The following is a 57671-nucleotide window of genomic DNA, read 5'->3' as shown; positions in this document are numbered from 1 at the left end:
CTGGCATATAGAAATACTAAAAATTGCTTGTGATTTAATTGAAAAAGAAAATGAAGCAGATATTATATTGAGTTGTTTGGATACAGTAGATGGAGAATATGAGCGTGAACATGCCCAGTTATTTAAATTAGATTTATTAAGACGTTTTAAAAATCAAAATGAAGTTAAAAAATATATTAACCAGAACATTTCAAATCCATCAATAAGAGAATCAGAAATAGAAAAAGCCTTTAACAACAAAAATTTTGAAAAAGTAATAACCTTATCTCAAGACGGAATTAAATACGATGAAAAAGATAGACCTGGATTAGCAAAAGATTGGTACAATTGGTTATTAAAAGTTGCTCAAACCCAAAATAACACTTCCAAAATTATTGAATATGCAAGGCTTTTATTTATTACCAACTTCCATCCAAAACAAGATTATTATCAAATCTTAAAAGATACTATTAAGGATGAAAATTGGCATCTGTTTTTAGAAGAAATCATAAAGGAAATTACTGTTAAAAATAGATGGACTTATACTGAATTAATTCGGAAAATTTACATAAAAGAGCAATGGTGGGATAGGCTATTACTAATGTTAAAACAAAATCTTTCTATGGATAATATTGAGCAAAACGAACCATATTTGTCAAAAGATTACTCTTCAGAGTTGGTTGAATTATATAGTGAAAGAATTACAAACTATGTTGAAAAATATGTTGGAAGAAATCATTACCAAAAAGCCTGTAGATACCTACGTAGGATGAAAAAACTTGGAGGAAATGACAAAGTAAACGAATTAATAGAACTATTTAGAAAACTATATCCTCAACGTAGAGCATTAATGGACGAACTAAATCAGGTATAAATAGTAATCTTTAGTGCTATACATAAGAGTCAATTTATTTGTCCAAAGTTTATTCACTACAAGAGCATAACCATAATTATACCTACCCAATTCATGAAGATGACCACTATCTAAAATATCAATATCCTTACCTATAAGCTCTAGTAATTTCCTAGCGATACGCTCTAGCTGATTCACATCATAATCTTCTAGCTTGCCTAGTGAGTAGAGTGTTTTGTGTTTGGACTTACCATCCTGCTTATAGGATTGGATGATGCGTAGGTAGGTGCCTGAGAATTTTTTCTCTGATCTGATACCATTTAAACATTAAAAACGTTATAAAAAGATTTTAGATAAAATTCATATCCGGTTATAGACTTAATGGTCTTATTATCCATTTGATAAACTAGGTGCTCTATTTTGGATTCTAGTATATCTAAAGTGTCATAAATTTTCATTGCAATTTTACTTTTAAGGTATTGCCAAACTTTTTCAGCTGGATTTAGTTCAGGGCAATATGCAGGGATAGGTAATAAAATAATATTATCAGGCAATTTTACATCTTTAGTAGAGTGGAAAGCTGCATTGTCAATAATTACAATTTTTAGTTCCAAAGGATTACAGGCACTTAAGTCTGTTAAATACTCAATAAAAAAGTCTTTACACACAGTATCTGTTAGCATGCAGAAACTCTCACCGGTAATGGGTGAAAAACTTCCCCATAGCCATTTACTCTGATAACTATGTTTGTACTTTGCTATAGGTTTAACGCCTTTAGCTGTAATGACTCTTTTTTGTTTGGTGATTAATCCAAAACGAGATTCATCTTGAAAAAATAAATTGACCGATTCAAAGTTATTTTTATTTAGTTTTGTTCTAAATAATTTAAAAGTGTTTTCTAGGTTTTTTAAAAACCATTTCGGCTTTCGGGTCTTTTTTATAGTGTGACTTTCTTGATACTTTTAGCTTAGACTTATGTTTTCGCCTACAATGTGCATAAAGTGCACCATAATTTATCATCTCTGATAAATCTTCGGCTATACGAGCTTGTAACTCTATATAGGAAGTTATGGTGGTATCGCTATTAGATAATGTCTTGGAGATATAGGCTTTTGCTCTATCTGAAATATGAACGGTATTATTACCTCCGCTATGTATTTCTAATAAATTTGAAAGGCCTCCTGTTTCATAGTCTTTAATCCAATTGCCTATGGTGGTTGGACGTCTGCCAAGCTTCTTTGCGATCGCATTACGATAGATGTATTTCCCGGACTTTATGTAGTATAACATTTTTAAACGATCTCTTCGTAATTCTGTAGTGGTAGACTCATATAGTTTTCGCAATTCAACAGATTCTTCTTTAATGGATAAGGTAATTTTCTTTGGCATATTGAAAGATAATAAATTTTACCTCGAAAGATAATAAATATTATCTTGAATTCAAAGTTTAAATGGTATGAGGAATGCCATGCAACAAATTTAGGTCGTTAAAGTGGAAGAAAAAAATAGTTTCGCACTACGCCTATTTTTTTAAATTAAGACAACAAATCCAGTAAAATCAAGGATTCTGTTTTTAAAAATGCCTTTTTTAGCCCTCAAACTGTCAAACTCAAGAATAAGTCGATTTTATGTCAATTTATTTTAGGACTAGACATTTAATAATCTTTAAAATTGGTAGTCAAGAATTGTTTCGGATTTTTATTGGCAATTTTAAAAAATAACTCTTCTCCTATATAAGATCTTAAATTTTGATGTAATGATTTTTCAGTCTTTTTTTGGGTAACAACGTAATAATCGGTGCCATATAATATTTTATCAGAAACTTTTGGGTCGTTTAAAATAAACTTCAGCATTGGAAATAGTTTTTCATTAAAAAGTATGAAGCTAACGTCTGCATAAACGTTTTCATACTTTATCATTAAATCATATATTATAGACAACCAACTTGCATTCCACCAAATTGTTCGCTTACTTTTATGGTTTAAAGTATTTTTAATTTTAAGATAATCTACTTCGCTTGCGTGGCTAATGTTTTTATTATAATTATTCCAACCATCAGTTTCATATTTTTTCCATTCTTTACTACCTCCAAAATGGGCTAAGCAAATTTTTAATTTACTTAAATCGCATTCATAACCTAAATAGTTTGATAAAAGTTCTTTATCTAATAAACAATGATAATTCATTGGATGTGTAAAATTAGTGGTCCATTGATAGTTACCACTTTGTGGTAAAGGAATTGGTTCTGGGTTATCTGTGCCTTTTTTATTATAGGTTAATATTGGATGATAGTTCCACTCTGGTTTCTTTTTTCCTCTGTAAAAAACAGTTCCTTCAATGCAATGAGTCATAATAGGAATGTTATTTTCTTGTGCAAATAAATAACTGTTTACAAGTTCTTTGTCAAACGGATAATAACCTAATGCAGGGTACAGCTTAATTCCATTAAAATTACCTTTTTGAAGTTCAGATTTTAAAAAAGTAGCATAATTTTTTTTCCCTTCTAACGATTTTGTTTCTTTAACTCTTCTTGGGTCTAAAAAAATAAAAGGCAATAAATCTATATTATTTTTTTTTACGATTTTTAACTCCTCTAATTGGTCTAAATATTTAATCTCGGGTTTGCCAGCTTCCATATAATCCATATCCATAGAAAGTACTACTATTTTAGTATTTCTTTCATATGTTTTTTCTAATAAGTCATAAATTCTCGCTTGAGATTTATAGTTAAGAGAATAGCGTCCCAATGTCAAAAACCTTTTCGTGATATCTCTTAGTTCTTTGCTAAAGAAATAATCGACCTTTAAAAATGACGTTATAATTTTAAATACCCATTTTAAAATAAAACTAACACCTAAAATTAACCAATAGAGAATAAAAGTCCATTTACAAAATTGCAATATCCCATATTTTATTTTTTTTAAAGAATGCCTGAATTTTTTATATTTATAATTACCTCTACTAGTAAAATTATTATAATACCATTTGACTAATTTGATAGTAAGAATTTTGGATAGAAAACGAGGTACAAAAGTACGACCAAACTCATTTGGTACATGATCTATCGTAAAGATATGGGCATGACAATTGAAAATAGTTGTATCTTTTTCCTCTTTCATACTAATTGTTTAATAATTTTTGCTTTGGAAATGCGGAAGCTAACGAACGGATAAGTAGAGGAGAGGTTATTCCTACATGAACGGCTAAAAGTCTGTCATTTACTCCGAAATCTACTTTACCATTAAAATATATATATCCAACAACACTGGCTAAAAATACATATATACCTATAGAAACATAAAACGAGAGGTCTTTTAAATTTATTTTCTTTGCGTTTTCTTGCTGTATTCTCTCAAGCAACGTAAGTAGAGGATATGCTAAACCGCCAAGAGCAGAGAGTATAACCCCTTCAGAAAATATTTTAGTTAAAAGTTCCATTATTCTATTTTATTTTTAAATGTATCTAAAAGTTTATTAAAAAACGGAGTTTGTTTTTTGTATAGTTCTCTAGTTGTTATTTCTCCATCACCATTTAAAATTATATTATTAGATTTTAGTACAATAGATTCTATTTCATCCACTGAACTTTTTAATTTTTCTGCTACTTCTTGTTTATTTATCCAATATTTATTTTCTACTGCACATTGTTCGATACAATTAACAACGTCTTTATCTTTAATTTTATTAATCATTTTAAAATATTATCGTTTTTACAACATTAATCATTGTTTTTATCATCTTATTTTTAAAATGACCTAAACTTATTTTATTAACTCCAGAACTGTGTAAGGTCTGCATAACCATAAGATCTTTTTGACTTTTAATAAGCCATTCATATTCTTCTAAATCTAAATCACCATTAGCTAAAAGTTCTGTCCAACGCTCTAACTTAAATTTACTAGATTCTAAAAATTGATCAATATCTTTTTTAGATTCTTCTTTTAAATTATGCCATTTTTCGCCAAAAAGTGAAATTAAATTAGACTTTATTTCTTTCAATATTAATTCAAAATCCATAATTTATTCGGTTATAAGCTCTAATAGTTTCTTTTTTGCTTCCTTATCTTTTTTACCTTCATATTTTAAAAGCAAATCTATTGCTTCCATAATTTGAGATTTAGCTTCCTTTACGAAAAAAGGTTTTAACTCTCCTTTTTCCTTCCATCTCTTAAAAAAACCAACTAGTAGGTTTTTATCCTTATCAGCCAATACTTTCCACATAGCATACGTAATTTCATTATTCGGTTTGTTTTTCTCGTACTCTATTATTTTTTGAATATCCATACCTAATTCCCCTATTTCTTTTAAATGTTCATTATAAGGAGTAGTAGCCTTATCTATTAAGCTTGATGTTTCAACTTTTATTTCTACTGTCTTTTGGTAAGAATAATGGTCGTATAGAGCAGTTTTTAGACTGCTACAAGAGAACAAAATGCTAGTTAGAAATATAATTGAAATTATGTTTTTAATATGTTTCATAGAATCGAGTTTAAAAATTAAAATTTATTGGTGTTATTTCATTAAATATTTCAACTTTAGCTCTTATTATGGCTTTTACATGATAATCTACTATTTTCTGTCTGCCTTCTTTAGTGTTTAGAATATCTCTAAATTCTTCAAAATTATCCATAAAGAAATTTTCTGTTAAGATAGCTGGCATTTTTGTCTTAGTAAGCACATAAAACCGTCTTTCTTTATCTAAATCTCCATCTGAAAAATCGGTTCGTAATCTCCTATTTGGAAATTCTTCTTTAAATTCTTCCCCAAAAATTGTGGCAATTTTATCACTTTTGGTATTGCCAGGAGAGGTGAAAATTTCACTGCCATGTCCACCTCCTGCATTGCTATGCACACTCAAGTAAAAACATTTACGTGTATAGAATCTATTGGCTCTTTTTACACGTGTCTCTAATCGAACATCCCAATATTCTGGAGCAATATTTACAAAAGGAATCTTATAAAAAGTAAGTTGCTCTATAATACCGTTAACGATGGCTCTATTAAATTCTCCTTCGTAAATTATACCCTTTTCTTGCCAATCTTTTCTTTTGCCTTGTGTTTGGTATTCTCCGTTGATTAATGATCCGTGTCCGTTATCTAAAAGTACTAACATAATTATTGTTTTTAAGTCCAAAAATTAATAGTGAAATAAGTTGATTTTTTAACATTTAATAATAGGGTTAATCTAGGGTTAAATCTATGTTTAATACATTATTCTATTTACTATATTTCACACTTCCAATTCGATTATCAAGTCTTGTTAGAATACTATATTCGCAGTAATCGATAGTCACTGGGTAGTCAAAGACTTGATCTAGCGTCGTTGCTTCTAAAGTATCAGACCAATAACGTAAATTTGGATTGTTAGTAACCCATGATTCAGAATTTTGTTTTCTCTGTATTTCACAGTAAAAATTACTTCCTCTTCAAAGAAAAAAAACAAGAAAATCTTTAATCCGTATAAAACTCTCTTATAATTACTGAAGTAGTGGTAGGCATAGTATTACCAGTCACTGATAGTATCTCCATTAGTATTTCTACACTACCACTACCACCATTACTATTGTATTGGTATGTTAAATCAGTTATAATTAAATCTATACCATTAGGATTAGGATTTATTACGTAGTTTCTTACTATAGGAGTATTTAAGATCATAGAATTACCTTCAAATAACGGTACTATATTATTTGAAACATCACTATTATCGCTAATAAATGTAAATCTAAGTTCTACATTTCCATTAACAGAACTATTATTTATAGTAAATCGATTATTTACTGAACGGAATGATGTAGATAAATTTGGGTCATTTATAGAACCTAATACTAATTTACCTAACATTACATGATTATAATTCCTGAAATTTAATAAACTATCTTTAGAACCTTCATAACTACTATCGAAACCTGTAGCATTTGCATTAGCAAAAGCTTCAACTAAACTATTGGTAGTTGCTCCTCCATTATTTTCAATTTCATTTTTTACATCATGAAAGGAAAAGTTATCTGTATTTGGTACTCCCATAATTATTTAGCTTCTAGTTCTTTAATTCTACTTTCTAATTCAGCTATTTTAGCAATAAGTAAGTCTATGTATAGAACAGATTTTTCTCCTTTAGAATCCGTTTTAACTAATTCAGGATTTGTTTTTTCTAATTCTTGCGCAATAACACCATATCTCTTTGATTTGGTTTCATCTTTTTTCATGTTAAAAGATTTCCAATCTACATTGATGATATCTTTGTTAGTTAAAGGTGCTACATTTTCTTTTAAATTTTTATCTGAAGACAGTTGAAAATTATTAGCAACAACATCACCTATAACAATATAATCTCCTTCTACACACCACCTTCTATCTGTTTCATAAAAGCCAAAACGCTTGCCAGTATCCCAACCGTTATTGGCATCATTTTTAGGAGCAAACCAAAAAGATGTAGATTCTGCTCCTGTTCCCTGATATATTTTTAAACCTGACTGAGAATTCGAATTAACTTCTAAACCATTAGTTATATTTAACTCACCATTTAGTGTTCCATTTTGATCATTTCTTAAAAATTGAGAACTGTCAATTCCATCTAAAGTAGCAGCATTCCCACCATCAGGTGAAGTTATATAACCAGCACCATTAGTAAGTTCATTATTATTAGTAGGTATTGTAGGTTTGTTTAATATTAAAGCATCTCCACTAGTAGCATTCCAATCTGATTGTACATTAGGTTCACCTCCTGTATTAGTTGGTTTATCTATTAAATCATTATACGATAATTCATTTAAACTTAATTGAACCACTCCTCCAGCTCCATACCCAATAGATAATAAACCATCTGGACTGGTAAAGTCTAAATCTCCTTCTGATCGAATAGTAGTTCTTTGAACCCCGTCTGTTTTTAAATTAAAAGATTGGTAATTATCATAGGTGTTTTGATCTACAGAACCATCAGCTTTTAAAAACTGAGTTGATAACCCATTCGATTTTTTAAAAGATTCAGCAGTGATATCTTTTACATTAGTTATGTTGTTATTTGATAAATTTAAATTCCCTCCTGTTTTTAAATCTGAATCGATAAATAAACCTTGGTTCTCAATTCCAAATACTTCACTCTCTAAATTTAGGTCAAATCCAGCTCCAGGTGCTCCAGATGTATCTGGGGCATAAAATTTCAATTTAGATTGCTCTCCTACACCAAGATTATTGTTAAATATTTTTTCTCCTGAAATGGTTTGAGTACCATTTAAAGTAACATAATTTTCTAAATCAATATCATTTTTAAAGTTAGTAAGTTCCCAATTATTAGTCTCTTGATTCCACACAAAAATCTTTTTTGTAAAATTATCAGCCTCTGAAGCTTCTTCTTCATAATATAACTCACCTGTAGAAGAAATTCTTTTTATATTGATAGAATTTAGAACTTTTGGGATAGAATAAATCCATCCTTCTGGAGTTTCTTTTTTTGGAATTATTAGTCCAGAAATCGTTACATTAATATTATTATGTAAGAGTCTTAAAGTTGCATTGTTAAATATTGAATTAACAATAATAGAATCTTGGTAAAGTCCAAATTTATTTGAATAAAAGTATAAACAAGAATTTATAGAAACAATATTTAACATTTTAATTACTGTCGTAAAAGATCCATAAGAAGTATTTAGAAATTTACAATTTAACATATTTAATATTATCCATGAAACACTTTCATGTGGCCCAGGGCCAATAATATCTCCGTCTTTATTAGTGCCAAATATTATATTTTCAAAAGATGAACTTGAAACAAAACCGGATGAATAGCCAAGAAAATTTATGTTTTTTAAAAAGTTCGCAGTAAAATTATCAAAATGTAAAGCATCTAATGTTATTACCTTTTCTATAGTAGTACCTGTAGCTCCTATTAAATTAGCATAACAAGTAAATGTAGAGTTATTTATGAATTTTAGGTTTTCGATGTTAAGGTTCACGTTAAATGAATCTGGATTCATTTGAAAAACACTGTTAGCTAAAAATTCAATAATACACTTTGCTACCTTAACAGGTTCTTTATTATTATCTAATTGAAAAACTGAAAAATCTTTGGCTCTTAAATTGGTTTTTGCAAGAGCTTCAAATTCTTTAACTTTTCCATTTGTATTTAAATTATTTAAGAGATACTCTGGAGCAGGAATAATATAAAAATAATTAGCATTGGCTTTTGTTCTTTGTTCTGATGTAAATAAATATTTCCCATCAAATGCAGTCATTACATTTACGTCTGTTGCATCTTCATTAACATTAATAAATTGGTCGATACTGCTATCGGAAAGTAGCCACCTTCTAAATTTTTGTTCTCTCCAATTACAATTAACATCAATATTTAAATCTTTATTAATTCTTCTTTTTATAAAACCTTTTCTTTCTCCAATAACTATTTTATTATCATTCTCTACCTTATTATCGTCAAAATCGAAATGAACTATATCACCTTTATAAGTTAAACTTAGTGCCACAGTCTCAAAGCTGTTAGATGAAAGAGGTGTTAAGAGTATTTTTTCTGGAGTTGGAGCTTGATTTTCTATATCGGTCATATCCATATAAGGAGTACCATCATGAACTTCTGTATTGATAATACCGTTTGGTTTTAAGATAGGTTTTCCATTCGCATCATTAATTACGATATTTTCTTCAATGTTATTATAACGACGTATAAAGTATTCAATTTCTAAACCTTCTACTAAATGAATTTTTCCACTACTAAATTTAAAATAATAATTTGCAAATACTTCACTGACGGTATCTTTGTCTCCAATTTGCAAATCTCCAGAATAGTTTTCTGGTAGTTTTGTAATAGTAACTTCCATTCCCATTAAAAGATCTTCTACTAAAGTGTTAAAAGTTCCATAACCAGAAATTATAGACCCCGTAGTTCTTTTTCTAATCTTACCACTAGAATTTGTGTTTTCTATATAATATTTATGAACATAATCATTTAAAATATAATTTTGCTTTAAGTCTAAACTGTTAGATTCTATTAAGTCTTTCAAATCGGCATAAGTGTATTCGAGGTTATTTCTAACACTCTCTAAGCTATCAATAAGATCTACAAATTGCTCTTCATTAGGAAAATCTCCTGTTTCGAAATAAGTTTTTAAGGTTGTTTTATCTACTATCATCTTTTTTATAATTTTTGTATTAATTAACGTATTTTCATTGGAACTATTTTATAGTCTTTTATTGCTTTTCAATTATCTCCGTCAAAACTATTTATTCGTTCACCAAATTGGATTTTAACAATAAAATCTCCTGTTCGAAAAATGTTTTTCTTTAAATATACTTACCTGTTTATTCTTTTAAGTTATTGTTTAACTAGAAAACAAATTCCTAAACGAATTATCATTTTCCTAAAGTGATGGTGCACTTTAACTTAAATCAATTACCGAATAAAACACAACTACTTTTACAATTAATGTTCCTCCACTCTCATTAATTTTAGGTTTAAGATTTAGAGGCTTATCCAATATACTTGTAGAAAAATTACCACCGGATGCTACTGATATAGATACTTTTCTATTTTCAATATTAATATCCATGAAATTACTATTTCCAACAAAATATTCAGAATTCACATCTAATTCTAGAAGATAATTTGTAGCGTTATTGTTATAAGGAACTGTTATATTTATGTCAAATATTGTTTTATGAACTGATATTATTTTATTTGCTCCTTGAGCGGGCAATATCTCATAAACATCCGTAGTTTTTAAATCGTTAATATTAAATAATTTTGTATTTTTTTTAATGGATTCTGAAGTAAAAGTTTCCACGGCTCTTTTAGCACCTTTAGGGGTTATAAATCTTGTGTTGTCTAATCCTGCTTCAACTTCTGCAAGTGTAGCCTGTTCAACGATACCTTTTTTGGTAGTTGTTGCATCTGGTAAAGCTGGAATAGTCTCCACGAAATTATCATCGTTTTTATTAACAAAACTATCTATGAAATCTGCATAGTTTTGTTCTGTAGGCTTTTTACCTTTCTTAAAAAAATCTTTTAAGGTATTTCTATCTTGTTCTGCCATAATCTTTTTTTTTAAATTTTATCTAACAATATTTGTACTCTCTATAATCATGCTTCCTATTCCTTCTTTAGGTAAATTATTTGTATTAGGAATCGTTAGTATTCTTTCTTCTGTACTTAACATACCTGATGTATTTTCAGCCGTAACTTTAAAATGATGGTACACGGGGTTATTTTCTTCATTTTTAATGGTTAAATCCTCTGAACCTAAATCTGTATCTAAAAGAGATAGCTCCATAGTACTTTCATTACTCTCTAATACATGAATTTTAATCCAATTACCTTGACCATTCATTTTATAAACATGGTATTTTCCTTTATAACAAGTTTTTTGCCATTGTAAGATGATATTGAATAGAATTGTTCCATCCGAGGAAATATAATCAGAGGTAAAATCTACTATTGGAGTAGAAGGGTTTGTTACTTCTACCATCATAGAAGCAACTATCTTTGAAGCTTGTGATGGTTGATACTCAATAGTTGTAGCTCCATTTTTATCTATATATTCAACTTTTCTAGATACTGTAATACGATAGAAAATTCCATTTCCATAAGGAATTTCTATCAAATCTTCGAAAGAATCATAAACCTTCCAAATAGATTCACTTATAATATCTTCATCTTGTAAATTAATAACTTTTACCAATTGCATCGTTCTAACCGATTGAGCGTCTAACTTATTTGTAGCACGATAAATAGTAATTCTTCTAATATTTTGAATATCAGGATATGCATTTACTTCAAGCTGTATAGAAGGCTTGATTCGTAAAATAGGATTTTCTAACACAGGGATTATTCGCTTTATTTCTGGTGCTTCAGGAGGGTTCGTATTTATTAGTTTTACAGGACCTAAGAATGGACTATACTCTCCCATTTTCATTTGTGAACTTATTTCTCGAACACCATAAAAATAAATGTTGTTAGATGTTCCATCTAAATTAAAATCTACAAACTGCGTTTTATGAGGGTTAGTACCAACTATTTTCATCATGGGTGCCATATCAAAACCATTGCCTTCTACATCAGGGGATAATAGATAACCATTTTTATCTCGAATTACTTGTTTCTTGTTAATTGGCTTGTAATCTTCAGAATTTCCAGACCCTTTAATATATTTATAAATAATTGGTACTTCTGTAAGTGGAACAAAAGAATTATAAATAGCACCTTTTAAAAAGTTAAAAATTCTATCATCTCCTGCTGGAATAGTTCCAACATCTGTATCAGGGTCATTTATATCTACATTAAATAATGGAAATAATGGGTTTGGCGTATCAACAATATTTTTATTTAATGCATCAAGAATTTCATTTGCTGATGAAAAGAAACTCAATTTATCTGGATATGGAAATTTAAATTTATCCCCCTCTTCATTATTATGCAAGTATTCTTTATAGTCACCATCAGTTTCTATTTCTCCAAAATTTAAAAAACCTCTCCAAGCTTCTGCATAGTTGTTTTTATTATTAGCTTCTAACTCTTTTAATTTTTCTTTAACCTCTAGTATAGTTGCTTCTTCATAGAGAGCATTTAATAATGCTTCATCATTAGTTCTATAAAATAAAATACTATTGGGTTTATGTTTATATTCTGTAGTAATTGTATAGGTAGATCTTCCAAAGAAATCGGGTCTAGTAGCATAATCTGAACCTTCTGGTTTCTCAGGCTCTAAAGCCTCTATTGTCTCTTGCGCAAACATTAAACTTGGTACACTTATTTTAGAAACATATCTGTCTATACCAGAATTTCTGTTTCTTTCTTGAGATCTTAAACCAAAAATAGAATATGCTGTTGCACCATCCCCTAGATTAGGGATTAAATCTTCTGTAAGTCCATAAACACTATCTGCATACAAATAGGCTTTATAACTTGGATAAAAGTTTACAGATACATTGGTTCCTGTTTTAATATAATCATAACCTGTATCATCTAATGAACCTGTATTTTCATCATATTTAGGAAATGTAGGATCATTCACATATACAACTAAATCATTAAAAGGAGCAATATCCATTGTTCTAATAATATTCTCAATTTTAACTACAGGTAAAATTTTACGTGTTTTTTTGGCGATTCCATTTTGAACACTAGCCTCTGTAAATATTCTAGCAATACCTCTAAACCATTCTACTGAAGCCCCATTTTCACTAAATTGCGGGTGTTCATTAAGTTGGATACCATGAAATGTTATTTTATAAGTTCCTTGGTGTCTTTCATTGTAACCGGTAATTTTCCCGTCATTATCATAGATAGGCTCAAAGGGTTCATTAACCTCTTCAATAGTGGTATGTCCATCATTAAGGCTAGACCAAATTCCTCGAGATTTTTCGACCTCTCTTACAGTTTCGCCATTATCATCTATAGTTTGTAATATTTCTCTATGAAGTTTTATGTTTCCATCAGTGTCCAATTCACTTAAAGCTGTAACATCAATTTTTAGTGGTAATGGATTAGGTACTCCCCAACTAGATTGATTTTGCATATTTTCTACTGCCATAAAGTAACCATCTCCTGTATTTTTGATTGGTTGTAAATTATTTGAATCTACTGTTGGAATATCGTTGATAAGAGCATCACTAATTTGTTTTTTATATACTGAAAAAATAGGACCTTCTGCTCCCTGAGCTATACTGTGAATTATATGTTGCTGATCACCTAGAATAAAAGTTCCGCCAATATAATTATCTTCTGTTCCAGGAGTTATTGTTGGTTTTATTGTTTGACCAATACTAGCCAAAAAATAATTCTCTACCTGTAAGTCAGATAAAAGCTCATTACTATTATTATCAACAACAGAAACTACTTTTCCTTTAATATTATTTGGTACTTGGTCTCTAAAGAAAATATCAATTTCTTCAGCTAATACTTCTTCACTATCAGGGTATAATATATTTGAATTGTTTGTATTAATACTATCTAAAATTTGATCATTTGTTACATCTGAATCTAAAGGTACGTTCCTAGTGATAAGCTCATGACTAGTATTGTAATCAAAAATTAACCTTACTAAAGTTTTATCATTATCGGTAATGTTAGAGAGCCTTGTTTGTTCATCTTCTGATGTTAAAAAAAGTGGACTTTCAGGTCTGATTAATAATGCATTAATATTGGAAGGAGGAATTAATGAGTTTTTAGGTTGTAACCTTGTTTCTATTTCTTGAATTGTGCCACTATTCGTTGCTCTAGAAAACCAGTTGATTCCATAAGAACTATAATAGTGAAAACCACCACTCTTTTGCCTATGTACATAAAGAGGTTTTCCTGATTCTGGCACTTCCAATACTCTAGTTTCATAATGCTCTTCTCCTGAAGCTACTAAATTAGTATATAGAGGGTCATTAGGAAGTTCTGGTTTTTGCCAATTAAACGCTTCGCCTTCTATTCTTTTTTCATTTTTCAGTTCATATTCAATCCCTGAATATATAGGTTCTGTAGAATTAGATAATGAAAACTCATAATCATTTAAATAAAATGGTGTTTCAATTAAATCTGATGGTTGATTTTTAGCATATAATGTAACATATCTAGATTCCCCATTATTGGTATAACCATCTTTATCAGTTATACTTGACTTTTCACCTTCATTTCCTAGAAATGCCCCTGGTGTAATTTCTTTTAAATCTACAGGTAATGGTAAACGTTCATCTTCTATTGTTGTTGGCAAACTCATTGCCAAATGTTTTACTTCTCTGTCTCCTAATCCATCTTCCAAATCACCAGAAGAAAAATATGCAGATAAATAAATATATTTACCTTCAAAAACAGTAGTATCAATATCTAAGAACCCTAAACCTAACATTCTAGCGATGTGGTAATCGTAAGCAGCAAAACTCAACTGATCTAAATTTGAAATCTCAATAAGATTACCATCTTCATCAAAAGGTACTGATTCTTTTGCTGTTGGGTTTGTTAATTTATCACTTAATTCTATATATTTTTCAACAATTTGTTTGATATTTCTATTTGATGATTCATCACCTACCATGGGACGCTCCCATTTTTTTTTGTAATTTTCTACTTTTACATATGCACCATCATTAAAACGTTGCCAGTGACCATTTACTGAGCTTGGAGTTGGTTCCAATTGTGAAAAAGCAATATCATTATCGATTGTTAGTGCAAAATCTCCCATAAAAGACCATTTATCAACATTATTTACAGAAGTAATAAAATCATTATAAAATTCAAACTGAATTTCTAATATTTGGCAATCTGTGGGTTTAAATCGAATACTTCTAATATTTTCATTAACAACTCTAATAGCATTTAATTCTGAAGAAGAAAATGTTTTTCTTGAAGAAACAACTTTAAATGAAGGTCTTTTAGAATCTGAGACAGATAAACTTTCTAGCTGCAATGAACTATTGGAAGTAGTATTTATTGCTTTTAACTCAGAGGCAAAAAATAGTTCTTTCTTATTTTCTATTTCAATAAGTTCAGCTCCATAATTCTGGATAAATTCAGCTGGATTTATAGAAGGGTTAATCGTATTTCTTACTTGATCGTACTTTACTGTATTCCTAAAATATATATAAAAATTACGATTGTTATCAAACTGATATATCCAGAATCTATTGACATCATCTACAACAGATGGGTTCTTAGATAAATCTAAAATGAATTGAATTTTTTGATAAGGCGTTCTAAAAATTGTTACAACATCATTTGGTTTGTTAAAGTTATTTGTATTGGAAGCATAGTCTCTTTTAGGCAAGTGTTTTTCTCCTAAAACACCACCAAAAGCCCATCTTAAATGAATTCCCTTAGTACTTTCAACACCCATAGATCCTACAGACTGCAGATAGAAATTAGGTGTTTGTAATAAGGTGTTTTCTGTGATCGATAAATCAACTATACTTTTACAGTTCAATCCATTATCTTGTATTATCCAGCCAAAGTTCTTTATAATTGCTCTTGCTTCTTCACCATTACAATATGAACTATCTACAGCAAAATGAATGTCTGGCTTTAAATTAAGTTTACTCCAACCAAGTAAAAGTGCGTCATAATTTTTCGTGGATAATTTAACTCCTGTGAAAATACTAGTTCTAGGTGGTAATGTTCTACTACCCAAAAACCCCATATTTTCTACATTACTCACATCCCAAGAACCTAGATTTTGGTCAAATGATAATGCCAGTAAAAACATAGAATCCATATTCGTTACATTACTCACGTCCCAAGAACCTATATCTTGATTGAACGCTGATGCTCCGGAAAACATAGCATCCATATTCGTTACATTACTCACATCCCAAGAACCTATATCTTGATTGAATGCTGATGCGCGGCTAAACATTTGAGACATATCAGTCAATTTAGATAAATTTGGCGTATCAATTGTATTACCAACTAAATTTCGACACCCTTTAAATGCTCTATTCATAGATCTCCACTGGATATTACCCCATTGTTCGATAGACATTATTTTTAAATGATCTCCCTGAAAATTAAAATAAATTTGTGGAAATACACCTATAATTTTTACTGTATATACTCCTGCAAGAACATAAGTGTGGGTTGCATTTGAGTGATAAACTGTCTGTAAAGTTCCATCTCCCCAATCTACAGTATAAGTATATCCATTACCAGTAGTTGGAATTGTAATTGACTCATTATTATTTATTGTTTCCCAAGTAGTTATAAAAGCATCTGTACCTTTACTAAATATTACTATTTCAGTATCTAAAGCATCTTCGTTATTTATCTTAAATGTTAAATTAGCAATACCAGAACTTATAGAATTTAACGAAGCTGTATAAGTTCCGTCTCCATTATCTATTGTACTGCTAATAGTACCCAAAGACGTTTCAATAACTACTGTTTCTCCACCTGTGGTAAGATTATCTCCTAAATTATTCTTTAATTGCACCGTTATTAATGAAGTATCTGTATTTTCTAAAATAATACTTACCTGACTTGCGGTTATAGTACTGGCAGATAAATCAACATTATTTTGACAATTCAATCCATTATCTTGTATTATCCAGCCAAAGTTCTCTATAATAGATCTTGCTTCTTCGCCATTACAATATGAACTATCTACAGCAAAATGAATGTTTGGCTTTAAATTAAGTTTACTCCAACCAAGTAAAAGTGCGTCATAATTTTTCGTGGATAATTTAACTCCTGAGAAAATACTAGTTCCAGGTGGTATTGGTGGAGATATACTACCTAAAAATCCCATATCTTCTACATTACTCACATCCCAAGAACTTAGATTTTGGTCAAATGAAGATGCTCCAGAAAACATAGAATTCATATTCGCTACGTTACTCACATCCCACGAACCTATATCTTGGTTAAAAGAACTAGCATTTTGAAACATTCCAGAAGCATTAATAAGGCTACTTAAAACCCATGAGCTAATGTCTTGATTGAAACTAGAAGCATAGCTAAACATAACTGACATATTAGTTACATTACTTACATTCCAAGAACCAATATCTTGATTGAACTCAGTTGCTTCTGCAAACATAGCTCGCATATTTGTGACCTTACTTACATTCCAATTTCCTATATTCTGATTAAATAGAGTAGAAGCGAACATAAAGGGCATACTTATAACATTACTAACTACCCAAGCACTAATATCTTGATTAAAATTAGTTGCCAAATAAAACATAAATGACATATCGACAATTCCACTAACATCCCAAAAACTAATATCTTGATTAATTGATTTAGCTTCTCGAAACATTCCAAACAAGGAGGTAACACCTGATAAATCTGGGGCATCTGTAGCGTTTATTATAAGATTTTCACACCCAAAAAATGCATTAGACATCGATTGCCATTGGTTATTTCCCCATTGGTCAATTGAAATAATTTTATTTTTATCTCCTGTACCTGCAAAATGAATTCTTGGAAAAGTTCCTGTAATTGTTATCGTGTGTTCGCCTAGATTAGAGTAAACATGAGTAGCATCTCCTGTGAACCCTGTTTCTATATTGCCATCTCCCCAATCTACATTATAATTATAACCACTACCTGTAGTAGGAATCGTAATTGATTCGTTATTAATAGTTGTTTCCCAAGTTGTTATAAAGCTCATCTTTTTCTAATTTTCTTTTTTTATTAAAATGTTCTCCACTAGAACATCACTATTTTTAACATATTCACTACCATTCCATATTTTATATTGGAAGTTAAAATTTAATGTGTTAGCTGTGATTTCTTTACTATTATGCATAATTAAAGCTTGCGAATAGTCTTTAGAGTACAATACTTTATAGGCATTGTCTGGAGCTCCTGAACTTGCATCTACTACGCTAATAGAACCCTGAATATCTTCTAAAGGAATTTTAGGAATATTAAATGGTTCTGGGTTTCTAATTAAAATTCCTATAGTTTTATCTGTATTGATATTCTTTAGAATATTAAATTCCGTATTCTCTGGTGGATTAATGGGGGTAATATTTAGTGCGCCTTCTATTGCTCTATCAAATAAATGATAATATTTAAACTCTAAGCTATCACTATTGGTATCTGTGTTTCCAGCTACTATATTATATGCTGTAGCAATATCAAAATCACTTACATCTAATATAACTTCAAAAACTGCTTGTTTTTCTTCAAGAACATTGTTATCGTTATCTAATTCTTGTAACCAGTAACTTTTAACTTGTCGTTCAAAATCCTTATACTTTGAAGTTTGAAAAACAAATTGATGAACCTCTTCACTTTTAGTATTTTCTAATAAACCTGTGCTGTCTTTATCAAAAGCATTGTATATTAAAGCAGTATATAATTTGCTAGGTTGTAAATTTGTTAATGTTGTATTGAAAGAATAACTGTTGGGTACTATAGGTTTTCCGATTTTTAAATTACACTTTATTACATCATTATTTTCGTTAATATGATTGACCATATTATTTAGCAATTGTAAATGAGCTGGAATCCTAGGATTATTATCAGTGTTCCAATTAGCGTTTTCTTCTTTACCTATATTTAAAATTGTCTGTTCTATGTTTGCATCACTTACTTCCCATTGTATTTTTCCTCCTATCAAATCTAAATTATCAGACAAAGCAGCTTCATCATCAATTCTTATAAATCGATTATCTAATTCAGAGAATAATACTTTATAATTCCCTAATAATTGCCCGTCTTTATCTATGATATTTAACTCTTGAGGAACTTCTAATTCTTCATTATTTGGAGGTAATGAAATATCAATCCAATCTACTTCTAAAAGTGTAGCAAAAGCTTGCTCATTTGGTATCAATTGTTTGTCAAAATCGGCGGGTAATGGGTAAGGAATAACCATATCTGTAATAGGGTCTTTAATTGCGATATGCATATTACCAGCTAACTCTGGTAAGCCATTATAGGCTTCCCATTTACTAAGCATATGATATGTTAATGATCTACTAAAATAGATTGCAATTTTACATTCATTGTGCCCATAAAACAGAGGTTTTGCTTGTAACAAACTACCATCTGCATTAGGGTAAGACCTTTCATAATCTATATATTGTCGTAATGATGTTAATGGATATTGGTCTGGATTTGCACCAGTTGGTAAATAATCTACGTCTGAATCCTTGTGATAATGCCCAACAGGTCCAGCTGTTTTAAATCCATAATAGTAATCGAAAATACCCTCATTAGCTCCATTGTCAACTTCATCTTTTAGTCTAAAACGGATATAGTATTTGGTATTTGGTCTCCATATCGGTTGAATTGTTTTTTGTGAAGCAGCCACCATATCTTTTTGTTCTTTTTCTACAGCTTCTTGTTCTGGAATTGTTAAATTGTATTCTTTATTCTCAACAGTCATCCAACAAATTTCTTGTAAAGAAGTTGTATAATAATAAGCACCTACTTGATTATTAACTTGTTTTCCAACTTCGAATGCCTTTTCATTGCGACTTTCAGGATTCTGTATTTGCATGAATCCAATACCTCCATTCGTTTTATTTTTAGTCTCTATAACAATTTTAGAGATTAAAATATCTTTATTGTCTATATCATCCTTTTTACTGTAAGTAATCTCTTCAGACAGTTCACTTGCTGTTTTGGTTACATCACCAATTTCTGAATAGATCGTATTATTATTTTCAAGACCATCAGATTTATAATATCTAATTGTTACATCCTCTCCATATGTTGTTAATTTTAATGAAACTTCCACGGATGATGATGGCAAAATTATGACTAAATTATTCCCATTATCGAACTCTAATGATTTATTAAAGTCTGAAAATCTATCAAACTCTAAATCATTAGGTGTTCCTTTAATTCTAAAGTTATCATCACTAATTGTTACGTTTTGTGTACCATCTTCATTGGTATTTACTGAAGTTTCAAAATTTCCCTCCAATGTAAAATACGCACCATTAATAAAATGTCCAATATATTGTTGTGGTGGATAATAAACTGTATCTAAATCTTTATTTAGAAAGTTGGTACAGTCATAAGCTATTTCTTCACTTTTACAAAATAATTCTGAAGGTGTAACTCCATATTCTTCTGGAACTAACCAACCAGGTTCTCCTGCTTCTGTATATGAAAAAGGGTTGGTTGCCAATAAACGAATAGCGTCATATTGATTACCCGTTCTTTGCCAATATCCAATGCGAAGATTACTTACTTTACTTCTGTCTCCTGATTTCACTAAAGCTTCAAATGGATGATAATCTACCCATTCATTTGATGCAGACAATGCTTTAATTTCTATACCTACAATGGAATATTTATGTTTTACTTGACGAATTTCTTTACCACCTCTTATTACTTTATTAGGGGGTATTAAATCTATAAAATTATCAGCTCTTCCGGTATGTCCTCCTATTATAGTAGATACTGCACTAGGGTTTAATCCTTTTGCTGTTTTTATGTCTATGTAAGTATCTAATGGAATTGTACTATTAATCGTTATGTTAGGATTAACAACAAAGCTATCGTCACTATCAACTTTAATAAAATCGAGTTCAAAAGACTCATTAGTGAGCATGTTTACTCCTTGTACAAGTTCTTTAGTTCGATTTGAACTATACTCTCCATTCTCATAAGGCAATGCAGGTATTGGATTTCTATCAATTAATTTATTTTCTCTCCCTAACTTTATTTTAACAGTAAAGCTTTTACAAATCCTTACCCATAAAATTTTCACACAAGCACGTAATCTTATTTCTGCATAGATTAAAAATGGTTTTGGAGCTTCAACTGAGAAAATCGCATCTAGTCCAATAGTTACTCCTACAATCCAAATATCAATATCAACCTTCCCTCCAAGCGCAAGATACCCACCTATTTGCGGTCGTTCAAAACTTATAAAACCACCCATTTCTAAGTAGGCATAAATATGCACTTTTGCAGGACCAAACCTTTTCCTCAAATTAAACTCTACCCGAGCACCAGCTTCTATACCACTTGCAGAGAGCATTAAATAAGATTGTGCTGTAACTATGGTTAAAATCCTTGCGGTTACAGGGTTTTCTTTAGTGCCAAAATTTACATACCAAGATTTTTGACCATTAAAGAAAAAACCAGCTTGCACATCGGCATATAAGCTCATAATCCAACCACTATTTTGAGGGAGCTTGAAATCTGCACCCATTCCCATTTCAATTGAATTATCTCCCCAAGCAACAAATGCGAAAAATGGTGGCTCACGATTATCATCTAATCCTAAACGAGCACTTAAAATTGAAGCTTTTCCTTCTACTAAAAATAAACTAGGTAACGATAGTAGTAGCATTGCTCTTACAGAAATAACTGTTCCACTATCAAAACTTGTTCCTAAAACGGCACCAGCGCCTAAAGAAACAGGAAAATCATATTCTTCTGTTCTTTCTGGTCCACTAAATTTTGAAACGTCAACACCTTTTGGAGGATATGTATAATAGTCATACCAAGTATCTTCTCCAGAGATTAAACCTACTGCTTCTTTTTCTGCTACGTAACGAAAACCTAACAAACCTCTAAACCCATAAATGCCTAATGGACCAATGGGTATTGGTGCCGGCAAATCTATATTTGCATCTACTACAAAGGCAGGATATTTTGGTTGCAATGCCATAGCTGCACTACCCGCTATTTTGGCTTTTGGTAGCTTTAAAGAAACTTTACCTATATATTCTGGAGATTCTCCTGGTTGAGGTATTGATAACATACCACTAATTATAGCTAATGCAGATCCAGGACTGGCAGATCCAGGAATTACTAAATTTACTTCTATTGTTTGTATGCGCAAGAAATTATCTCCTTCATCTCCAAACTCATCATTATCTACTGTGTAATAATATTTAACGCCTTCTCCACGAGCATCTATACCTAAGGGATCTAAACTTATAGCACCATCAAAACCCCAATAGTTGTATTTACGTATTCTACCTTGGCTATCTTCTTGTTGATAAGAACCAAAATGAATGCCAGTTACTGCCATTTCTATTGGACCTAGGTTTAAAGAAATATTGGTTGGAATGAATGCGTTACCACCAACAATTTCCATAGAACCATCGTCATAAATTCTAACTCTTGGAAGTATAATTTTCTGATCTCCTAAGACTTTTTTCATTATGGCATTCTCAAAAGTAATCTCACAAGCAGTTCCTAAGAAAAAGCGATCATCATCTTTCCCAATTTCTACAGATACAAAATTTATGTTTACAAAATTGAATAAATTTAAACGAAGTGGGTCTTGTAAAAAGGAGGCTGTTAAAGAAAAATCTTCGCTACTGTACCAATGTCCATCCAAATCAATGGTTGCTTTTTCATCACCCGCTTTATTTGGATCGTTAAATTTTGGTATTTCTAATCGAGCTTTTAAATTAGACTCTACAACTTGCCCGTGATGAAAAGTTAAATCAAAACGATTAAAGCCTAGCCTCCAAGCTTTCTCTGGGTTACTTCCTAATTTAAACCAAATAAATTGGTTAGGATCTATTAGATTTATAAAGTCATTATATTCCTCTTCGTTTTCAAATGTTTTATTACCTGTACTTGTAATAATAGTTAAAGGATACTTAAACTTTAAATCGTAGGGGGATTCTAAACTATTAATGTGTGTTAAAAGGTTCTCATCAGAAGTAATCGATATTTCAGTTTGATTTGATAATACTGTAACTGAAGTACTATAATCTAAATTAAAATACTCTGAATAGTAATCTGTTACTTGTTTGTTATCATCAACAGCATAGGTGGCTCTTAATGCTATAGTACCAGATATTCCGCCTGTACCTATTAGTAATTTTTCTCCAGTAATTGCTAATGTTTGGCTGGTTTCTTTATCAAACCATTTTTTCGGTAATATAATATCAGTTCGTTCTGTATATACACCCATAAATTCTGGGGGTCTATTATCTAAATCTGCTTCTACTATATTTTCTTTGGTACTAAGATCAATTTTTAAATTACGTATGTTAATAATTAAACCTGTATTACCTATCATTGCAGGTTTGCTTGTGTTTAAAATAACATCCATATTATACCCAAACCCATTTTCGGTATCTGCATAAAACAATGCTTCACCAAAACTCAAAACTACTTTTGGGTTTCCTTGGTCATCTTCCGGAATTATTTCTAAATCTGGATAAGGATCTGTAGAATTTTCAGGATATACTGGCTTTAGAATTGAACGTGGAAACTCTAGGCCTGCTCTTAGTAATAGGGTTGCCTTAAATTTTGGAATAAGAATATTTTTTATATATTCTTCTATGTCTTGTGGTAATAGGTTCTTAAAAAACTCTTTTAGTTTTTGTTTAGTTTCTCCTAAATCATTATTTAATATATACTTCCCAAATGCAATAATGGTGGCGTAGTCTTCTGTTTTTGTATATATATCTTGTACTACATTTGTTATTGTGGTTTCTTGTGTTGGTGTTACTAGATTCCAACTAGAATTATAATTATTTAGGTCTTCTACAAATTGCTGTAAAGAGCTGTTACCGTTAATTGGTTCAGTAAAAGTGTTTATAAAGTTGGCAACTGCCTGTTCTTCTGAAATACTCAATGCTATTAAAGCAGTTTCAAAAAATGCTTTAGGAGAAAAATCAAATTGTTCTAAATTAAATGAGCGTACATATGCTAACAATTGCCATTGATATTCTATTGTAATAGGGAAGGACGATATGTCTATATCTTCACCTTCAATATCTGGATTTAAAATTAAGAATATACCTGTACCTGGTACCTCTATATCTAATCTATCTTTAGTAACTATAGACAAACTGTAAAAAGCAGCATCTCCTCTGGCGCTCTTACTAAATTGTAGGTCTTTAAAATGTACTTTTTTCAACAAATTAGAGATGCCATCTTTAAGAAAACCTAATATATCTGGTATGTCTTCTTCTGTTACAACACTAGATAGTGTTGGGTAATATCTTTTAGTAGGAATATTATTTATCTCTGGCATAACAATTTTTTTTTTATTATATGCAGTTACTATACTCTGTTATAATCTGCATTAAATTTTCTTTTATTTTTAAATCGAATTCTTGATTTTTTATTTCCTCAGAAAGTTTTTTACAATCAGATAAATATGTTGCTAATTTTTCTGACAATTGCTGGTTAGACCTTGAGTCTATCATAAAGCCTTTCTTCTGTTTACTAGTTTTTAATACATATTTCTGTTTTTCTACAGGATCTTGAAGCAACATTATATTTTTTTCTTTCTTTAAAAGCTTATAGAAATAAATATTATTGAATTTTAAACTATTTATATTCTGTAGTTTTTTAAATGCCTCTCCTTTTGTTTTTAATGCGTAATAAGATTCTATATTGTCACCTTTAGACACATTGAAAAAAACCCCTTCTTTTGCCTCAATCTTTTTTAAACGAATTTGATCTCTTTTGTTTTTATATCTTACATATACAGATTGTCCGTAATTATCTGGACCATATTCTGGTAGTACATTACCTGTATTATTAACATCTAATTTTTGGAAAGCTATAAAAATAGCTCCTTTATATGCTTTACCATCTTTATCGGTAACTATACCTGATTTGAAATATATATTAGCGCTATTTTCTTTAGCTAATTGTATCTGTGCTTTACGCAATTCGTATCTTTTTTCTGTTATTTGATGTTCTAAAAGATAACCTGACGCTATTAATTCTATGATTAATTCTTGCAAAAAAGCATTGCTATTTGTGCTGTAATATCTATTTGCTGTGTAGCTTATACTATTATTGTCCCAAGTAGTATATGTATATTTTTTTGAGGCTAACTCTCCATTTGAAGTATTCATAGTAGCAACCAAATTTCTATCTAAATCATATACTTTAATGGTTGCATTGGTTCTATCGTAACCAGGGATAATTGTTATATTACCAACAATACGTACTTTACCCACTTGCGTAAATGTAATTTGCTTGTTTGCTCTAACTTGAGGATAATAACGATTGCGAATTTCTATGCCTCTTTTTTTACGTTCTATTTCTTTCTGTTTGGATTCTAACACAATACTTGTGTATTTTTTATCCAAATCTTTTTTGTTTTCTTGAAACAATTTTTGCAACGCCTCTTTATTAATACCATTATTTGTAAACACTTTGTATTTTACAGTTAGTAAGTGTGCTATAATACGTTCTACTTTAAAAGAAGTAATTAAAACTTCGTACTCTATTTGTGCTTTTTGAGTACTGTTGGCTGATTTAATTTCTAGATAATGGTAAATTTCTTCTGTACCATTATCTGCACCTTTTAAATCTACTTCGAATACCTTTTCACCATTGAGTGTTGAAAACTCATAATGGTCTCTAAAGGGAGAGCTTACCTTTGCTGTTGGCTTTTTATCTAAAAGTATTGTTCCTTTTTTTATTTTTACTTTTTGGGCATGTATATTTAAAAAGCTTCCGCTTATAAAGAATAGAATTGATATGTATATTTTTAGTTTCAAAAAAATGTTACTTTATATTATTAATTGTCGTCAGAAATTGCTCTAAAACTACCATTGGTAACTGTGTAAGTTTCGCTACCAATTGTGGCAGCTCCAGAAAAAGTACCTTCTATAATGCCTCCTGTATTGCTAGTTACTACTAAGCTACCTGTATTTAAACTTTGTATGGTTGCCCCATCAACTCTTAAACGGCAGTGGTATAAACCAGATGTAAAGACATCTCCTGAAAAATTATAGGTACCAGGGCTTACATCTTTATTAGGAATTAATAATGTAATACTTACATAATCTGGGTCTGATAGCTGTAAATTGTTGTTGGCGTTTATAGACAATTGCTTAAAGTTGTTGCCACTAAATGCAGAAATTACTCTTGCTTCTCCCTGAATATCTGTTTCTTGATTGTTTAAGGTAAACTTTATGAATAAATCGCTTGAAGATGGTGTCTCTTCATTATCGTTAGCACTGCAAGACTGAAATGTTACACTTACTACTACTAATACTACTACTAAAATTGTTTTTACTATTTTCATTTTTTTCTATTTTGATTTGTTTGTGTTTATTTTTTTATTGTGTTATTTCGATATTGTTTTTTATTCCTCAAAAAAATGTTCGATTGTGACAGCGTGTTTTAACTTTTTCTAAATATGCCTAGGGCTTCTAATAGTTGTGGGTTATTTTCTAATGCTATGCTTGCCATGGCATAGAAATCTTGCATCCAATTTTCCATTGTTTTTAGGGCTTTGTCTTTTTGTTTGGTTGCGTCTTGGCTTTCACCTACTTCTTTTAGATAGTGGGTTCTTGCCTGTTGAGTTTCTGTAAGTAAATCTTGTCCTTGAGCTAATTCTTCTTCTGTTATATTATAGCTTAATAGTTCTGTTTTTATACTTGGGTTTTGTACTATTTGGGTATAAAAATGTTGTATGGTTTCTATTTTACTTATGTATATAGTTGGTATTGTGCCTGTTATTTGTAATTGTACTAGTGTTTGTGGCTGACGTTTAAACTTTGCTTTTGCTTTTTTGCGGTGTTGATTGTATAGGGTAAACAGGGCTTCTCTTTTTGCTTTAAAGGCATTAAAGGCTGCCGTGGTTTCCTGATCTTCTTGCTGGTTGTTTTGCCAAACAGTTTGTGTAGCATTAAGCAACGCTCTGCCTTCTTCTATTTTGGCTGTGTCATAACCAAAATTGGTTATTTGTGTTGCTATTTCTGTTTGCTGTTGACTGTTTTCTATGGCTACATGCCATTGCTCTAATAGTGCAGCCTCTGATTTCTTATTCTTTGCCATTTTTTTATTTTTTTTAACGTTTTCCTTCTTCTTTTTCTAACTTTTCTCCCTTACTCTTTGTTGGTTTTCTATTCCTACTTGTTTATTTTGTGCTCTTACTGGTTTGTTTGCTATTCCTACTCGTTCGTTTTGCATTCCTACTTGTTGGTTTTGTGTTCCTACTCATTAGTTTCGCGCTCCTACTGGTTGGTTTTGCGTTCCTACCAGCTTTTTTGTTGTTTTGTTAGCCTATTTTACCTTTTTGCTTCTAAATAACTTTAGTGTTATGATGATGATGGAGGCGGTGGTATGATACTCCTGGGTTGTTTTGCTCCTCTTTTTTCTGTTTTTAAATTGGTTTTTACGATGTTCATATTGTATTAATTATTTAATGTCCACCTTAAAATTTTTGCGATGTTTTTTGCATCATCTACACCTCTGTGATGTGTACCTTCTAGTGGGATATTTAATTTTTGCAAGGCTTTGTCCATGCCTAAACCTCTTCTTATACCCAATTTTTTGGATAATGCTACCTTAACATTAGTATAGCTATGATGCATAGGGTAAAAAATATTCTTTTTTTTACACTGTTCTCTAAAGAATCTTTGATCGTAAGCACCATAACCTGCAAATTGATAATACTCTGATTGGTATTCTTTCATTAAAATATTACAAGCTTCTGTTAAAGAAACTCCTTCTTCTTCTATCATTTTTGGTGTTATAGAGGTAAGCTGTGTACAAAAAGGACTTATTTCTGAATGTTCTGGTTTTACCAATATGCCTATGCTTTTTGTTATTTCTCCTGTGGTTACTGATAGTTCACAAACACCAACTTCTATAATTTCTGAATGTTCTTTTTGATAATCTCCATCTACCTCCCAGCAGGTGGCTTCTAGATCTATGACTATAATTTTATCTATTAATTTATTTTTACTCATTTTATTTTTACTTATGTTATTTCAAAACCTGTAGGGTCTAAATCTACGGTTCTGAAATATTCTATTTTTATAGGCATTTCACTTTCTTCTGGAAACTCTATGTCTTCAAAAACCGTGTAATAACCTTCTTCTTCTCTACCCCAAGGGCTATCATCTACTACTCCACAATCATAAAAACTACCATCATCATTGTATCTAAAATAGTACTCTAAATCGTTGTATTCAAATTGTTTGTATTTTAAAATAGTATCTGGTTCAAAACCATCCTTGTCATAAATATGATGTTTATATAGGTTATAGAAAACATCTTCAATAAAAACTCTATCGCTTTCATAATATAGTTCTTCATCATAGTATGTTCTCTCTCTCTCTACAAAATAAGGGCCTGTGGTATTGCTAACTACCATAGATACTGAGTTATTTTGTTTGGTATATTCTTTTACCAAAGCCGCTTCATCATCACCATCTTTTAAGTAGTGACTTATATGAGATAATGTGCCATCGCTTTTGATTATCTCTTTCTTTACTCTTATATCATCGATATAATAAATTTTTCTATAACTACTTGATGAAATCAAAGCTTGTTGTTCGGTAATAATACCTGTGTAATTTCTATATTCTATACGCTCTTTATACATTTTTTAATTATAAGGGTCTTCTTCATAAGCCACTAAGCCATTAACAAACTCTGTAAAAGAATTGGCTATTTTATAGGGAACCACCGTGTCTGGAAAAAACTCAAAAATAGCACCATAATCTGCCTCATCTAAAGACATACTGAGAGAACCTGTTTGGGTAGTGCCTATTCTAATGTGTTGTATTGGAGTTGGTGCGTTAGGGAAATAATAACCAAGTCCTTCGCTATTTGCATACCCCAGTTCATCACCCCCATACTTTAATGGAAGGAAATTAAAAAAATTAATTTCATCTTCTAAAGGCTCAAAATAGACCGTTAAATTTATATCTGCTCCCCCCCATTATATTTTAGCAACTGTTGCTTGTATGCCTCAGGTAAAGTTGCGCCAATAAAAGTTTCAAAGGCATCTATATCCGTTTGTTCTATGAGTTGTTCTCTTGCTATAAATTGTATCATCTTATTTGTTTTAACTACATTATCTTTTACCTGTTAAACCTAATATACTTCTAATTTGTGCATTACTACCTGTGTGTGTAAGCTTTCTATGAATTTCAACTCTTGATAATTGAAAACTGCTTTTTAGGCTTGCATCTAAATCATCTAAATGATGCCATGTTAAATCAAGTTTTTTTCTTAGAGTTTCACCAATATTTGGGTTCACTCCCATAGAGAGCCAACAGTTTTTAAAATCTGTATCTCTAAAGCTGGTTACATTTACTTTTACTGTAGCACTATTGCCTTCTAAAAGAGTAAGAATGCGGTTGTATTCTGTTTCGTTTAGCCCATCTATTGGCGGTGGGTCGTTAAATGTTTTTCCATTCCCAAAACGTCCGTTAGGTAACTTGCTTGTGTTTGCCAAATCTACACAAATACCTGCTGCCCCAGAGTATGGTGGGTCTTTTGTTACCTCAAAAGTTCTTGATACACCGTCTACCTCTATAGTTTTATTAGTGGTGAACGCATAATTTTCACCTAATAAAGAATTGTTTGCAGTATTTATTAAATCTATTCGCTCAACCTCTGTTTTATTCATAAAATCTACATAGGCTTCTATCTCATCTATATGATTTGGCTGGAGTGCTTTAAAAAGAATGTCTTCATCTTTTAAAGTGGCTAACGGGTCAGAGTTATCCCTTACTATTTCAAAATTTTTACCCCTAGAACCTCCTGATTTTTTGATTTTAATAGGTGGAGTAATATGTCCTTTATTAATCACCTCTATAAAATCATTAAACAATTTTTGATTGGTAAGCACTAATAAGGAAGCGGTATCGTCATTAATACCTTTTAAGTAAAACTGTTTCCATCGGTCTATAAGCAGCCCATCATTTTTAAGTAGGGTTAGTATCTCTTCTGACTTATCTGCAAATTTTACTTTAAATGCATATTTTTCTGATTCTGAAAGGTTGTTAATTAGTGCTTTAATATCATCTGAAGTATCTACCAGAAAATCGTTTATGAAATCGTCTAATTGTTTTGTTTCTAGGTCTGTTATTTTGTTCAAAAAAGGAGTATACTCTGCAGTGCTTATAACATTCTCTGGAAAAGGATTGTTTACTGGCAATATCTCTTTAAGTTCTTTTGTTGCTTTTCTGAAAAAACGTCTGGCAACAACATCTCCAGACAGAGTAAGGATTTCTAAGGCAAACAAGAATTTTTCTATGGCCTGGCAACGCTGGTAAGCCGCATAATCTGCACTACCAGGTTGTGGTGGTGTTTTACTACAGTCATTATAGTTAGTACAACCACCATTCGCTAATTTGTAAGCTATACTTGCAGTTGCTACAAGGATATCTGCTGTTTCTATACCTCCTAATATTAAAGATTTTTTAGTGAGATTAAAAATTACATTTTTATTTGCCTCTACAACCGTTCTTACTACAACTTTTGTAGATTTTGCTAGTAAAGATCTAGCAATACCCCAACCTCCTGCAAGAATAGAGGCTATGTCTAGTGCTAAAAATAAAGATTCTTCTCCATCTTGTTTGTCTCCTAAGTCGTCTATATATTTAAGATAAAAAATAGGGAGGTTGTTTGAAGATTCTAAATCGCAGACATTGCTAATTGTACCATTAGCTAGTTTTTCATAATCACCACGACTTACAGGAACTTTTGTAGCAAGGTCGTTTTCATTCATGTTGGAAACACCTACTGGTTGAAAAATATCATACTCCCCAAACGGGACTGGATGAATAGATAAATAAGAATCTCGCTCAACCTCAATTCTAGTTTTTAATGGGATTAAAAGTTCCGCAGGATCATTATATTTTACTTGAATCTTTTCTCCTACAATAATAAAAGTCATATTATCTGAATACCATAAAGATTTTTTTTCTGATTGATAAGGTACTATATATGGTGCAGCATTCTTGTCTACTTTTTTAGATTCTTTAATATTTGTAATGGCATTGTAGTTAGTGTACTCGTAAACTTTTGCTTCACTTCCGTGGTCGTAAACAGCTTCTGGGTTGTATTTACTTAAGAGCCATAAATCATACACAGCTTTAATAAATTGACCCTTTGCCCCCTTACCATCTTCAAAAAATACATCAAAGTTAATACTACTCTCTAATAGTTCATAAACTGTTTTTGATTTGTCTGTATATTTAATTTCGCTTAAATTATTAAGCAAATCCATAAACATATTAATCTCATCATACACAATAACACCTTGGTTATCATATCTTATAATAGACTGTACTATTTTTATAACCAACTCTTCTTCTGTTAATTTGTATTCTAATGGCGTAGGAAACCAACGGCCAGAAACATAAAAATTACTGAGAAGCAGGCTTAAAAGTGCTATTTTTTTATCATAAGGTATTTCCCTTAAAGTAGCAGGTGTAAAGAGTCCAAATATTCTGGTTAGGATGTCTTCTTTATCTTCTAATGGCGTATTATACCAAGTTCTACCTTTTACCCAAGTGTTAAATTCTACTAATCTAGAACGTAGTTTTATGAAGTAGTTAAAATCGAGATAAGTATCATATAAACTAATATCATATATATTACCTATGTTATTAATAATTTCAAAATGTTTGTCAAAAATAAACCTTAAGTTGTATTTATCGGGTCCTATTTTTTGAACAAAATCAGTATCACTAAATATTTCATTAAAAAGAAAAACAACATTTTCTATAACATCTATTTGTCTATCGCCAATAAATCTATCTCCTTTATCATTTATTTTAAACTCTCTATCTATAACACTGCCTAAATACCATTTTATATCTGTATTAACAAAATCTATTAAAATTGGATCGGTACCTAAATTATGATTTGAAAATCTCTCTAAAAAAGTATTATTACTTATTATTTGCTCAGAAATATTATCTCCTTCGTCATTTACTGCATAATCTAACTTATCTATAACTTCTTCATGTAGAAAAGGATTGACCTCTGGGTCTGGAAATTCAAACCATTTTACGGTTATCTTAATTTTATCATCTTCACCTACACCATTGTTTTGAATTTCTCTTTTTACAAAATGTATTCTATCGCCTGGTTTAGGTTTACTTCTAAGTACATGTCTAGAAACAATATTTGCCTCTTTAAAGTCATAAATTTTATAAAAGCGTATACTCGTATTATCGTTAGTAGCAACTACCTTGGCGTTATTAGAAACCTTATATTTTTCTCCTAAATCGCCAATATCTATATATCCTTTAAATTTTTTTGAATCTGCACCAAATGCAGCAAGATAATTATTAAGAATACCTAATCTGCCCGTTTTTTCATAAAAAACATAATTAAAATCTCTTGGGTCAAATTCATCGGGGAGTGTTAATAAAAGACTTGCAAATGCAGATTCAGTATAACTACTTAAATTTAACACACCAATATCTTTAAATATTTTGCTAAAACGGGTATCAATATAATTACCATCAACTGTTACAATAAAATGAGCCATTTTTTTAATTAATTAGGTTTATATAATATTCGCTTTCGTAATTTTGAGGCACATACTTTGCGTATTCATTGGAAGCATAAGCATACCCATCTAAGGTGTATACTAATAATTCCTCATTAGGTTCATATATTTTTAGATTTCCATCAGCATCTTCACCTATAACGTTAAGAGCATATTGCTTATATTTTATTCCGCTTTCGGATATATGATAATAATCTTCTTTAATGTTTTTATTTTTAAAGAATATTTTGGCATTATTTAAAGTATTGTCTTTAACAAGATTTTCTAATTTTAGTGACTGATTTTTGGTTAAACCTAATATTATTTTTGTTGGTGTATCATTTGCGTTTGTCTTAAGCAATAAACCAATAATTTCTTTTTTAAAAATATTTAAAGACACAAAACTGAAAAAATAAGGAGATTTTGGGTTATAGTTCTCGCTTTGTTGTTGATTATGAAACATTCCTGTTACTGCATCTATATTTATAGTGTTTTTTTTTGAAATTACAGGATTACTTATTTTTATTTTATCTAATAATGTCTCATAGGTAACTCTATTTATATAGGTGCTTTCATCTACAGTTTGCAAACGGTCTTCTATTTTTTTGTGTTTTATAGTACCAATATCTTTACTGTTAGATGTATTTGGAAAATTGATAATTTGTAAATCTTCGCTTACTACTGTTGGTAGTTGGTTATTATTACTCGTTGTAAATAAACCTTTAGCGTTTAGTAGCCCAAATACATCGTCTATATCTTTTAATGCATGTACTTCTGGAATTGCTGGGTCTTCTCCGGCCTCAGGTGGTGGTACAAAACTTTCTACAAAGAACTCTTTACCTTCATATATGATTTGTGCAAAACTAGCAATGGTGTTTTCTGCTATAGATGGTGTTATAAGTGTGATAGGTTGTGTGTAATTTGTATCTATTATTACAGCAGGATCATCTAAAGGTTCTTGTAATAAATTAATATTTCTAACAAAATTATTTTCGTGTGCAGAATTGATAACCCCAATTTGAGTAAATAGTGCCGCATCTTGATAATTGTCTGTGATTAGCTGAAATGTAATCGTATTGTTTTCGGTTGCCACATCTTGACTGTTGTTTAGAACATGTATTGGCCAACCTAATGTGCCAAAAGTTGTTTCTTGAACATTGCTTACTGTGGCTCCTATTTTTAAAGCGTTTGTATTTTCTGGATGTATATAGTTTTCATAAAAATTATACGAACGTTGTCTGTTACTTTGTATATATAGGTAGAAATTGTTTTTGGTATGAAAGTTTTCTAATCTAGTTGCAATGGTTTCTTTGGTTATTAATGGGGCTGTTGTATTGTCTATATACAATTTTCCTGCTCCGTTGGCCTGTAACCCATAAAAGGCTGCTATGTCTAAAAACTTTGTAGCTGCTTCTTTTATTCTCTTTTTATTAAAATCGGTTGGTTGTGTGCTAGTATCTAAAGTGTAAAAATCTGCTCTTGCGTAGGCTAAATTTAATTGAAAAGGATTCTTGTTCGTTTCAGTTTCTTCTATAGTGTAATCTCCATTATTTAAAATAATGTCTATCCCTATTTGGTCTGTTGCATTTCCTAAATGCAAACCTCTTTCTACCATTGGAAACTCGTAGGCGCTTTCTGGTTTTTCTTCTGCTGTTTCATTTTCGAAAAATTCTGCTATTTTATAGAAATACTGGTCTATTAAAGAGCTATCTGTTTGTACTTCTAATTCTGCTGTTGAAGTTGGAAAACCAATAAAATTTGCTAGAAAATCTGGAGCGATACCTCCATCTTCTACTCCATAAAATTTTTCGAATTCTGACCAGAGGTAGGTAATAAACCCTGATGGATCAGGAGTATTTTTACCTTTAATTTGTATAGGATTTGTAGCAGTATTTATAAAATCGCTTTTATTGAGCCCTCTATAAATAATGTATTTTATATTTATACCATTAATAGGTTGCTTAAAAGGTTTTAAAATTAAATTGACTTTAGTGTCATTACCTGTCTGTGGTTGCAGAAAAACAACTCCTTTACAAAGTGCGTATATCTCTTTATCTTCTGAAAACGAAACACTTGCTGTTGTACGGAATTGATTCTCGCTAATGGCACCAAAAGATTGTTCTGGGGTTTGAATAAAATTGTTTCCTTGAATAAAAAAATGTGATTGAGACTGTAGTTTTGCAACTTTATTAGTTCCGTTTTGGGAACTTGTAAGTTGTTGCATTTGCTCGCTTGTTTGTGGAGTTTCTGGCATTCTTTTTCTTTTTATAGCTTTGTTAATTATATAACTATTGTTACTCTTTCTTTATTTTATATTGATTTGTTAAGATTATTTTTAAATTAATTTCAACAATTTTATCGAACAGCAATTTTATCAGACAGCAATTTTATCGAACAGCAATTTTATCAGATAGCAATTTTATCGAACAGCAATTTTATCAGATAGCAATTTTATCAGATAGCAATTTTATCGAACAGCAATTTTAAAATTACAGGACTAAATTAAAAAAATATTTTATTTTTCAAAATAAAAAAATGTTAAAATCGTAATTTTATTTTAAATCTGCTAGTAAATTAATAATTATAACTATGATAATTTATGAAGTAATCAAATAATAATTTTTTTTAAAATGGATTCATTATTTTATTCGTAGAATTTTGCTTTCTTTCTTTTAAAGAAGAGGGCTTGTTGAAGTTTTAACCCAGAAAGACTAATGCAATAATTTATACTGTTTCTTGTTTGAATTCTCTTTGTTATAAGATTGTAAAACAATGCTAAAAGCAAATGCTATAATTTTTTAAGACAAGAGTTATTGTATAATATAAGAATGCGTATGATTGAATTGTTGGAATCATGTTGGGTGTAAAAATCAAAAAAACCGTAACAAATAAATGTTACGGTTTTTGTACTGAAGGCGGGACTTGAACCCGCACGGACATTACTGTCCACTGGATTTTAAGTCCAGCGTGTCTACCAATTCCACCACTTCAGCATTGGTGTTTAAAATAGAGCGAAAGACGGGATTTGAACCCGCGACCCTCACCTTGGCAAGGTGATGCTCTACCCCTGAGCTACTTTCGCAGTCATTATTTTGTTTAGAACTTGCTCAAAAAATAATAAAATGAATTCTACGTATTTTAAGAGAGGTGCAAATATAATATTTTTTAATTATCTAGCAAATATTTTTTTATTTTATGTGATTTTATTTTTTGAACAGGTGTTGCAATACTAGATTTTCATTATTTCTTCTTCTTTTACAGCTAGTACTTCATCTGTTTTTTTTACGTAAGCATCTGTCAATTTTTGAACATCGTCTTCTGCAATTTTTTTTAAATCTTCAGAAATATCTAGTTTTTTGATGTCGTTGTTAGCCTCTTTGCGTGCATTTCTAATTCCAATTTTTGCATCTTCAGCTTCGGCTTTTGCTTGTTTTGTTAGGTTTATTCTGCGTTCTTCTGTTAATGGTGGTACATTAATCATAATAACGTCTCCATTGTTCATTGGGTTTAAGCCTAAGTTTGCAATTTGAATTGCTTTTTCAATAGGTTGTAGCATGCTTTTTTCCCAAGGTTGTACGCTTAAGGTTCTTGGATCTGGGGTATTTACGTTTGCTACTTGTGTTAAGGGAGTTTGTGCACCGTAATAATCTACCATTACTGTGCCTAACATAGATGGAGTTGCTTTTCCTGCTCTAATGGTGCGTAGTTCTTTTTCTAAATGCGCCATTGCTTTGTCCATAGCTTCTTTGGCGGAGTCTAATATAAATTCAATTTCTTCGTTCATCTTCAGAGTTTTTTAGTCTAATTATCAACAATAGTACCAATTTTTTCTCCAGAAACTAATTTTAGAAGGTTTCCGCTTGTATTCATATCGAATACTATAATTGGTAATTTATTTTCTTCACTTAAAGTAAAGGCTGTCATGTCCATTACTTTTAATCCTTTTTCAATTACGTCTTTAAAGGTAATTGTTTCAAACTTAATGGCGGCTTTATCTTTTTCTGGATCTACGTTGTAAATTCCATCTACCCGAGTTCCTTTTAAAATAGCATCTGCATCTACTTCTATGGCTCTTAAAACGGCAGCTGTATCTGTTGTAAAATAGGGGTTTCCTGTTCCTGCACCAAAAATAACCACGCGTCCTTTTTCTAAGTGACGAATTGCTTTTCTTTTAATATAAGGTTCTGCAACTTCTTTAATTTCTAAAGCGGTTTGTAAACGTGTATAAACACCTTGGTCTTCTAAGGCGCTTTGCAATGCCAAACCATTGATGCAGGTGGCTAACATGCCCATATGATCTCCTTGAACGCGGTCCATGCCATTTGCAGCACCAGCTACGCCTCTAAAAATATTTCCTCCACCAATTACAATGGCAACTTCGATTCCTTTTTCGACTACTTGCTTAATTTCTTTTGCATATTCAGCAAGACGTTTGGGGTCGATTCCGTATTGTCTTTCGCCCATTAAGGCTTCTCCACTTAATTTTAAAAGAATTCTCTTGTATTGCATAGTTTGTTTTGATAGTTGTGCAAAACTACGTTTTTTTTTTAATTTTTTAATAACTAAAAAACCTCGCTTTCAATTATTTTGAAAACGAGGTTTATGTATGTATGCTATTCTTGTATTTGCAAGAACAACAAGATAAGGTTTACCCTAAAGTAACTCTTTTAAAAGTAGTTACTTCAACATCACCATATGTTTTTACATATTGTGCAACGTTTTTCTTTTCATCTTTAATAAAAGCTTGGTCTAAAAGACATTGCTCCATATCTAAAGTGGTGTTATCTGAGATAAATCTTTCCATTTTTCCTGGTAAAATTCTATCCCAAATTTGTTCTGGCTTTCCTTCTGCTTTTAATTCTGCTTTTGCATCTTCTTCAGCTTTTGCTAAAACCTCGTCAGTCAATTGAGATCTAGAGATAAATTGAGGAACATTTTTTAGGGTTTTACCTAATCTCCCTAATTCGATATTATCTTTTTCGATCACAGCAATTCTAGCTTCGGTTTCTGAAGCTACGTAAGCAGGGTCGAAATCTTTGTAAGATAATGTAGTTGCTCCCATAGAGGCTACTTGCATTGCAAGGTCTTTTGCTAAAGTTTCAGCATTATCTACTACAGCAGATAAACCTACTAAAGCCGCAATTTTTCCAATATGAGTATAGGCACCTACATAAGCTGCTTCTACTTTTTCGAAGGCTGTTATGTCTAACTTTTCGCCAATAACGCCAGTTTGTTCTACTAATTTATCTGCCACTGTTATACCATCGAAATCTGCTACTAAGAAATCTTCTTTGTTATCGTAATTTAAGGCGATATCTGCAAATTGACCCGCTAAAGCTACAAAAGATTCGTTTTTACCTACGAAATCGGTCTCACAAGCTAAAACGATGGCAACACCTACAGTTTTGTCGTCGTTAATTCTTGTTACTGCAACACCTTCTGTAGATTCTCTATCAGCTCTTTTTGCTGCAATTTTTTGACCTTTTTTACGTAAAACATCAATTGCTTGTTCGAAGTTTCCTTCTGCTTCTACCAATGCCTTTTTACAGTCCATCATACCAGCACCAGTTGCTTCTCTTAATTTTTTAACATCAGCAGCACTTACTTTTACCATGTTACTTAATATTTTATAAGAAACGATTTGTTTCTAAATGATTATTAAAATTATTTTTTTTCTTCGGCAGGAGTTTCAGTTACTTCTGGAGCAACTTCTGCTTTCGCTTCTTCTTTTTTAGGAGTTTCTGCTTTTGCCTCTTTTTTAGCTTCTTTTGTCTTTTCTTTATCGGCTTTGTCTGCTTTTCTTTCAGATAAACCTTCTGCAATAGCATCTGTTACAAAAGATAATACTTTGTCTATAGATTTAGAAGCATCGTCGTTTGCAGGAATTACAAAATCTACTTCTCTTGGATCGGAGTTTGTATCTACCATTGCAAAAATAGGAATGTTTAATTTTTGAGCTTCTGCTACAGCAATGTGTTCTTTTTTGATGTCGATTACAAATAATGCGCCAGGCAAACGAGTCATATCTGAAATAGAACCTAAATTCTTTTCTAATTTTTCTCTTTGTCTGTTTATTTGTAATTTTTCTCTTTTAGACAATGCATCAAAAGAACCGTCTGTTTTCATTCTATCGATTTGAGCCATTTTTTTAACAGCTTTACGAATTGTAACAAAGTTGGTTAACATTCCTCCAGGCCATCTTTCTGTAATGTAAGGCATGTTTACAGCTTTTGCTTTTTCTGCAACGATGTCTTTTGCTTGCTTTTTGGTAGCTACAAATAAAATTTTACGACCAGAGTTTGCGATTTTTCTTAATGCTTCTGAGCTTTCTTCTATTTTAGCTGCAGTTTTATACAAATCGATAATGTGTACACCATTGCGTTCTGTATAAATGTAAGGAGCCATATTTGGGTTCCACTTTCTTGTTAAGTGACCAAAATGTACTCCATTGTCTAATAATTCTTGAATATTTATGTTTGCCATTTTATAAATGTGTTTACTTTCTGTTTGTGAAATCAATAATTAAGTAGTCTTTCGAGTCTTAACTATTTAGATGCTAAACTGTTTCATATTAAATTTTTGTAATAATAACAGTTCTCGATGTAAAAATACTTTAGTAACCTTTCGACTGCGCTCAAGGAGGACAGGTAAGGAACCAAAAAATATTAACGTTTCGAGAATTGGAATTTTTTACGTGCTTTTTTCTGACCGAATTTTTTACGTTCTACCATTCTTGGATCACGAGTTAATAAACCTTCTGGTTTTAATACAGCTCTATGATCTGCATCAATAGCAACCAAAGCTCTTGTAATTGCCAAACGAATTGCTTCTGCTTGCCCAGTTACACCACCACCGTAAACGTTTACTTTAATGTCGTAAGACTCTAAGTTATCTGTTAACATTAATGGTTGTTGTACTTTATATTGTAAGGTTCCTGTTGTAAAGTAATCTTTGTAGTCTTTTTTGTTTACTGTAATATTACCTTTTCCTTCAGAAAGATAAATACGAGCAACAGCAGTTTTTCTTCTACCTATTTTATGAACTGTATCCATTATTTTAAATCGTTAAGGTTAATAGCTTTTGGTTTTTGCCCATCGTGTTTATGCTCTGTACCTGCATATACGTACAAGTTTCTGTATAAAGCACTTCCTAAAGTATTTTTAGGTAACATTCCTTTTACTGCTTTCTCGATTAATCTTGTAGGATTTTTCTCGAACATTTCTGTTGCAGTTAACGATCTTTGTCCTCCTGGATACCCTGTGTGACGAATGTAAGATTTGTCTCTCCATTTGTTACCAGTTAATACAATTTTTTCTGCGTTGATAATAACCACGTTATCTCCACAATCTACGTGAGGAGTAAAATTTGGCTTGTATTTACCTCTAATTAGCTTTGCTACTTTAGAAGCTAGACGACCCAACGTTTGCCCGTCCGCATCAACTAAAACCCACTCCTTGTTTACGGTAGCGCTGTTTGCTGATACTGTTTTGTAACTTAATGTGTTCATAATTACACTATTAGTTTTTGTTTATTATTAAATGATTTTTTTCCTTAAAAAAGGAGTGCAAATGTACCACTATTTATTTGATTGACAAATAGTAGTTTAGATTTCTTTTTAAGAATGTAAACATACAATCTATTTAACAATAATTAACATATTGTTAAGAAAATAGAAGTTTACTTTTGTAACATGGTAAATTTCTGTTTTTTAGGCATATTTATCCTCGTCAAATACCCATCCAAATAAATGAAATTACAATATATTTCGCTTCTTATAAGTGTTTTCTTTGCATTAAATTTGTGTGCACAAGAAGTAGAAAAAACATCACTTCCTAAAAGAATTTACACTACTAAAAAATTAAAAACATTGCCTGTAATCGATGGTTTTGTAAATGAAGAAGCTTGGAATGTGGTAGAATGGTCTTCTAATTTTACAGAAAATAATCCAGACGAAGGAACCCCACCAACATACCAAACGAAGTTTAAAGTAATGTACGATGCGAAATATTTATACATTGCCATAAGAGCTTTAGATGACAATCCAAAATTAATAGAACAAAGATTAACGAGAAGAGATGGTTTTGCCGGTGATAGAGTTAATGTAATTATAGACAGTTACCACGATAAAAGAACTGCTTTTGTCTTTACAACGACTGCTGCTGGTGTTAAGGGGGAAGAAATTGTAACACAAAATGGAAATAATTGGGACGATAGTTGGAACCCAATTTGGTACACAGATGCAAAAGTAGATAATGAAGGATGGACCGCAGAAATGAAAATTCCATTCAGTCAATTGCGTTTTGGAGACGACAAAGAACAAATTTGGGGTTTTAACATCAACAGAACTATTTTTAGGTTGCAAGAACGTTCTCTTTGGCAACGAATTCCTAACGACCAAGCAGGTTATATAAGTGAAGCTGGAGAATTGCATGGTTTGGTAGATTTAAAATCTCAAAAACAGCTAGAAATTCAACCTTTTATAGTTTTACAATACGATAATTATCCTGCAGAAGTAGGAAACCCTTATAGAGATGGAAACGATTTTAAAATTAATGGAGGTATAGATGCCAAAATTGGGATTACCAACGATTTGACCTTAGATTTAACTATAAATCCAGATTTCGGACAAGTCGAAGCAGATCCTGGAGCCATTGCTTTAGACGGTTTTCAAATTTTCTTTAAAGAACAAAGACCATTTTTTGTAGAAAATAAAAACATTTTCGATTTCGAATTTGCCAATGGAAGAGACAATCTTTTTTATAGCAGAAGAATTGGTAGAAGCCCACATAGAGATGCAAACTTACAAAAAGACGAGTTTGCAGATGTTCCTCAAAACTCAACCATTTTAGGAGCCGCAAAATTTTCTGGAAAAACAAAAGAAGGTTGGTCTATTGGTGTTTTAGAAAGTGTTACCGCCAACGAATATGCAGAAATAAAACAAACAGATGGTAATACAAGAGAAGAAATTGTAGAACCATTAACCAACTATTTTGTCGCAAGAGCTCAAAAAGATTTTAATGAAAGAAACTCTTATTTAGGTGGTATTTTTACAGCCACAAACAGAAATTTAAACGGTAATTTTACCGAATTACACAAGGCAGCTTATACAGGTGGAATCGATTTTAGACACACTTGGCGAAAAAGAGATTTTTATGTTGAAGGAAATACCGTTTTTAGTCACGTTACTGGTAGTGAAAAAGCAATTTTTGATACACAAACCTCAATTGCCAGATTGTTTCAAAGACCAGATGCAAATTATGTAAAATTAGATCCCACAAGAACATCGTTAACAGGAACTGGAGGAAGAATTGAAGCAGGAAAACAAGGTGGAGGAAATTGGAGATACAATACAGGTTTTGTTTGGCGTTCGCCAGAATTAGAATTAAATGATGTTGGTTTTTTAAGAAATACCGACCAAATAATTCAGTTTGCAGAAGGCAAATATTTATGGCAAGTTCCAAAAGGCATTTACAGAGAAATGGAAGTTGGTTTAGAGCAATCATCAACCTACGATTTTGGAGGAAATTTAAACAGAATAAGATTCGAGTTGCAAGGAGAAGTAAGCTGGAAAAACAATTGGTTTACAGAAATTGGAGTAGGAGGTAGTAACCAAATTTATAGCAATGCATTTTTAAGAGGCGGTCCTCGTTGGCGAGCTGCAGATGATACATTTTATTATGCGTTTGTAGGATCAGATAGAAGTAAAAAACTGAGTACTACTTTAGGTTATGTTATGGTTAGAAGTAACGAAGATGTATTTCACATAAATAGATATGTTTTTAGAATGAATTACCAACCTTTCGATTCTTTTAGCATTTCTTTAGACAATGAGTTCGAACAAACCCAAGACAAAACACAATATGTTACTACAAAAGATTTCGAAAATGCAAAAAGATACATTTTAGGTAACATAGAAAACGATTCTTGGACGACTACTTTGCGATTAAATTACAGTTTAAACCCCAATTTTTCGGTTCAGTTTTATGGGCAACCATTTATTTCTAGAGGACGTTATTCTAACTTTAATTTTGTAAACAATTCACTTGCAAGTTCGTTTAACAATCGCGTGAATTTGTTTGATGAAAATCAAATTTCTGTAGATAAAAACGATACTATTTTAATTGACGAGAATAGAGATAATGTAACAGATTATTCTTTCGAAAAACCAGACTTCTCTTTCGTACAATTGCAAACAAATTTAGTGGTAAGATGGGAATACATTCCAGGTTCCGAACTCTTTTTTGTGTGGGCAAGAGGTTCTTCTGGAACACAAGATTTCGACGATTCTTTAAGTAAAAGCATACGCACACAAGTTTTTGATGTTCCTGCAAACGATACTTTTTTAATTAAAGCAACTTATAGGTTTGTTAGATAATTTAAAAATCTGGTGCCATCCTAAAGCTCATTTTTTCATTAGTATTTGGATGTAAAAACTCTATAAATTCTGCATGTAAATGCAATCTGTTTTGTTTTTTTCCATACAAATCGTCGCCAACTATGGGCAAATTTAAACCGTTTTTATGGGCAGCATGCACGCGAAGTTGATGCGTTCTACCCGTTATTGGATAAAAATAAACACGCGTTTTATTGTCTTTTCTTTCAATTACTTCCCAAAGGGTTTCTGCATTTTTTCCATGTTCGTAACAAACCAATTGTTTTGGTCTGTCATCTAAATCTACACGCAAAGGCAATTTTATTTTTCCTTTATTTGCTAATAAATTACCATCTAACAAAGCAACGTAGCGTTTTTTAACAGTTCTATTGATAAACTGACTTTGTAAAATTTTATGAGCTTCTTTGGTTTTGGTCAATAATAAAATACCAGAAGTGGACATGTCTAATCTATGTACAATTAAAGGACCCTTTGCTTCTGGATATTTTGCTTTAATTCGAGAATAAACAGAGTCGCTAATTTCTTTTCCAGGAACCGATAAAAACTCTGCAGGTTTATTTACAACAATTAAAACCTCGTCTTCAAAAATAATTTCTAATTTTTTATCTATAAAAATTTCTTTAGTGAATGGGTTTTCGTCCATTTTAATTCCTGCTAACATATGTTTTAAAATAGGTTTGCATCTACTTTGGCAAGCAGGATAAAAATTTTTATGTTTTCTAATGGCAGAATTTGGCGAAATACCCCACCAAAATTCTGCCATACAAATAGGGGTTAAATTATTTTTAAAAGCATATTGCAACAATTTCGGAGCAGCACACTCGCCAGAACCAGCAGGTGGTTTTATAGCAGGATTGTTAAAAATATCAATGAGTGCTTTTGGTTCTTTTTTTTGATTTAAAAATTGAAATTTTTCGAACAGTGTTTGCTGTAAAAAAGCAGAAGTGGTTTTTCTTTTTTTTTTAAAGTTGAAATTTCTTCTTCAATTTTAGCAAGTTTTGTTCTTTTTTCGTCAACTTTTTGCTCATAATATGCTACCAGTTCTTTGTAAAAAAACTGGTCGTTATAACTTTCTTGCGTTAGTTTTTTCTCAAGATTAATAAAATCATCTGCATTTAAATTTTCTTTTTTTAAGGCTTTTCTCTTGCTTTTATTCTGCTTTAGTTTTTTACGCTGTAGCGCTAAATCGTCTTCGATTTCTTTCAGCAATTTTTTTACTTCTTTTTTTAGCTGAAGATAATTCGTATTGTTTCTTAGCGTTTCTAATTGTATGCTAATCTTCTCAATTTTTGCTTCCCTTTTTTGTAGAAACTATTTTTGGATCTTAAATCGAAAACTGGTGGCACAAAAATTTCTGGGCAACTTTCGTCTTCTAATTTTCCAGAAAAAGCAGTTAAATAACCAAGTTCGTTTTGTTGATTTTTAACCACCAAAACTCCAAACATTTTTCCAATGGCATTTTTTTTATCATTAAGATGCAAACCAAAACTGTGTTTAAAATCGGTTTGAATTTTTAAATAATCTTGCAATTCTTTTGCAGCTATCTTAGCCAATGCATGGGGTTCGTAATAAAATGGAAACGTAAAATTTTCTGGAAGTGCAATTCCAGAGATATTAGTCGTAAAATGTCGAAAATGGTTCAATTTCATAAGAATAATTGCCAAAGATAGTTAGTTTATTGGTTAAAAAAATTAGATAAAGGTTTTTCTAAAGAGTTCGTAATAAATTTATTTGTGTTAATGTAAACTTTTAATTTGCCATAGTTTTGTATCGAATATTAAAACAATTAAAAAAAATAATTTAATTATGAAAACGATTAAAAAATTAACAGCAGTATTGGCAATAACAGGTTTACTATTTGTTTCTTGTGACAAAACAAAGAAAGAAAAAGTAGAAGAAAAAATAGAAGATGTAGAGAATAAAATGGAAGAAATTGGAGATGATATTTCTGAAGAATTTAAAGAAATGAAATTAGAACTCGAAGAGGGCGTAAGCGTAAACTATAAAGTAGATGCAGATGGTTCTTTAGCTTTTGACGATTGGAACTCTTTTACAATCGCCAACAAAGAGTTAAAAGACATCGAAAATTTAGATACAGATGAGGTAAATACCAGAATCGAAAACTTAAAAGGAACGATTGCTAATTTGGGAAATAACATTCCTAAATGGTTACAGACAGATGAAGTTATGGAAGACATTAAAGATGTTCAAAAAGAATATAAAAATGTAATCGATAATAAAAATGCTGCTGCAGATAAGGTAAAGCAAAATATCGAAGATTTAAACGAGAAGTTCGACGATTTGCGTGAAGAATTAAATGAAGTAATTGCGAAATACAAGAAATCTTAATTTTTACAAAAACTGTATAAATATAAAAAAGAGGCTGTCACAAAAGTAAATTTAACTGTTATTTTAGGCATTACTAAAATCAAAAATATATTTTGATTGAAAGTAGCTAACGAAGTTATCGAAAAACCTAAAGTGACACTTTCCCACAAAGTGTGTAAGTTAAAAATTACAGGATTAAATTTTTCATAGTTTAATCCTGTTTTCAAATATAGCCAAAAATTGGTTAAGAATGATACCCCAATTTCTAATAGGCAATGTCCATTTTTTTGTTGATTCTCTCAAAGCTAAAAATACGGATTTAATTACAGCATCATCTGTTGGATATGAGAGTTTGTTTTTAGTGTATTTTCTAATTTTCCCATTTAAGTTTTCTATCAAATTTGTGGTATAAATAATGGTTCTGATTTCTAATGGGAAATCGAAGAAAACAGTGAGTTCATCCCAATTGTTTTCCCATGATTTAATGGCATAAGAATATTTAGAGTTCCATTTATTTTTAAAGTCTTCTAAGGCTGCTTTTGCTGCTTCTTTTGTAGGAGCTGTATAGATTTGCTTCATATCTCTTGTAAAGGCTTTTTTATCTTTCCAGACTACATATTTACAAGAGTTTCTGATTTGATGAACCACACATATTTGTGTTACTGAATTGGGAAAAATAGTTTTAATGGTGTCTGTAAATCCGTTTAAATTATCAGTTGCTGTAATTAAAATGTCTTGTGTTCCTCTGGCTTTTATGTCGGTTAAAACGCTCATCCAAAAAGAGGAAGATTCGTTTTTTCCTAACCAAAGTCCTAAAACTTCTTTTTTACCATCTACTCTAAGACCAACAGCAATGTAAATTGTTTTATTGATGACTTTGGAGTTTTCACGAACCTTAAAAACGATGCCATCCATCCATACAATCAGATAAGTAGCTTCTAAAGGTCTATTTTTCCAAGCAATAATGTCAGCTGTAATTTTATCTGTGATTCTAGAAATGGCTGAACTAGAGATGTTATAATCATACAATTCTCGTATTTGTTCTTCGATATCTGTAGTACTCATTCCTTTGGCATATAAAGAAATAATCAGGTTTTCAACTCCATCTGCAGTACTTTCTCGCTTTTTAATAAGCATTGGATTGAAAGTAGCATCGCGATCTCTTGGAACTTTTATTTTAGTTTCTCCTAAATGCGTCTTTATGGTCTTGGTGCCATAGCCATTTCGTGAATTAGGATTGTTGCTTTTTTGATGCTTATCGTAATCTAAATGTGCATCTAATTCGCCTTCTAAAATCTTTTCTACACCACGTTTGTGCAGTTGTTCTATAAAACTGGTTAGTTCTGAACCTGTTTTAAATTGTTTTAAAAATTCTTCGTTTAATAAATCTTCTGGTTTCATAATAAAAGTGTGTTTATAAATTTAGTGATTATTTAATCGTAAAGTTATTTCCGAAATTTTTCCTCATGGAGCAATTTAAATATTGCTCTAGAAAAATTTCAGAAATAACTTTACTTACACACTTTTTGGTTTAGTACCCCTAAAGTATTGAAATTCAATAAATAAGATTTCTCTATTACAGTTGAAATGACCAATTTTAATACTTTTTAAGACAGCTTCATTTTTTTTGTCTTAAAATCTAAGCATTTGTCTGTTAGCGTTCAAGTTTATAAAAACGAAACAACCAACTTCAAAAAAAAGAAGTTGGTTGTTTTACAAAGTTTGGGCTGATTTTTAAATTTTTCTAAGAAATATATCTCCACTGATGGTATTTAGCTTTAAAGATGCTGTTCCTTTTTTTATAGTAGCAACAATTTTAGAACCATAACTTGTTTTCTTTTTATTCTGATTAAAATCGATATCTAAATCAGAATAGATACCACCAGTTAAGGTTTTGGCTTCAAATTTTGCATCAGAAATAAAGATGTCTATGTCTCCACTAATGGTTTTTAAATGCATGTCTTTTGAGTGTTTTTTAACAGTAATATTTCCGCTAATTAAATTAAGATTTAAGATTCCTGTATAATTTTCGGTTGCTACATTTCCAGAAATACTTTTTATTTTTAGTTCTATTTTTTTAGGAACATAAATAACATAGTTTACATTGTTATTACGACTGTGGGTATGGCAATCGTTATCCTCTTTTTTAGTGTTTTTATCTTCGTCTTTATGAGAATGCTTATGACTGTAATAGCTTCTGTATTTCTTAAAATAATCTCCATAATCTGAGTTTATTTTTAACATTTTGCCTACTTTATCTGCCTTTAGAGTAAAATAATCGTTGTGTTCGTTATCATCTAAATTTACAGTAGCTTCTACAGAAACTTCGTTTTTGTTCCAATTTTTTACAATAATATTATTGGCAAATTTTACATGAACATAAACATTTTCTACGTTCTTACTTTCTATAGTTTTGGTTACTTTTTTTTGCGCTGTTAGGTTACTAAAAGTCAATAGTAATCCTATGAAGAAGAGATATCTTTTCATTTTTTAGTGGTTTAAATTGTGTGAATTAATAATATAAAATAAGTGTTGTTATTCTTGAGCGAAGTAGAAAGGTCTTAATAAATTGAGTTAAAGATTTCTCGGTTTCGTTTTACTTCAGCTGGAAAGACATTTACTTTTTACGTAAATAAATATTACCCATAGAAGATTTAATGTAGATTTTTACACCACCATTGTTTAGTTTAGAAACAATACTTTTTCTACCACTCACATTTTTCATTCCTTTTTTGGTAGGAACTTCAAAATCGAAATTAGTATAAACAGTTCCTTGGGTTTTTAATTCTAAATTTGCTTTTGTATTGGCGGGCAAAGCAACATCAATTTCAGATACAGATGTACTAATCGTTATGGGCGATTTTTGACTTACTTTATCAAAATCAATATCAACTTTACCAACATTGGCGTCAACTGTAATGGGTCCTGTAATATTTTTCATTTTTATCATTCCAACATTTGCAGAGGCTTCAACCTCTCCTGTAAAACCTTCCATTTCTATAGAGCCTAAATTACCTGCATCTACAGATATATTTATGGTTTTGGGTAATTGAATGTTTAACCCTCTTCTTTGATACATCGATTTTAAATCGGTAACATACAATACATTTCCTTCTTTACTAATAGAAAAACCAAAACCATTGGTATTGTCTTTTCCTCCAGGATAAATAGGTGTTAATCCTTTTCTTTTATCTTCTTTGTCTTTGTTGTTTTTATGCCAGTAATTGCGATCTTTGTTTTTTTGATTCGTTTCTAAAATAACCAACTGCGAAGAATTTGTAGCAGTAAGTACTATTTTTGTATCGCTGCTTAGTACCACTTTATTAACTCCTGATAAAGAGTAAGTAAAGTCTTTTTTTTGAGCGGTAGCAATTGCGCTAACAAATAAAATTAGGGTAACTATTTTTTTCATAATTTCTAAGTATTTCTTTTATAATAATGTAGATAAATTGATTTGAACTTCTTGTTTTACAAAGTCAGGTGTTTGGTCATTTGCAAGGATTTTTTCCATGGGTTTTATAGCTCTTTTTTCTTGAATTTTTGCTAAAACCTGAATCAATTCTATTTGAACTGAGGCGTTTTTTTCTGTTTCTAACGATTTAATTAAAGCATCTCTCACAATTTTTTCTGATGAAAATTTAGACAACGTTTCTGCTGCAGCCAAACGTACATTTACATTTTTATCAAAAAACAATCGGTTAATAATGGCTTGAATAATTTTGGTGTCTTTATTAGAGAACTCTTCTGCATTGGTAACTGCTAAAATTCGTTTACTGGCAGAGTTATTTTCTAACATAGTTAACACATCTTGTTTGTTTTCTTCTTTTACATTGGCAATTCTAGAAATGTTAGATTGATATTTTCCAAACAAAAAAGCACTAATTACAATGGCAATACTTGCAGCAACTTTTATAAACGATTTCCAATCTTCTTTTGGTTGCAACTGCACAACTTTTGGTTGCCTGTTTTTAATCTCAGTGGCTAACATTTTTTCGAAACTAGTTTTTAAATTTGTTGAGGGATAATCGATTTCTTGCTCATCTAACAGAGATAAAAATGATTTCATTTCATTGAATTCTTTTTGACAAGCATCACAAGTATTTAGGTGTTTTTTAATATTAGAATTTGCAACTTCTAATAAAGAACCTTCTATATATTCTGATAAATTTTCTTGTATTTCGCTACATTTCTTCATATCGCTGTTTGAAAATATATTTCTTTTAATTTCTTTAAAGCTCTGTGTACTTTTACCTTTACGGCATTTTCATTACTACCAACAATTTGTGCAATTTGCTCGTATTTTATCTCTTGAAAACGATGCATTACAATTAATTCTCTATCAGAATTAGATAATTTTAACAACGCTTTCTGTAAATGGTCTAACTCTTCTTGTTTGCTTTCAGAAACTAAGGTTTCATTGGCTTCTAATTTATCATCATTAATTATATTAGAACGTTCTTTTTTTATTTTTTGATAATGAGTTGAAAATATATTGCGTGCAATTGTATATATCCAAGCTGTAAAATTTCCTTTTTTATAAGATGCTTTGTATTTGATTACTTTTAAGAAAACATCTTGCGTTAAATCTTCACTAACCATTTTATTTTGTACCATTTTGTTGAAATAGTTATAAATACGTACATGGTATCTGTTAAACAGAATTGATAATAATTCTAATTTGCCATTGGCAATTTGTAACATAATTTCCTCGTCAGTTAAATGTTTCAAGGCTGGTTTTGGTTAGTTTCTATTCTTAAAACCATCAATTTACAAAAAGGTTACATTTTAATTTAAAAAAGTTTATAAATAAAAAATCCCAAGCTAAAGCTTAGGATTTTAAAAGGTATAAGTGGTAAAGTTTATTTTTGTTTAGCTAACAAATCTCTAATTTGTTCTAATAATTCTTCTTGAGTTGGTCCTTTTGGTTCTTCAGGTGCTGGCTCTTCTTTCTTTTTAGTGGCATTTACACCTTTTACAATTAAGAACATTACAAAAGCAACAATAATAAAATCGATTACGTTGGTTAAGAAATCTCCGTACAAAATAGCAACTTCTCCTGCTACTTTGCCAGCGTCATCTGCAACACCTTCTTTTACAACCCACTTTAAGTCTTTAAAATCTGTATTAAAGATTAAACCGATTAACGGAGAAACAATTCCTCCAGTAAAAGAAGTTACCACTTGTTTAAAAGCAGCACCCATTACAAAACCTACAGCAATGTCCACAAGGTTTCCCTTCATTGCAAATTCTTTAAATTCTTTAAGCATTCCCATGATTAATTGATTTTTTAATTAGTTAATGAAGTTGCTAATGTAATAAAAAAATATTATTTCTTTAACACTCTTTTAACACGTTGTGAAATCGCAGTTAGTGTTTCGTACACAATTGTTTCAGAAACATTTGCAATATGTTGTATTGTATTTTGATGATTAAAAACAATTACCTCATCGCCTTCTTTACAATCGATTTTAGTAACATTTACCATAATCATGTCCATACAAACATTACCAATAATGGGTGCTTTTTGGTTATTTATTAAAACGTAGCCCTTTTTATTGCCTAGTTTTCTAGACAAGCCGTCTGCATGACCAATAGGAATGGTAGCTGTTTTACTTGGTTTTTTAGCCACAAAAGCTCTGTTATAACCCACAGTTTCTCCTGGTTTTATGAAATGAATTTGAGAAATAATCGATTTTAAATGATGTGTATTTTTAAGTTGTGCAGTTTCTTTTTGGTCATTTCCAAAACCGTACAAACCAATACCAATTCGAACCATATCGAACTGTGCTTTCGCATAATTTACAACGCCAGAAGTATTTAAAATATGCAACATGGGTTCGTAACCTAAATGCTTGTAAAATTGTTGCGCTATGTATGCAAAATTATTAATTTGATTGATAGAAAAATCTTGCTCTTCTAAATCTTCACTTGCGGCCAAATGAGAAAATAAAGACTGTACGTTTACATGATTGGTTTCTTTTAATTCAGCAATAATTTTAGGAACATCTGTATGCCAAAAACCTAGCCTGTTTAATCCTGTATTAAATTTAATATGAATGGGATAATTCATCAGTGGAATTTCGTCTGCTAATTTTAAAAAAGCATCGAAAATTTTAAAATGATACAAGTTGGGTTCCAATCGATAATCTACAATCGACTGTAAATTTGGAATTTGCGGATGTAAAACCAAGATAGGTGTTTTAATACCGGCTTCACGAAGCGCAATACCCTCGTGCGTATAAGCAACCGCAAAATAATCGACTTTGTCTTCTAAAAATTGGGCAACTTGCACAGCATCGCTTCCATAACCAAAAGCTTTTACAACTGCCAAAACTTTGGTTTCTGGGTTTAATTTTTTCTTAAAATAATTTAAGTTGTGCTCTAAAGCATTTCCATCGATTTCTAAAACGGTTACGTGATTATTCATAGTTTTATGCTGTTCCGAAATTTCGGAAGTGTATCTGTTAATTTTAATTTATTTCGGTATCAGCGGCGCTTTTTCGAACGTTTTCTGGGTTCTTTTTAGAATTAGAAGTTTCATTATTTTTTGAAGAAACAGAAGCTGCTTTTTGTTTTTGCAATGCTCTGTAATAAGCAGCTCTACTCAAAGGTTCGTATTCTTGTGTTTCGCCCAACATTACAATTTTATCGTTTTTTGCTTTTCTAAAACTATAATGTGCTAAATTTCCTGTATGTGTACAAACTGCATGCACTTTTGTAACATACTCTGCAGTAGCCATTAAAGCTGGCATTGGGCCAAAAGGATTTCCTTTAAAATCCATGTCTAAACCAGCCACAATTACACGAATACCTCTATTTGCCAGATCGTTACAAACAGCTACAATTTCATCGTCGAAAAACTGCGCTTCGTCAATACCAACAACATCTACATCGTTTGCTAAAAGTCTTATGTTAGATGAAACAGGCACTGGAGTAGAGCGAATTCTGTTATCGTTATGAGAAACCACTTCCTCTTCATCATAACGTGTGTCTAAGGCAGGTTTAAAAATTTCTACACGCTGTTTTGCGAATTGAGCACGTTTTAAACGTCTTATTAATTCTTCTGTCTTACCAGAAAACATAGAACCGCAAATTATTTCTATCCAACCAAATTGTTCTGTATGATTTACTGTATTTTCGAGAAACATTTTGTAATTTTAGGCGTTATATTTTTGTAAATTTACGTTACTTTGATTTTTAACAAATTTAGGAATATTTACGAGTAAAAAATAATTTATGCTGAATTCATTTCAGTAACAACTTACAACGTATGCATAAAAAATTAGAAGCCGATTTAATAAGTTTAGCCCACAGCATTTTACAGATGAAAAATAAAGACAATGTGTTTTTATTGAAGCAAAAATCGAAAGAAATTTACGAAAAATTAGCTGTTTTAGCATTTGTTGAAGAATACGTGAATTCTACAGTTTATATAAAAGAAACGAAAGAAGAGTTGCTTTCTAAAGTAGAAAAAGCTTTTGAAAAAAAAGATGCTGTTGTAGAAGAAACGGTTAAAGAAGCACCAATTACTTATCAATTAGAAGATGATTATTTAGAATTTGATAACCAAAAACTAGAAGCAGAAATTGGAGACGGATTTGATAAGGAAGATGAAAAAGTGGTGGATAAGGTTGAAAATCTGCAAGAATCGTTAAATTTTAAAAAAGAAGAGGCCATTGAGCAACCTTTTGATGAATTAGAAGAAATTTTAGCATCTGAACCTGAAAATGTAAAAGAACAGATTAAAGAAGAGCCTCCACTAACTTTGGCAGACGTTAAAAAAATTCAAGAAGAAAATAACGCTTCTCCTACAGATTTTAAAGACGATCCAAAAGATGTTGGCGGGTATGGTTTGCCAACTTTAGAAGAAGAACTACAAGATACAATTCCTGTAGATATTATGGCAAATTTGTTTGAACCAGCAAAACCTAAATCGTTAAATGATAAACTGCAAAGTAATATTCAAATAGGTTTAAACGATAGAATTGCATTTGTAAAGAATTTGTTCGAAGGCAGTCAAGAAGATTTTAATCGAGTTATTTCTCAACTAAATACAATCAAAACAGAAAAAGAAGCTAAAAATTTTATCAATAAAATGGTAAAGCCAGATTATAATTGGGAAAAACAAGAAGCATTAGAAGCTCGTTTTATGGAAATTATAGAACGTAAATTCGCTTAAAGGAATTTAAAATTTTGAGTTGAAAAATTCAAAGTTTGGGATTGAGAGAAGTTGAAACAACGAAGAGACCTCACAGGTTTTTAAAACCTGTGAGGTCTGATAACTATTTAAAAGTAGGAGTGTCATTTCGACTTTATGGAGAAATCTTAGTTGAATACACTTGTCATTTCAACTTTATAGAGAAATCTTAGTTGAATACACTTGTCATTTCGACTTTATGGAGAAATCTTTTATAATTAAACATTTAAACATTTAAACAATTACAAAAATTTGAAACCCGTTTTAATTCATACCCATTTTCACAAAAGAAGAACTGGAGTTACTAGAAGTATCGAAAATGTTTTTCCTTTTTTTTCCAACGAGTATGAAGCTTATATTTATGGAAATACCGCAAAAGGCACCAACATTTCTTTTGCTAAATTAAAGAAAATTCTCTTTACGAAAAGAGAAATTGTAGTGCATTGCCATAGAAACAACGAAATTATTCGAATGCTTATTTTTAGAGCTTTGGGGGCAAAATTTAAGTTGGTTGCTACACGTCATGCAGAATCTAAACCTTCGAATCTTACTTTAAAATTATTAAAAAGTGCAGACCAAGTAATTACACTTATACAATCGATGAGCGACAGTTTAGGAGTTGAAAATACCATTATTGGTCATGGAGTAAATGTAAATGAATTTGTACCGAAAGAAAATGTTTCTCTAAAAAATATTTGGCAAGAACATATTATTTTGTGTGTAGGTAGAGTTAGAAAAACAAAAGGGCAAGTTGTTTTATTAGAAGCTTCTAAAGTTCTAAAAGAACATAAAAATTGGGCTTTGGTAATTGTTGGTAAAGTCGATAAACCGGCTTTTTTAACAGAATTAAAAGCAATTTCCAAAAAACATTCTATAGAAAATCAAGTTTATTTTATTAATGAAACTGAAGAGATTGTTTCTTATTACCAAGCGTCGAAAATTTTCGTTTCACCTAGTTTTTCTGAAGGATTTTCTTTAGTAACTGCAGAAGCCATGTCTTGTGGATGCTCTGTAATTGCTACTAAAAATGTTGGAGTTCATTCAGAATTAATTCAAGATAAAAAAGATGGTTATTTATTCGAAGCAGGAAATATAGTTGCATTAGAAACCATTCTTCAGCAAAAAATAAAAGGAGCATTGCCACTTTTAGGAAGCCAAGCCAGAGAAACAATTCTTAAAAATTGGAGTGTTAAAAAAGAAGCAGAAAATTTAATAGAAGTTTATCAATCAAATTAATAAATCATTTAAAATTTTTAAAAAATGAAAAAAGTATTTTTAGCAATTTTACTTTCAGTAGTAACCTTTTCAGCAGTAAATGCTCAAAAAATTGAAAAGAAAAAAGTATTTGGAGGCTATGTTTTTTCTCAAAATGATAAAAGACTAACGCTAAGTGAAATGCAAGAACTTATGAAAAACAACCAAGAAGCTTTCGATTTGGTAAAATCTGCAAAATCTAACCAAACTTGGGCAATGATTTTAGGAGGAATTGGAGGAGGATTAATAGGATATCCTATTGGAACTGCAATTGGTGGTGGAGATCCAGAGTGGGTTTTAGCAGGTATTGGTGCAGCATTTATTGTTGCGACAATTCCTATTGCAAAAGGGTTTAATAGAAAAACAGAAAAAGCAGTAGAATTATACAATGCAGGTCAACCAACTGTAAGTTCTAATTTTCAACCTCAATTTAACTTAAATTTTAAAGGAATGTCCATGGGAATTTCCATGACATTTTAAAAATATTAAGATTTAAATTAAAAAACGAGGCTTCCTCTAAAGTATTAAAATTTGTCATTTCGACTGTAATGCAGAAATCTTTTTTATTGAATTTCAGTATTTTATATTTTTTTCGATAACTTGGTTCGCTACTTTCAATTAAAATATATTTTTGATTTTAGTAATGCTTAAAATAATAGTTAAATTTACTTTTGTGACAGCCTCGTTTTTTTATTTGAGTTTATAGCAATTATCTGCCTATTTTATTTTTTAATTCCTCCACCACTTTTTTACTATTTCCAATAAAAATTTCATTATCCACAATAAAAACGGGTCGTTTTAAGAAAGTATATTCATCTAAAATAAATTGCCTGTAATCTGCTTCCGATAACGTTAGATTTTTTAAATCCATGGACTTGTACAATTTTGCTCGTTTGTTAAACAAGGCTTCATAACTTCCAGAAAGTTGGTACATTTCTTCTAATTGAGCAACATTTACAGGGTTTGTTTTGATTTCTTGGCGTTCGAAACCCTCTGTAGGTATTTCTTTTAAAATTCTTCTACAGGTATCACAAGTTTGCAAAAAATAGACTTTCTTCATTATTTATATCATTATATTTACAGTTCAAAATTAACAATAAAAATGAAGAAACAATTTGATATTCTAAGAAAATCGAGAGCTTTAACATTAAAAACCATTGAAGGTTTAACTTTAGAGCAGCTACATAAAATTCCTGAGGGTTTTAAAAATAATATTGTCTGGAATATTGCACATTTAGTGGTTACCCAGCAATTATTACACTATAAATTATCTGGCTTAAACTGTTTATGCCCAGATGAATTAATAGAAACTCACAGAAAAGGAACCTTTCCAACCAAAAACTTTACCCAAGAAGAATTTAATGAGGTTTTAGAACTTTTTACAGGTTTGCCAGATACTTTAGAAGAAGACTATGAAGCTGGTATTTTCGAGAATTACAAAGAATATACTACAAGTACTGGAGTTGTTTTAGACGCTATGGATATGGCAATTCCTTTTAACAATTACCATGAAGGTTTGCATGTAGGAATTATTTTTTCAATCAAAAAATTTATATAACTTTCTATGGATTATTTTTTAATTGCAACAGTTTTAATTGTATTATCGGCCATTTTTGGGTATATAAATACGAAGTTTCTAAAACTGCCCACCACAATTGGTTTAATGCTAATAACCATCGTTTTTACCTTGGCTGTTTTTGCGTTGAGTTATTTTGATGATACGCTTTTAATGAAAGAAAGAGAATTAATAACAAGCATCGATTTTAAAACAATATTGCTAGACGTAATGTTAAGCTTTTTGTTGTTTGCAGGAGCTTTGCATACCAATTTTCAGCAATTAAAAATACAGCGAAAACCGGTTTTAATTTTTGCCACTTTAGGAACTGTAGTTTCTACTTTTTTGGCAGGAATTTTTGTTTTTTATGTGTTAAAGTTAATTCAGTTTGAGGTCGATTTTATCTACTGTTTATTATTTGGAGCGTTAATTTCGCCAACAGACCCAATTGCTGTTTTAGGAATTATGAAAAAAGTAGGAGCACCTAAAAACTTAGAAACAAAAATTGTTGGCGAATCTCTTTTTAACGATGGAGTAGGCGTTGTAATTTTCTTAACGATTTATCAAATAGCAAAAGGTGGCGTAGAAGTTTCTGTAGGCCATATTGCAGAGTTATTTTTAGTAGAAGTCGTTGGAGGCATTATTTTAGGATTGTTAATTGGTTGGATTACTTACAGGCTGTTAAAAAGTATCGACGAATATGATACTGAGGTAATTATAACTTTAGCGGCTGTTATGGGAGGAACATTAATTGCACAAAAACTACATGTTTCTGCACCTTTGGCAATGGTAACTGCAGGCTTAATTGTAGGTACAGATACGGTTCGAAAAACTTCTATGAGTGTAATTACAGAGCAATATGTAGATAAGTTTTGGGAGCTAATAGATGTACTTTTAAACACCATTCTTTTTGTAATGATTGGAATGGAAATTTTGGTTTTAACTTTAGAGGCAACGTATATTTTAGCTGGTTTTATTATAATTCCTGTATTGCTTTTAGCAAGATATATTTCTTTGTTATTGCCCATAAAACTCTATGCGAAAAAGTTAGGTTTTGTGCCAAAAACTAATTTAATTATGACCTGGGGAGGTTTGCGAGGCGGAATTTCAATTGCATTGGCATTAAGTCTTACAACGAGTATGGAACGTGATTTGTTTTTAGTAATTACCTATATCGTTGTTGTTTTTTCGATATTAGTACAAGGGTTAACAGTGGGTAAATTAATTAAGAAATACGCAAAAGAAACAGAAGCTATAGCGCATTAAATAAACGAATTCTAAAAGAATGAAATTTAATACCAAAACGATTCATGGAGGTCAAAAACCAGAAGCAACAACAGGTGCAGTTGTGTCGCCAATATTTCAAACCTCTACATTTGCGCAATTTAATGCAGGAGAAAGTCAGGCATATAATTACTCAAGAGGTGCAAACCCAACAAGAACGGCGTTAGAAAAAAGTTTGGCTTCGTTAGAAA

At 30.8% G+C, this 57671-nt stretch carries 50 protein-coding genes and 2 tRNA genes (2 of these 52 cut by a window edge); 9 read left to right on the top strand and 43 right to left on the bottom strand.

From position 1 onward, the window contains the following. On the top strand, positions 1–853 hold the 3' portion of the coding sequence (locus JL193_RS07245) for an SWIM zinc finger family protein (RefSeq protein WP_207973146.1). The gene continues 830 nt to the left of window position 1, outside the view; only the last 853 of its 1683 coding nucleotides appear in the window; its start codon lies beyond the left edge, outside the window; the stop codon is at positions 851–853. Here the strand turns inward: JL193_RS07245 and JL193_RS17605 are convergent. The 31 genes from JL193_RS17605 to rplM all read right to left on the bottom strand — a co-directional run bounded on the left by JL193_RS17605 (position 839) and on the right by rplM (position 39976). Next, positions 839–1147: an IS1634 family transposase N-terminal domain-related protein gene (locus JL193_RS17605; protein WP_496559626.1), complete on the bottom strand. Its 309-nt coding sequence runs from the start codon at positions 1145–1147 to the stop codon at positions 839–841. The genes JL193_RS07245 and JL193_RS17605 overlap by 15 nt on opposite strands. A 5-nt stretch (positions 1148–1152) precedes the next feature. After that, a complete protein-coding gene (locus tag JL193_RS07240; protein WP_207973381.1) occupies positions 1153–1773 on the bottom strand; it encodes an IS630 family transposase in 621 nt (206 codons plus the stop codon). Beyond that, the gene (locus JL193_RS07235) at positions 1718–2221 is read right to left on the bottom strand and encodes a helix-turn-helix domain-containing protein (RefSeq protein WP_207970603.1); all 504 of its coding nucleotides are present in this window, start codon (positions 2219–2221) and stop codon (positions 1718–1720) included. The genes JL193_RS07240 and JL193_RS07235 overlap by 56 nt, the downstream gene beginning before the upstream one ends. Positions 2222–2487: 266 nt before the next feature. Further along, complete coding sequence (locus tag JL193_RS07230; RefSeq protein ID WP_207973145.1) at positions 2488–3951, bottom strand: amidohydrolase family protein; 1464 nt, start codon at positions 3949–3951, stop codon at positions 2488–2490. Position 3952: 1 nt separating this feature from the next. Further along, on the bottom strand, positions 3953–4270 hold the full coding sequence (locus tag JL193_RS07225; RefSeq protein WP_207973144.1) for a hypothetical protein: 318 nt from the start codon (positions 4268–4270) through the stop codon (positions 3953–3955). Then, a complete protein-coding gene (locus JL193_RS07220; protein ID WP_207973143.1) occupies positions 4270–4524 on the bottom strand; it encodes a hypothetical protein in 255 nt (84 codons plus the stop codon). The genes JL193_RS07225 and JL193_RS07220 overlap by 1 nt, the downstream gene beginning before the upstream one ends. Position 4525: 1 nt before the next feature. Next, positions 4526–4849 (bottom strand): hypothetical protein, encoded by a 324-nt coding sequence (locus JL193_RS07215; RefSeq protein ID WP_207973142.1) that lies wholly within the window; start codon positions 4847–4849, stop codon positions 4526–4528. A gap of 3 nt (positions 4850–4852) precedes the next feature. Beyond that, positions 4853–5311 carry a hypothetical protein gene (locus tag JL193_RS07210; protein WP_207973141.1) on the bottom strand — a complete coding sequence of 153 codons (459 nt, stop codon included), beginning with the start codon at positions 5309–5311 and terminating at the stop codon, positions 4853–4855. 10 nt (positions 5312–5321) lie between these two features. Further along, on the bottom strand, positions 5322–5945 hold the full coding sequence (locus tag JL193_RS07205; protein ID WP_207973140.1) for an N-acetylmuramoyl-L-alanine amidase: 624 nt from the start codon (positions 5943–5945) through the stop codon (positions 5322–5324). Between the two features lie 338 nt (positions 5946–6283). Beyond that, a complete protein-coding gene (locus JL193_RS07200; protein ID WP_207973139.1) occupies positions 6284–6859 on the bottom strand; it encodes a hypothetical protein in 576 nt (191 codons plus the stop codon). A gap of 2 nt (positions 6860–6861) precedes the next feature. After that, complete coding sequence (locus JL193_RS07195) at positions 6862–9975, bottom strand: tail fiber domain-containing protein (protein ID WP_207973138.1); 3114 nt, start codon at positions 9973–9975, stop codon at positions 6862–6864. A 246-nt stretch (positions 9976–10221) separates the two neighbouring features. Further along, positions 10222–10875, bottom strand: coding sequence for a hypothetical protein (locus tag JL193_RS07190; RefSeq protein WP_207973137.1), 654 nt, complete (start codon positions 10873–10875; stop codon positions 10222–10224). Positions 10876–10893: 18 nt separating this feature from the next. Continuing rightward, positions 10894–17928 (bottom strand): BspA family leucine-rich repeat surface protein, encoded by a 7035-nt coding sequence (locus JL193_RS07185; protein ID WP_207973136.1) that lies wholly within the window; start codon positions 17926–17928, stop codon positions 10894–10896. A gap of 6 nt (positions 17929–17934) precedes the next feature. Then, positions 17935–24234, bottom strand: a complete 6300-nt coding sequence (locus tag JL193_RS07180) for a hypothetical protein (RefSeq protein WP_207973135.1) — start codon at positions 24232–24234, stop codon at positions 17935–17937. A 16-nt stretch (positions 24235–24250) separates the two neighbouring features. Continuing rightward, positions 24251–25720, bottom strand: a complete 1470-nt coding sequence (locus JL193_RS07175; RefSeq protein WP_207973134.1) for a hypothetical protein — start codon at positions 25718–25720, stop codon at positions 24251–24253. Between the two features lie 20 nt (positions 25721–25740). After that, on the bottom strand, positions 25741–26250 hold the full coding sequence (locus tag JL193_RS07170) for a hypothetical protein (protein ID WP_207973133.1): 510 nt from the start codon (positions 26248–26250) through the stop codon (positions 25741–25743). Between the two features lie 98 nt (positions 26251–26348). Beyond that, on the bottom strand, positions 26349–27005 hold the full coding sequence (locus JL193_RS07165; protein WP_207973132.1) for a PQLLE family protein: 657 nt from the start codon (positions 27003–27005) through the stop codon (positions 26349–26351). A gap of 359 nt (positions 27006–27364) precedes the next feature. Continuing rightward, positions 27365–27922, bottom strand: a complete 558-nt coding sequence (locus JL193_RS07160; RefSeq protein WP_207973131.1) for a 3'-5' exonuclease — start codon at positions 27920–27922, stop codon at positions 27365–27367. 11 nt (positions 27923–27933) lie between these two features. Then, positions 27934–28560 carry a hypothetical protein gene (locus tag JL193_RS07155; protein WP_207973130.1) on the bottom strand — a complete coding sequence of 209 codons (627 nt, stop codon included), beginning with the start codon at positions 28558–28560 and terminating at the stop codon, positions 27934–27936. 3 nt (positions 28561–28563) lie between these two features. Then, complete coding sequence (locus JL193_RS17390) at positions 28564–28698, bottom strand: hypothetical protein (RefSeq protein ID WP_302849918.1); 135 nt, start codon at positions 28696–28698, stop codon at positions 28564–28566. A gap of 182 nt (positions 28699–28880) precedes the next feature. Next, positions 28881–29015, bottom strand: coding sequence for an SMI1/KNR4 family protein (locus JL193_RS07150; protein ID WP_207973129.1), 135 nt, complete (start codon positions 29013–29015; stop codon positions 28881–28883). Between the two features lie 19 nt (positions 29016–29034). Next, positions 29035–32469: an HNH endonuclease family protein gene (locus JL193_RS07145; protein ID WP_207973128.1), complete on the bottom strand. Its 3435-nt coding sequence runs from the start codon at positions 32467–32469 to the stop codon at positions 29035–29037. Positions 32470–32473: 4 nt separating this feature from the next. Beyond that, positions 32474–34723 (bottom strand): hypothetical protein, encoded by a 2250-nt coding sequence (locus JL193_RS07140; RefSeq protein WP_207973127.1) that lies wholly within the window; start codon positions 34721–34723, stop codon positions 32474–32476. Between the two features lie 653 nt (positions 34724–35376). Continuing rightward, positions 35377–35462 (bottom strand) — tRNA-Leu (locus JL193_RS07135). A 17-nt stretch (positions 35463–35479) separates the two neighbouring features. After that, positions 35480–35551: transfer RNA gene (locus tag JL193_RS07130), tRNA-Gly, on the bottom strand. Positions 35552–35698: 147 nt separating this feature from the next. Beyond that, on the bottom strand, positions 35699–36253 hold the full coding sequence (gene frr, locus JL193_RS07125) for a ribosome recycling factor (protein ID WP_207973126.1): 555 nt from the start codon (positions 36251–36253) through the stop codon (positions 35699–35701). Between the two features lie 17 nt (positions 36254–36270). After that, positions 36271–36978, bottom strand: a complete 708-nt coding sequence (gene pyrH / locus JL193_RS07120; RefSeq protein ID WP_207973125.1) for a UMP kinase — start codon at positions 36976–36978, stop codon at positions 36271–36273. Between the two features lie 139 nt (positions 36979–37117). Continuing rightward, positions 37118–38083 carry a translation elongation factor Ts gene (gene tsf / locus JL193_RS07115; protein ID WP_207973124.1) on the bottom strand — a complete coding sequence of 322 codons (966 nt, stop codon included), beginning with the start codon at positions 38081–38083 and terminating at the stop codon, positions 37118–37120. Between the two features lie 50 nt (positions 38084–38133). Next, positions 38134–38952 carry a 30S ribosomal protein S2 gene (gene rpsB / locus JL193_RS07110; RefSeq protein WP_207973123.1) on the bottom strand — a complete coding sequence of 273 codons (819 nt, stop codon included), beginning with the start codon at positions 38950–38952 and terminating at the stop codon, positions 38134–38136. A 182-nt stretch (positions 38953–39134) separates the two neighbouring features. Then, the gene (rpsI, locus tag JL193_RS07105) at positions 39135–39521 is read right to left on the bottom strand and encodes a 30S ribosomal protein S9 (protein ID WP_207973122.1); all 387 of its coding nucleotides are present in this window, start codon (positions 39519–39521) and stop codon (positions 39135–39137) included. Then, positions 39521–39976 (bottom strand): 50S ribosomal protein L13, encoded by a 456-nt coding sequence (gene rplM / locus JL193_RS07100; protein WP_207973121.1) that lies wholly within the window; start codon positions 39974–39976, stop codon positions 39521–39523. Before rplM ends, rpsI begins: the two co-directional genes overlap by 1 nt. Before the next feature lie 240 nt (positions 39977–40216). Between rplM and JL193_RS07095 the strand changes: the two genes are divergently transcribed. Then, the gene (locus tag JL193_RS07095; RefSeq protein WP_207973120.1) at positions 40217–42844 is read left to right on the top strand and encodes a DUF5916 domain-containing protein; all 2628 of its coding nucleotides are present in this window, start codon (positions 40217–40219) and stop codon (positions 42842–42844) included. 1 nt (position 42845) lies between these two features. Here JL193_RS07095 and JL193_RS17495 read toward each other — a convergent pair whose 3' ends face one another. From JL193_RS17495 to JL193_RS17485, 3 genes are all read right to left on the bottom strand, one after another. Continuing rightward, the gene (locus tag JL193_RS17495; protein WP_367890038.1) at positions 42846–43625 is read right to left on the bottom strand and encodes an RluA family pseudouridine synthase; all 780 of its coding nucleotides are present in this window, start codon (positions 43623–43625) and stop codon (positions 42846–42848) included. A 134-nt stretch (positions 43626–43759) separates the two neighbouring features. Beyond that, positions 43760–44071: a hypothetical protein gene (locus tag JL193_RS17490; protein WP_367890037.1), complete on the bottom strand. Its 312-nt coding sequence runs from the start codon at positions 44069–44071 to the stop codon at positions 43760–43762. Positions 44072–44124: 53 nt separating this feature from the next. Next, entirely contained in the window at positions 44125–44511 is a 387-nt protein-coding gene (locus JL193_RS17485) for a hypothetical protein (RefSeq protein ID WP_367890036.1), read from the bottom strand. A 157-nt stretch (positions 44512–44668) separates the two neighbouring features. On the opposite strand from JL193_RS17485, the gene JL193_RS07085 reads away from it, so the two are divergent. After that, a complete protein-coding gene (locus JL193_RS07085) occupies positions 44669–45211 on the top strand; it encodes a coiled-coil domain-containing protein (protein ID WP_207973119.1) in 543 nt (180 codons plus the stop codon). 183 nt (positions 45212–45394) lie between these two features. Here JL193_RS07085 and JL193_RS07080 read toward each other — a convergent pair whose 3' ends face one another. From JL193_RS07080 to JL193_RS07045, 8 genes are all read right to left on the bottom strand, one after another. Then, complete coding sequence (locus JL193_RS07080) at positions 45395–46591, bottom strand: IS256 family transposase (RefSeq protein ID WP_207970621.1); 1197 nt, start codon at positions 46589–46591, stop codon at positions 45395–45397. Between the two features lie 333 nt (positions 46592–46924). Continuing rightward, on the bottom strand, positions 46925–47677 hold the full coding sequence (locus tag JL193_RS07075) for a DUF4097 family beta strand repeat-containing protein (protein ID WP_207973118.1): 753 nt from the start codon (positions 47675–47677) through the stop codon (positions 46925–46927). A 130-nt stretch (positions 47678–47807) separates the two neighbouring features. Beyond that, positions 47808–48602 carry a DUF4097 family beta strand repeat-containing protein gene (locus tag JL193_RS07070; protein WP_207973117.1) on the bottom strand — a complete coding sequence of 265 codons (795 nt, stop codon included), beginning with the start codon at positions 48600–48602 and terminating at the stop codon, positions 47808–47810. Positions 48603–48620: 18 nt separating this feature from the next. Continuing rightward, entirely contained in the window at positions 48621–49385 is a 765-nt protein-coding gene (locus JL193_RS07065; RefSeq protein WP_207973116.1) for a zf-HC2 domain-containing protein, read from the bottom strand. Then, positions 49382–49918, bottom strand: coding sequence for an RNA polymerase sigma factor (locus tag JL193_RS07060; protein ID WP_207973115.1), 537 nt, complete (start codon positions 49916–49918; stop codon positions 49382–49384). The genes JL193_RS07065 and JL193_RS07060 overlap by 4 nt, the downstream gene beginning before the upstream one ends. 131 nt (positions 49919–50049) lie before the next feature. Then, positions 50050–50457: a large-conductance mechanosensitive channel protein MscL gene (mscL, locus tag JL193_RS07055; protein ID WP_207973413.1), complete on the bottom strand. Its 408-nt coding sequence runs from the start codon at positions 50455–50457 to the stop codon at positions 50050–50052. A gap of 59 nt (positions 50458–50516) precedes the next feature. Further along, positions 50517–51617: an alanine racemase gene (gene alr, locus JL193_RS07050; RefSeq protein ID WP_207973114.1), complete on the bottom strand. Its 1101-nt coding sequence runs from the start codon at positions 51615–51617 to the stop codon at positions 50517–50519. A 43-nt stretch (positions 51618–51660) separates the two neighbouring features. After that, positions 51661–52338, bottom strand: a complete 678-nt coding sequence (locus tag JL193_RS07045; RefSeq protein ID WP_207973113.1) for a thymidine kinase — start codon at positions 52336–52338, stop codon at positions 51661–51663. Between the two features lie 122 nt (positions 52339–52460). Here JL193_RS07045 and JL193_RS07040 point away from each other — a divergent pair, with 122 nt between their 5' ends. The 3 genes from JL193_RS07040 to JL193_RS07030 all read left to right on the top strand — a co-directional run bounded on the left by JL193_RS07040 (position 52461) and on the right by JL193_RS07030 (position 55121). Beyond that, positions 52461–53369, top strand: a complete 909-nt coding sequence (locus JL193_RS07040; protein WP_207973112.1) for a DUF8457 domain-containing protein — start codon at positions 52461–52463, stop codon at positions 53367–53369. 270 nt (positions 53370–53639) lie between these two features. Next, a complete protein-coding gene (locus tag JL193_RS07035; protein ID WP_207973111.1) occupies positions 53640–54623 on the top strand; it encodes a glycosyltransferase family 4 protein in 984 nt (327 codons plus the stop codon). A 24-nt stretch (positions 54624–54647) separates the two neighbouring features. Beyond that, positions 54648–55121, top strand: coding sequence for a hypothetical protein (locus tag JL193_RS07030; protein WP_207973110.1), 474 nt, complete (start codon positions 54648–54650; stop codon positions 55119–55121). A 229-nt stretch (positions 55122–55350) separates the two neighbouring features. Here the strand turns inward: JL193_RS07030 and JL193_RS07025 are convergent, their stop codons facing one another. After that, positions 55351–55701 (bottom strand): arsenate reductase family protein, encoded by a 351-nt coding sequence (locus JL193_RS07025; RefSeq protein WP_207973109.1) that lies wholly within the window; start codon positions 55699–55701, stop codon positions 55351–55353. Between the two features lie 42 nt (positions 55702–55743). On the opposite strand from JL193_RS07025, the gene JL193_RS07020 reads away from it, so the two are divergent. The 3 genes in view from JL193_RS07020 to JL193_RS07010 are tightly spaced (at most 19 nt apart) and all read left to right on the top strand, a layout consistent with a single transcriptional unit that may run on beyond the window. Further along, the gene (locus tag JL193_RS07020; RefSeq protein ID WP_207973108.1) at positions 55744–56199 is read left to right on the top strand and encodes a DinB family protein; all 456 of its coding nucleotides are present in this window, start codon (positions 55744–55746) and stop codon (positions 56197–56199) included. Positions 56200–56205: 6 nt separating this feature from the next. Next, the gene (locus JL193_RS07015; protein WP_207973107.1) at positions 56206–57462 is read left to right on the top strand and encodes a cation:proton antiporter; all 1257 of its coding nucleotides are present in this window, start codon (positions 56206–56208) and stop codon (positions 57460–57462) included. A 19-nt stretch (positions 57463–57481) separates the two neighbouring features. Then, positions 57482–57671, top strand: the 5' end (the start) of a protein-coding gene (locus JL193_RS07010; protein ID WP_207973106.1) for a cystathionine gamma-synthase. 959 nt of this gene lie beyond the right edge of the window; the window shows 190 of its 1149 coding nt (coding positions 1–190); its start codon is at positions 57482–57484; the stop codon falls past the right edge of the window.

It is taken from the genome of Polaribacter batillariae (assembly GCF_017498485.1).
GTDB classification, from domain to species: Bacteria; Bacteroidota; Bacteroidia; order Flavobacteriales; family Flavobacteriaceae; genus Polaribacter; species Polaribacter batillariae.
This window is presented reverse-complemented; position numbering and strand designations above follow the sequence as displayed.

Excerpts from the sequence above, each read along its gene's own strand:
- JL193_RS17495 (WP_367890038.1), bottom strand. The coding sequence starts at position 43,625 with ATGGCAGAATTTTGGTGGGGTATTTCGCCAAATTCTGCCATTAGAAAA.
- tsf (WP_207973124.1), bottom strand. The coding sequence starts at position 38,083 with ATGGTAAAAGTAAGTGCTGCTGATGTTAAAAAATTAAGAGAAGCAACT.
- rplM (WP_207973121.1), bottom strand. The coding sequence starts at position 39,976 with ATGAACACATTAAGTTACAAAACAGTATCAGCAAACAGCGCTACCGTA.
- JL193_RS07160 (WP_207973131.1), bottom strand. The coding sequence starts at position 27,922 with ATGAGTAAAAATAAATTAATAGATAAAATTATAGTCATAGATCTAGAA.
- JL193_RS07230 (WP_207973145.1), bottom strand. The coding sequence starts at position 3,951 with ATGAAAGAGGAAAAAGATACAACTATTTTCAATTGTCATGCCCATATC.
- JL193_RS07205 (WP_207973140.1), bottom strand. The coding sequence starts at position 5,945 with ATGTTAGTACTTTTAGATAACGGACACGGATCATTAATCAACGGAGAA.
- JL193_RS07225 (WP_207973144.1), bottom strand. The coding sequence starts at position 4,270 with ATGGAACTTTTAACTAAAATATTTTCTGAAGGGGTTATACTCTCTGCT.
- JL193_RS07040 (WP_207973112.1), top strand. The coding sequence starts at position 52,461 with ATGCATAAAAAATTAGAAGCCGATTTAATAAGTTTAGCCCACAGCATT.
- JL193_RS07065 (WP_207973116.1), bottom strand. The coding sequence starts at position 49,385 with ATGAAGAAATGTAGCGAAATACAAGAAAATTTATCAGAATATATAGAA.
- JL193_RS07150 (WP_207973129.1), bottom strand. The coding sequence starts at position 29,015 with ATGATACAATTTATAGCAAGAGAACAACTCATAGAACAAACGGATATA.
- JL193_RS07215 (WP_207973142.1), bottom strand. The coding sequence starts at position 4,849 with ATGGATTTTGAATTAATATTGAAAGAAATAAAGTCTAATTTAATTTCA.
- JL193_RS07015 (WP_207973107.1), top strand. The coding sequence starts at position 56,206 with ATGGATTATTTTTTAATTGCAACAGTTTTAATTGTATTATCGGCCATT.
- rpsB (WP_207973123.1), bottom strand. The coding sequence starts at position 38,952 with ATGGCAAACATAAATATTCAAGAATTATTAGACAATGGAGTACATTTT.
- alr (WP_207973114.1), bottom strand. The coding sequence starts at position 51,617 with ATGAATAATCACGTAACCGTTTTAGAAATCGATGGAAATGCTTTAGAG.
- JL193_RS07025 (WP_207973109.1), bottom strand. The coding sequence starts at position 55,701 with ATGAAGAAAGTCTATTTTTTGCAAACTTGTGATACCTGTAGAAGAATT.
- JL193_RS07020 (WP_207973108.1), top strand. The coding sequence starts at position 55,744 with ATGAAGAAACAATTTGATATTCTAAGAAAATCGAGAGCTTTAACATTA.
- JL193_RS07190 (WP_207973137.1), bottom strand. The coding sequence starts at position 10,875 with ATGGCAGAACAAGATAGAAATACCTTAAAAGATTTTTTTAAGAAAGGT.
- JL193_RS07095 (WP_207973120.1), top strand. The coding sequence starts at position 40,217 with ATGAAATTACAATATATTTCGCTTCTTATAAGTGTTTTCTTTGCATTA.
- JL193_RS07070 (WP_207973117.1), bottom strand. The coding sequence starts at position 48,602 with ATGAAAAAAATAGTTACCCTAATTTTATTTGTTAGCGCAATTGCTACC.
- JL193_RS07170 (WP_207973133.1), bottom strand. The coding sequence starts at position 26,250 with ATGAAAATAGTAAAAACAATTTTAGTAGTAGTATTAGTAGTAGTAAGT.
- JL193_RS07220 (WP_207973143.1), bottom strand. The coding sequence starts at position 4,524 with ATGATTAATAAAATTAAAGATAAAGACGTTGTTAATTGTATCGAACAA.
- JL193_RS07045 (WP_207973113.1), bottom strand. The coding sequence starts at position 52,338 with ATGTTTCTCGAAAATACAGTAAATCATACAGAACAATTTGGTTGGATA.
- JL193_RS07075 (WP_207973118.1), bottom strand. The coding sequence starts at position 47,677 with ATGAAAAGATATCTCTTCTTCATAGGATTACTATTGACTTTTAGTAAC.
- JL193_RS07140 (WP_207973127.1), bottom strand. The coding sequence starts at position 34,723 with ATGCCAGAAACTCCACAAACAAGCGAGCAAATGCAACAACTTACAAGT.
- rpsI (WP_207973122.1), bottom strand. The coding sequence starts at position 39,521 with ATGGATACAGTTCATAAAATAGGTAGAAGAAAAACTGCTGTTGCTCGT.
- JL193_RS07155 (WP_207973130.1), bottom strand. The coding sequence starts at position 28,560 with ATGTATAAAGAGCGTATAGAATATAGAAATTACACAGGTATTATTACC.
- JL193_RS17485 (WP_367890036.1), bottom strand. The coding sequence starts at position 44,511 with ATGAAATTGAACCATTTTCGACATTTTACGACTAATATCTCTGGAATT.
- JL193_RS07165 (WP_207973132.1), bottom strand. The coding sequence starts at position 27,005 with ATGGCAAAGAATAAGAAATCAGAGGCTGCACTATTAGAGCAATGGCAT.
- JL193_RS07085 (WP_207973119.1), top strand. The coding sequence starts at position 44,669 with ATGAAAACGATTAAAAAATTAACAGCAGTATTGGCAATAACAGGTTTA.
- JL193_RS07080 (WP_207970621.1), bottom strand. The coding sequence starts at position 46,591 with ATGAAACCAGAAGATTTATTAAACGAAGAATTTTTAAAACAATTTAAA.
- JL193_RS07030 (WP_207973110.1), top strand. The coding sequence starts at position 54,648 with ATGAAAAAAGTATTTTTAGCAATTTTACTTTCAGTAGTAACCTTTTCA.
- JL193_RS07185 (WP_207973136.1), bottom strand. The coding sequence starts at position 17,928 with ATGAGCTTTATAACAACTTGGGAAACAACTATTAATAACGAATCAATT.
- JL193_RS07195 (WP_207973138.1), bottom strand. The coding sequence starts at position 9,975 with ATGATAGTAGATAAAACAACCTTAAAAACTTATTTCGAAACAGGAGAT.
- JL193_RS07145 (WP_207973128.1), bottom strand. The coding sequence starts at position 32,469 with ATGGCTCATTTTATTGTAACAGTTGATGGTAATTATATTGATACCCGT.
- pyrH (WP_207973125.1), bottom strand. The coding sequence starts at position 36,978 with ATGCAATACAAGAGAATTCTTTTAAAATTAAGTGGAGAAGCCTTAATG.
- JL193_RS07180 (WP_207973135.1), bottom strand. The coding sequence starts at position 24,234 with ATGCCAGAGATAAATAATATTCCTACTAAAAGATATTACCCAACACTA.
- mscL (WP_207973413.1), bottom strand. The coding sequence starts at position 50,457 with ATGCTTAAAGAATTTAAAGAATTTGCAATGAAGGGAAACCTTGTGGAC.
- JL193_RS17390 (WP_302849918.1), bottom strand. The coding sequence starts at position 28,698 with ATGTCTTTAGATGAGGCAGATTATGGTGCTATTTTTGAGTTTTTTCCA.
- frr (WP_207973126.1), bottom strand. The coding sequence starts at position 36,253 with ATGAACGAAGAAATTGAATTTATATTAGACTCCGCCAAAGAAGCTATG.
- JL193_RS07210 (WP_207973141.1), bottom strand. The coding sequence starts at position 5,311 with ATGAAACATATTAAAAACATAATTTCAATTATATTTCTAACTAGCATT.
- JL193_RS07200 (WP_207973139.1), bottom strand. The coding sequence starts at position 6,859 with ATGGGAGTACCAAATACAGATAACTTTTCCTTTCATGATGTAAAAAAT.
- JL193_RS07235 (WP_207970603.1), bottom strand. The coding sequence starts at position 2,221 with ATGCCAAAGAAAATTACCTTATCCATTAAAGAAGAATCTGTTGAATTG.